General features: G+C 71.4%; 33 protein-coding genes and 1 pseudogene. 13 read left to right on the top strand and 21 right to left on the bottom strand.

Annotation, left to right across the window (positions count from 1 at the left end):
* Positions 1-284: 284 nt before the first annotated feature.
* Positions 285-1,727, bottom strand: coding sequence for a HAMP domain-containing sensor histidine kinase (locus ACWCQ1_RS44825; RefSeq protein ID WP_451029203.1), 1,443 nt, complete (start codon positions 1,725-1,727; stop codon positions 285-287).
* A gap of 1,473 nt (positions 1,728-3,200) precedes the next feature.
* Here ACWCQ1_RS44825 and ACWCQ1_RS44830 point away from each other — a divergent pair.
* Positions 3,201-3,560, top strand: coding sequence for a hypothetical protein (locus ACWCQ1_RS44830; protein WP_451029204.1), 360 nt, complete (start codon positions 3,201-3,203; stop codon positions 3,558-3,560).
* 211 nt (positions 3,561-3,771) lie between these two features.
* On the opposite strand, the gene ACWCQ1_RS44835 is transcribed toward ACWCQ1_RS44830, so the two are convergent.
* From ACWCQ1_RS44835 to ACWCQ1_RS44845, 3 genes are all read right to left on the bottom strand, one after another.
* Positions 3,772-4,578, bottom strand: coding sequence for an MBL fold metallo-hydrolase (locus ACWCQ1_RS44835; RefSeq protein WP_358607360.1), 807 nt, complete (start codon positions 4,576-4,578; stop codon positions 3,772-3,774).
* A gap of 44 nt (positions 4,579-4,622) precedes the next feature.
* Positions 4,623-5,249 carry a DsbA family protein gene (locus ACWCQ1_RS44840; protein WP_451029205.1) on the bottom strand — a complete coding sequence of 209 codons (627 nt, stop codon included), beginning with the start codon at positions 5,247-5,249 and terminating at the stop codon, positions 4,623-4,625.
* Between the two features lie 154 nt (positions 5,250-5,403).
* On the bottom strand, positions 5,404-5,916 hold the full coding sequence (locus tag ACWCQ1_RS44845; protein WP_358607366.1) for a MarR family winged helix-turn-helix transcriptional regulator: 513 nt from the start codon (positions 5,914-5,916) through the stop codon (positions 5,404-5,406).
* Between the two features lie 119 nt (positions 5,917-6,035).
* Here ACWCQ1_RS44845 and ACWCQ1_RS44850 point away from each other — a divergent pair.
* A pseudogene (locus tag ACWCQ1_RS44850) lies at positions 6,036-7,067 on the top strand (substrate-binding domain-containing protein).
* Positions 7,068-7,175: 108 nt separating this feature from the next.
* Here ACWCQ1_RS44850 and ACWCQ1_RS44855 read toward each other — a convergent pair.
* The 5 genes from ACWCQ1_RS44855 to ACWCQ1_RS44875 form a co-directional block, all read right to left on the bottom strand.
* On the bottom strand, positions 7,176-8,198 hold the full coding sequence (locus tag ACWCQ1_RS44855; protein ID WP_358607369.1) for an LLM class flavin-dependent oxidoreductase: 1,023 nt from the start codon (positions 8,196-8,198) through the stop codon (positions 7,176-7,178).
* A 48-nt stretch (positions 8,199-8,246) separates the two neighbouring features.
* Positions 8,247-9,161 carry an LLM class flavin-dependent oxidoreductase gene (locus ACWCQ1_RS44860; protein WP_451029206.1) on the bottom strand — a complete coding sequence of 305 codons (915 nt, stop codon included), beginning with the start codon at positions 9,159-9,161 and terminating at the stop codon, positions 8,247-8,249.
* Between the two features lie 130 nt (positions 9,162-9,291).
* Positions 9,292-12,048, bottom strand: a complete 2,757-nt coding sequence (locus ACWCQ1_RS44865) for a bifunctional YncE family protein/alkaline phosphatase family protein (RefSeq protein ID WP_358607375.1) — start codon at positions 12,046-12,048, stop codon at positions 9,292-9,294.
* A gap of 4 nt (positions 12,049-12,052) precedes the next feature.
* Positions 12,053-13,411 (bottom strand): ABC transporter permease, encoded by a 1,359-nt coding sequence (locus ACWCQ1_RS44870; protein WP_358607378.1) that lies wholly within the window; start codon positions 13,409-13,411, stop codon positions 12,053-12,055.
* On the bottom strand, positions 13,408-14,349 hold the full coding sequence (locus ACWCQ1_RS44875; protein ID WP_451029207.1) for an ABC transporter ATP-binding protein: 942 nt from the start codon (positions 14,347-14,349) through the stop codon (positions 13,408-13,410). Before ACWCQ1_RS44875 ends, ACWCQ1_RS44870 begins: the two co-directional genes overlap by 4 nt.
* A gap of 196 nt (positions 14,350-14,545) precedes the next feature.
* On the opposite strand from ACWCQ1_RS44875, the gene ACWCQ1_RS44880 reads away from it, so the two are divergent.
* Positions 14,546-15,577 (top strand): hypothetical protein, encoded by a 1,032-nt coding sequence (locus ACWCQ1_RS44880; RefSeq protein ID WP_451029208.1) that lies wholly within the window; start codon positions 14,546-14,548, stop codon positions 15,575-15,577.
* A 10-nt stretch (positions 15,578-15,587) separates the two neighbouring features.
* Here the strand turns inward: ACWCQ1_RS44880 and ACWCQ1_RS44885 are convergent, their stop codons facing one another.
* From ACWCQ1_RS44885 to ACWCQ1_RS44905, 5 genes are all read right to left on the bottom strand, one after another.
* Positions 15,588-16,826: a cation:proton antiporter gene (locus tag ACWCQ1_RS44885; RefSeq protein ID WP_451029209.1), complete on the bottom strand. Its 1,239-nt coding sequence runs from the start codon at positions 16,824-16,826 to the stop codon at positions 15,588-15,590.
* A 5-nt stretch (positions 16,827-16,831) separates the two neighbouring features.
* Positions 16,832-17,317, bottom strand: a complete 486-nt coding sequence (locus ACWCQ1_RS44890; protein ID WP_133047671.1) for a cation:proton antiporter regulatory subunit — start codon at positions 17,315-17,317, stop codon at positions 16,832-16,834.
* A gap of 91 nt (positions 17,318-17,408) precedes the next feature.
* Positions 17,409-22,604, bottom strand: coding sequence for a family 43 glycosylhydrolase (locus ACWCQ1_RS44895; RefSeq protein ID WP_451029210.1), 5,196 nt, complete (start codon positions 22,602-22,604; stop codon positions 17,409-17,411).
* Between the two features lie 244 nt (positions 22,605-22,848).
* Complete coding sequence (locus ACWCQ1_RS44900; protein ID WP_133047673.1) at positions 22,849-23,103, bottom strand: EF-hand domain-containing protein; 255 nt, start codon at positions 23,101-23,103, stop codon at positions 22,849-22,851.
* A gap of 56 nt (positions 23,104-23,159) precedes the next feature.
* Positions 23,160-25,226: a SpoIIE family protein phosphatase gene (locus ACWCQ1_RS44905; protein WP_358607390.1), complete on the bottom strand. Its 2,067-nt coding sequence runs from the start codon at positions 25,224-25,226 to the stop codon at positions 23,160-23,162.
* A 202-nt stretch (positions 25,227-25,428) separates the two neighbouring features.
* On the opposite strand from ACWCQ1_RS44905, the gene ACWCQ1_RS44910 reads away from it, so the two are divergent.
* On the top strand, positions 25,429-27,900 hold the full coding sequence (locus tag ACWCQ1_RS44910; protein ID WP_451029211.1) for a SpoIIE family protein phosphatase: 2,472 nt from the start codon (positions 25,429-25,431) through the stop codon (positions 27,898-27,900).
* Here the strand turns inward: ACWCQ1_RS44910 and ACWCQ1_RS44915 are convergent.
* On the bottom strand, positions 27,872-28,333 hold the full coding sequence (locus ACWCQ1_RS44915) for an ankyrin repeat domain-containing protein (RefSeq protein WP_451029212.1): 462 nt from the start codon (positions 28,331-28,333) through the stop codon (positions 27,872-27,874). The genes ACWCQ1_RS44910 and ACWCQ1_RS44915 overlap by 29 nt on opposite strands.
* A gap of 142 nt (positions 28,334-28,475) precedes the next feature.
* On the opposite strand from ACWCQ1_RS44915, the gene ACWCQ1_RS44920 reads away from it, so the two are divergent.
* The 3 genes from ACWCQ1_RS44920 to ACWCQ1_RS44930 all read left to right on the top strand — a co-directional run bounded on the left by ACWCQ1_RS44920 (position 28,476) and on the right by ACWCQ1_RS44930 (position 32,416).
* Positions 28,476-31,106 (top strand): alpha-L-rhamnosidase-related protein, encoded by a 2,631-nt coding sequence (locus ACWCQ1_RS44920; protein ID WP_451029213.1) that lies wholly within the window; start codon positions 28,476-28,478, stop codon positions 31,104-31,106.
* 70 nt (positions 31,107-31,176) lie between these two features.
* Positions 31,177-31,821: a gamma carbonic anhydrase family protein gene (locus ACWCQ1_RS44925; RefSeq protein WP_358607402.1), complete on the top strand. Its 645-nt coding sequence runs from the start codon at positions 31,177-31,179 to the stop codon at positions 31,819-31,821.
* Positions 31,822-31,915: 94 nt separating this feature from the next.
* Positions 31,916-32,416, top strand: a complete 501-nt coding sequence (locus tag ACWCQ1_RS44930; RefSeq protein ID WP_358607405.1) for a universal stress protein — start codon at positions 31,916-31,918, stop codon at positions 32,414-32,416.
* A gap of 2 nt (positions 32,417-32,418) precedes the next feature.
* Here ACWCQ1_RS44930 and ACWCQ1_RS44935 read toward each other — a convergent pair whose 3' ends face one another.
* Entirely contained in the window at positions 32,419-32,754 is a 336-nt protein-coding gene (locus tag ACWCQ1_RS44935) for a hypothetical protein (protein ID WP_358607408.1), read from the bottom strand.
* Complete coding sequence (locus ACWCQ1_RS44940) at positions 32,751-33,215, bottom strand: hypothetical protein (RefSeq protein ID WP_358607411.1); 465 nt, start codon at positions 33,213-33,215, stop codon at positions 32,751-32,753. The genes ACWCQ1_RS44935 and ACWCQ1_RS44940 overlap by 4 nt, the downstream gene beginning before the upstream one ends.
* A gap of 168 nt (positions 33,216-33,383) precedes the next feature.
* Here ACWCQ1_RS44940 and ACWCQ1_RS44945 point away from each other — a divergent pair, with 168 nt between their 5' ends.
* From ACWCQ1_RS44945 to ACWCQ1_RS44955, 3 genes are all read left to right on the top strand, one after another.
* Positions 33,384-34,850, top strand: coding sequence for a phytoene desaturase family protein (locus tag ACWCQ1_RS44945; protein ID WP_451029214.1), 1,467 nt, complete (start codon positions 33,384-33,386; stop codon positions 34,848-34,850).
* Positions 34,851-34,951: 101 nt separating this feature from the next.
* Positions 34,952-38,182, top strand: a complete 3,231-nt coding sequence (gene icmF / locus ACWCQ1_RS44950) for a fused isobutyryl-CoA mutase/GTPase IcmF (protein WP_451029215.1) — start codon at positions 34,952-34,954, stop codon at positions 38,180-38,182.
* A gap of 98 nt (positions 38,183-38,280) precedes the next feature.
* Positions 38,281-38,895 carry a LysE family translocator gene (locus ACWCQ1_RS44955; protein WP_451029216.1) on the top strand — a complete coding sequence of 205 codons (615 nt, stop codon included), beginning with the start codon at positions 38,281-38,283 and terminating at the stop codon, positions 38,893-38,895.
* Positions 38,896-38,911: 16 nt separating this feature from the next.
* On the opposite strand, the gene ACWCQ1_RS44960 is transcribed toward ACWCQ1_RS44955, so the two are convergent.
* Complete coding sequence (locus ACWCQ1_RS44960) at positions 38,912-40,624, bottom strand: IlvD/Edd family dehydratase (protein ID WP_451029217.1); 1,713 nt, start codon at positions 40,622-40,624, stop codon at positions 38,912-38,914.
* A gap of 38 nt (positions 40,625-40,662) precedes the next feature.
* Between ACWCQ1_RS44960 and ACWCQ1_RS44965 the strand changes: the two genes are divergently transcribed.
* Positions 40,663-41,502 carry an IclR family transcriptional regulator gene (locus ACWCQ1_RS44965; RefSeq protein ID WP_451029221.1) on the top strand — a complete coding sequence of 280 codons (840 nt, stop codon included), beginning with the start codon at positions 40,663-40,665 and terminating at the stop codon, positions 41,500-41,502.
* Between the two features lie 11 nt (positions 41,503-41,513).
* Entirely contained in the window at positions 41,514-42,551 is a 1,038-nt protein-coding gene (locus ACWCQ1_RS44970; RefSeq protein ID WP_451029218.1) for a zinc-dependent alcohol dehydrogenase, read from the top strand.
* A 23-nt stretch (positions 42,552-42,574) separates the two neighbouring features.
* On the opposite strand, the gene ACWCQ1_RS44975 is transcribed toward ACWCQ1_RS44970, so the two are convergent.
* Complete coding sequence (locus ACWCQ1_RS44975) at positions 42,575-44,866, bottom strand: FUSC family protein (protein ID WP_451029219.1); 2,292 nt, start codon at positions 44,864-44,866, stop codon at positions 42,575-42,577.
* Between the two features lie 194 nt (positions 44,867-45,060).
* Between ACWCQ1_RS44975 and ACWCQ1_RS44980 the strand changes: the two genes are divergently transcribed.
* On the top strand, positions 45,061-45,540 hold the full coding sequence (locus ACWCQ1_RS44980; RefSeq protein ID WP_451029220.1) for a flavin reductase family protein: 480 nt from the start codon (positions 45,061-45,063) through the stop codon (positions 45,538-45,540).
* A gap of 78 nt (positions 45,541-45,618) precedes the next feature.
* On the opposite strand, the gene ACWCQ1_RS44985 is transcribed toward ACWCQ1_RS44980, so the two are convergent.
* Together ACWCQ1_RS44985 and ACWCQ1_RS44990 are read right to left on the bottom strand one after the other, a co-directional pair.
* Complete coding sequence (locus tag ACWCQ1_RS44985) at positions 45,619-46,344, bottom strand: SDR family NAD(P)-dependent oxidoreductase (protein WP_358612382.1); 726 nt, start codon at positions 46,342-46,344, stop codon at positions 45,619-45,621.
* Positions 46,345-46,403: 59 nt separating this feature from the next.
* A partial coding sequence (locus tag ACWCQ1_RS44990; RefSeq protein WP_358612379.1) for a Beta-galactosidase C-terminal domain occupies positions 46,404-46,605 on the bottom strand: 202 nt, incomplete at its 5' end.

The following is a 46,605-nucleotide window of genomic DNA, read 5'->3' on the forward strand; positions in this document are numbered from 1 at the left end:
TTACGCCAGCTCCACAGACCTGACATCCCGCCAGCCCGGCGGTAGGCCCGGCCAGCTTGGTTATCGCCGACCAGACGCCATACAAACGACCACTTGCCTGCGGGTGGTTGGGGGGGGAACGCCGATCCGCCTTGGCGGCGCATCGGCTTTCCCTGCCCTGCTCCGCAGGAGTCCGCTTCCTTCCCCGCCTGAAGGCGGGGGCATCCACGGAGGAATCCCGATGAGCCGCGCGGGGCCATGCCCGAGGGCCACCGTCCCTTGTCCTGCCACGCCGCCGGGGCGGGTCAGTGCGCCGCGGTGTCATCTCCGGTCGTGAGCCGGGCGGGCGGGGCCGCGGCCGGAAGGTCGACCCGGAGCAGCGCGCCACCGCGTGCGGAGCGGGCGACGGTGGCCCGGCCGCCGTGGGCGTCGACGACCCGCTGCACGATCGACAGCCCCAGACCGGATCCCGGTAACGCCCGGGCGCTGTCGGCACGGTAGAACCGGTCGAACACCCGCGGTACGTCGGCGGTGTCGATGCCCGGCCCGGCGTCGTCGACCTCGAGCACCGCCGACGCGCCCTCGGCCCGGAGCCGGACCTGGACCGGCTGGTCCGCAGGGGACCACTTTCCGGCGTTGTCGATGAGGTTGAGCACCGCCCGCTCGAGGGCAGCGGGACGCCCGCTCACCGACACGGAGGTCACGTCGAGCGCGACCTCGATGTCGGGCATGCGGGAACGCGCCCGGGTCGCGGCGGCCACCACCACGTCGGCGAGGTCGAGCACCTCGGTGCTCTCGTCGCTGACGTCACCGCGCGCCAGGTCGGTCAGCTCGGCGACAAGGGTGCTCAACTCGTCCACCTGGGCGCCGACATCGTTGAGCAGCCGGGTCCGGCTCTCCGCCGGCAGTGCGCTGTCCAGGGTGCCGCGCCGATCGAGCCGGATCAGCAGCTCGGCGTTGAGGCGCAGGCTGGTGAGCGGGGTCTTGAGCTCGTGGGCGGCGTCCTCGGCGAGCAGCCGTTGGGCTCGCCGGGAGTCCCGGAGCGCGGCGAGCATGTCGTTGATCGACTGGATGAGCCGCCGGATCTCCCCACCGCCCTCATCCGGGATGTCGGCGTCGAGATCCCGGGTGTGCGCGACGCGTACCGCGGCGGCGGTCAGCCGGTCGATCGGTGCCAGCCCGGTCCGCGCCACGGTCCGCCCGACAAGGGCGCCGCCGACCACGCAGAGCAGCCCGATCAGCAGCATGCCGAACCCGAACCGGTTGATCGGGCTGTCGTCGACGGCGCGGGCCACCTGGACCGCGCCGTCGCCCGCCCGCAGCGTGTAGATGATGTAGCCGTCGTCGTCGCTGTCGTTCGACTCCATCAGGTCGGCCGACTCGCCCTGCGCCACGCGCCCGGCGTGCTCGCTGACCGGGGGCAGCGGGGGTTGGCCGGCCGGCGTCCGGGTCGAGCCGTCGGGCAGGATGACCCGCACCAGCCGACCGGATCCGGGATACGGCGGTAGCTGGACCTGCGACAGACCGGCGCGCTCCGCGTTCGCCGCCAGGACGCGGGAGTCGGCGCGTAGCTGATTCTCGGCGGAGTCCCGCAGCTCCCAGTCCAGTAGCTGGCTGGCCACCTGGAAGGCCACGAACACGCTGACCGCGATGGCCGTCGCCGCGATCACCGTCAGCCTGGTCCGCAGGGACCGCCGGCGCCACCATCGGGTCAGCCGGCGCGGTTCCCGGACGGCGGGCTTTCTCATCGGGATTCCTTCGTGGATACCCCCGCCTTCAGGCGGGGGAGGAAGCGGACTACTGCGGAGCAGGGCAGGGAAAGCCGATGCGCCGCCAGGGCGGATCGGCGTTCACCCCCAACCACCCGCAGATAAGTGGTAGCTTCTGTGGCGTCTGGCCGGCGATAACCAAGCTGGCCGGGCCTACCGCCGGGCTGGCGGGATGTCAGGTCTGTGGAGCTGGCGTAAGACTGCTGGGCGTACCCACGTCCCTTGCCGTTAGTTCGGGGCAGCTGCTGTCTGAGAAGCAGAAAGCTCAACCCGCGAGGGAAGAATCTCCCTGCTTCAGCCGGGGGAGAAGTCAACAACTGGACGATGCGCCGGTCGAGGTCGGCCCGCCAGCGTGCCGACAGCGTGGCCCACTCCTGCCAGGTGGGCGCGCAGCTCGCCGATGGTCAGCTCTTTGGACAGCGGGGTGGTCATGGGCACAACGCGGTCTCAGAAAAAGCTCACCCAGGTTCAACTCCGCCGGCCCGGCCTTTCTTTCACTCCTCTTGCATTGTCTGACGAACCCCTTGACATATCGGTTGTCCCTCGCCTTGACAGCCGCTGTCCGTCGGCAAGAGACTCGCCCGGGGAAACGTGGGACGCGGAGATTCCTCCGCCCGGCAGAACGAAAGCCCGAGCCGTCGAACAGGATTGCGGAACACGGTATGGGGAAAAGGGGAACGGGATTATCCGCGGCCCATTGTCGCAGCAGTTCAGGGGTGACTTCCTCCAGAAGTCGCACGCGCCGTTCGCCTGACTCCGTGAGAATTCCCCGGGTCTGCACTTCCCATTCCGGTCGGCAGTGCCGTGAGTGCGCGCTCGCCGATCCGTATTCCGGTTCCAAGGGCGCAGGAGAGGTGATCCGTGACCCGCAAGATCGAGGAGAAGTCTGGCGTGGACCAGTCCGAGGCCCTGCTGTCCGAGCTATGCCAGCCCAATTGCGCCCCGCCGACGCGCGGTCGTCCAAGCCTACCTGCGGGCCTTCAGCCAGCACCGCGCCGACATGCGCTTCGCGCGGCTGCTGCCCGCCCGGCTGGCACAACTCGGGCTGCCCTCCGGGACCTGAACCTGCGCCCACCGGGCCCGAGACCGGGCCGGTACGAGACGGAGCTGATACGCCGCCACATGGAACTGCAGAGCCGGCCGCTGGTCGACAACGGCCGGGTGAGCACCCAGGAGATGGCCGAGGTCATCACGGCCTGGTCGCACCGAGACGCGGGACGTCACGGCGCTGCTGTTCTCGGCCCGGGGGCGACGCCCCGAGGCGTGATCCGATCGGCACCGATTGACCTCAACTTGGGTTGAGGTTCTACGGTGGCGAGCACAAACCGCGACCAACCCCAAGTCGCTTGAGGAGACGGAGAGGTGCGCCCCGAACCGAAGGTGAACGGACAGAGCACGCGAGGCAGCCGTGGTCAGGCAGCCGTACCAGTGCTCGCCGGCACACTCACGATCATGGCCGGAGCAGTGGTGTCGCCCGCGACACCAGGCATCCGCTCCGCTTACGCGGGCACGGCCGACGTCGGTCTGCTGGCCAGGATGATCATCAGTGCCCACGCGCTGGCGATCGTGCGCTTCGCTCCGTTCGCGGGTGCCTTCTCCGAGCGCATCGGAGGCAAGCGCGCCCTGGCGACCGGCATGCTCGCCTTCGCGCTGGGCGGCACCTCGGGCTTCTACCACCGCGCTCATCGGGATTCCTCCGTGGATACCCCCGCCTTCAGGCGGGGGAGGAAACGGACTCCTGCGGAGCAGGGCAGGGAAAGCCGATGCGCCGCCAGGGCGGATCGGCGTTCACCCCCAACCACCCGCAGATAAGTGGTAGCTTCTGTGGCGTCCGGTCGGCGATAACCAAGCCGGCCGGGCCTACCGCCGGGCTGGCGGGATGTCAGGTCTGTGGAGCTGGTGTAAGACTGCTGGGCGTACCCACGTCCCTTGCCGTTAGTTCGGGGCAGCTGCTGTCTGAGAAGCAGAAAGCTCAACCCGCGAGGGAAGAATCTCCCTGCTTCAGCTGGGGGAGAAGTCAAGGTCAGCCCCACGTCATCTCGCCCTTGGCGACCTTCGCCCCGATCTGGGCGGCGATGAGCATGCCGTGGTCGGGGTGGCGCTCGAGCAGGGCCTGGGTCAGGGCGGCTGCGTCGGGGGCCTTGCCGAGCTCCTCCTCGAAGGCGAGCAGGTAGTCGCGGGTGGCGGTGATGGCGGAGGCGTCCGCCGCCGTGCCGGGCAGGCGGTGGCCGGGGACGACCAGCTCCGGCTGCAGGGCGGCCATCTCGTCGAGCAGGTCGATCCAGGCGGCGCGGTCGTCGGGGGTGGGGGTGTCGGCGACCCAGACGTGCTCCTGCTGGAAGAGCAGGACGCCGCCGAGCAGGGCGCGGTGTTCGGCCTGCCACAGGTAGTGGCGGTCGGGCAGGGGTGCGGGGCCGCCCCTGAGCTCGAAGCGGTGGCCCTCCAGGGTGAGGTCGCCGGTGAGCGGGGTCAGGTCCACCAGACGGGTGGGCAGGTTGGTGCCGAGGGCCTGCCACGCCTTGAGCTTGCCCTCGTAGGAGTGCTGGATGTGCTCGATGACGGTCGGGGTGGCGTGGAAGACCGCGTCGGGGAAGGCGTCGGCGATCACTTCGGCGCCGAAGTAGAAGTCGGGGTCGCCGTGGCTGACGAAGACCGTGGTCAGTGTCTTGCCGGAGTCGAGGATCTCGGCGGCCAGCCGGTGGCCGTCGGCGCGCGTGAACGCGGCGTCCACCAGCAGGGCCTCGCTCTCGCCGGTGACGAGGGTGGCGGTCTTGTTCTTGCTGCCGGCCGGGAAGTCGAGGTCGAGGACCTTGAAGTCGAGCGTGCTCATGGAGGGCTCCTGGTTTCGGGGGGGAGTGGGCTCAGACGACGGGCTCAGAAGACGGGCAGGGCGCCGAGGTGCGCCAGGCGCCCGTCGACCTCGTCGGGGGTGGCGCGTCCGAGCGCCAGCGTGGTGGCGCGGCCGCCGTCGACGGCGAGGAGGGTGGGGAATCCGGTGACGCCCAGCTCGGCGGCGCGGTGGAAGTCGGCTTCGGCCTCCGCCTGTGTCTCCGGGGCCTCGAAGGCGGCGACGACGGCGTCGGCGTCCAGCCCCGCCGTCTCGGCGAGCCGGCGGTAGGTGGCCGGGTCGGACAGGCTCAGCCCGTCGACGTAGAAAACGCGCTGGAGGGCCACGGCCAGTTCGGCCGCGCGGCCTGGAGCGGCCTGGCGCAGCGCGGCGACACCGCGGGCGGCGGCAGCGGAGTCCATCACGAAGGAGCCCTCGGCGGCCAGCCGCTGGTAGGCCTCGCCGAACTCGGCGCCCGTCACTGCGCTGATCTGCTGGTTGGCGCGCTGGATGTGGCCGAACGCGCTCAGCGGCTGGCGGCGCCCGCCGAGGAACAGGCCGCCGGAGACGACCTCCACCGGCAGTTCGGGATGGCGGGAGGTGATCTCGTCCAGCGTCGCGGAGAAACCGTGCGACCAGCCGCAGTAGGCGTCGAACACGTAGATGAGCTTCATCGTGGACCTCGGGAGGGTGCGGCGCCCGCCCGGTGCGGGACGCTCACCCTCGCCAACATTATCTGACGTGTCAGATAATTCAATGCGGCGCACCCGGATCCCGGACGGCTCGCCTCAGGGTCTCCGGGCCTCCGGGCCTCGGGGGCTCGACGCCTCAGGGCAGCAGGGGCAGGGCGTCGCGGGCCGCGTGGCTGATGATGCGCAGGTTCTCCGCGAAGCGTTCCCGCTCGGCGGCGGGCAGGGGGTCGAGAAGGTACCGCCGGATGTTCTCCACATGCAGCCGGGAGGCACGTACGGCGGTCTCCTCGCCCCGGGGAGTGAGGTGTACGAGACGTCCGCGCCGGTCGTCCGGGTCCGTGACGCGGCGCACCAGACCGGCCGCCTCCATGCGGTCCACCAGGCGCGTCGCCCCGCCCGTGCTGAGCACCTGCTCCTGGCTGATGGCCCGCATCGACAGCCCCGGCTCACCGGCCCGGCCCAGGATCAGCAGAACCTCGTACATCAGGTGGCTGATCCCGCACTCCCGCTCGATCTCCCGGCCCAGGATGTACTCCAGCCTGTTCGCGGCGCCCTGGAGGCGTCCGAAGGCCAGGACCAGCTCGTCGTCGGCCGCCTCCTTCGCGGTCCTGATCTCTCTCTGCCCGCCCTGCCCGCCCTGCTCGCCCACGGCACCTCCGTACGTTCGTTCCGACGGAACCTACCCTGCACCGCTCCCGCAGTGGCCCGGGGCCTGCGGAAACGTACCGACTCGCTAGGACGCGGGCGGCCGGACCCAGGGGGACGCGGATGGTGCGAGGGGAACCGCGGGGTGCGGGCTCCGCCGCGCCGACCGGCATCGACGTCGCCCGGCGGGCCGGCGTCTCGCCGAAGGCCCGCGCCGCGCGGACGCTCGCCTCGGGGCGCACCCGCTCCATCGGCGTGGTCACCCTTGGCACCGCCCTGTACGGACCCGCCTCCCTGCTCATCGGCATCGAACGCGCCGCCCGTGACGCCGGTTACGCACTCCGCGTGGTCAACACGCTCGAAGGGGACTCCGGGGGAGTCGCCGGCGCGGTGGAGTCACTGCTCGACCAGGGTGTGGACGGCGTCGTCGTGTCGGAGCCGATCGACGAGGGAAAGGTGTCCCTCAGCGTCGACGTGCCGGTCCTGGTCCGGGGCGCGCCGGCCGAGTTCGGCGGGCCCCGGGCGGTGGCCGCGGGCGTCGGCGCCGAGTCGCTGGCCCGGGTCGCCACCGAACACCTGCTGGACCTCGGCCGCCTGACGGTCCATCACCTTGCCGGTCCGCAGCGGTGGTTCGCCGCCCGCGACCGGCTCGCCGGCCGGCGGGCGGCGCTTGCGGCACGGGGCAGTGAGCAGCCGCCCGTCCTCACCGGCGACTGGTCGGCCGCCTCCGGCTACGCGGCGGGCCGCGAACTCGCCCGGGCCGGCGACGCCACCGCGGTCTGAGCAGCCAACGACGACATGGCCATGGGCCTGCTCAGCGCCCTGACCGAAGCCGGCTTGCGCGTGCCGGAGGACGTCAGCGTCGTCGGCTTCGACGACATCCCCGTCTCCGGCTATGTCACACCCCCGCTGACCACCGTGCGCCAGCCGTTCGACGCCGTCGCCCACGAAGGGCTGCGGCTGCTGGTGCAGGCCATCGAGAAACCGGACGCGGAACCGGCACCGGTGAGCGACCCGCCGGTCGAACTCGTCGTCCGAGCCTCCACGGCACCGCCCATCGACAGGGCCGAGCCCCGCGGCCGGCGTACGACCGGCCGACCGCACGCCGACGCACACGCAGCCCCGGCGCCGGACCACCCGCCCGCCCCGGACTGATCCGCACCCGGCGGGGGCCCGAGGCCGCCACTCCCGCGGGAGCCTCGCAGCCCGCCGGCATCGTCCCCCTGCCGCAAAAGAACCCCGCCTTCTGCGTGACGGTGTGCCTCAGCGCCAGCCGAGTTCCGGGGCGACGTGGGTGAGGATGCTCTCGATGACGTGTGCGTTGTAGTCGACGCCGAGCTGGTTGGGCACCGTGAGCAGCAGGGTGTCGGCGGCGGCGATGGCCTCGTCCTCGGCGAGCCGTTTGACGAGTACGTCGGGTTCGGCGGCGTAGGTGCGGCCGAAGACCGCGCGGGTGTCGGCGTCGAGGTACCCCACGTGGTCCTTGGAGTCGCGTTCCCGGCCGAAGTAGGCGCGGTCCCGGTCGTCGACGAGGGCGAAGACGCTGCGGCTGACGGAGACCCGGGGCTCGCGTTCGTGGCCCGCGGCGCGCCAGGCCTCGCGGTAGGCCTCGATCTGCTTGCGCTGCTGGACGTGCAGCGGTTCGCCGCTCTCGTCGTACTTGAGGGTCGAGCTCTGCAGGTTCATGCCGAGCTCGGCGGCCCACACGGCGGTCGCGTCGGAACCGGACCCCCACCAGATCCGCTCCCGCAGTCCCTCGGAGTACGGCTCGATCCGCAGCAGCCCCGGCGGGTTGCCGAACATCGGGTTCGGGTTGGGCTCCGCGAACCCTTCGCCCTTCAGCACCTCCAGAAGCACCTCGGTGTGCGCACGGGCCATGTCGGCGTCGGTCTTGCCCTCCGCCGGCCCGTACCCGAAGTACCGCCAACCGTCGATGACCTGCTCCGGTGAGCCCCGGCTGATCCCGAGCTGGAGCCGCCCGCCGGAGATGAGGTCGGCGGCGCCGGCGTCCTCGGCCATGTACATGGGGTTCTCGTAGCGCATGTCGATGACACCGGTGCCGATCTCGATCCGGCTGGTGCGGGCACCGATGGCGGCGAGCAGCGGGAACGGTGAGCCGTGCTGCCTGGCGAAGTGGTGGACACGGAAATAGGCACCGTCGGCGCCCAGCTCCTCGGCGGCGACCGCCAGGTCGATCGCCTGCAGCAGGGAGTCGGCGGCGGACCGCGTCTGCGAATGCGGCGACGGCGTCCAGTGCCCGAACGACAGAAAACCGATCTTCTTCATAGTTGGTTCAACGTTCTACGACCGAGTTCATTCCGGGCGCGCGTGACATCAAACGGAGAGCGCGGGGATCAGCTCGGCGGCGATGCGCTCCGCGAGCGGGGCGGGATCGCCGAGCGGGGTGAACAGGACGAGGCCCGCGCCGGCGTCGATCACCTCGCGGACGCCCGCCACGCACTCGTCCAGGGGCCCGGCGATCGCGGCGGCCTCGATACGGGCGATCCGGCGACCGTAGACACGGGCCAGTCCGGCGTTGGTCCGCTCCCGTGCCCGTGCTGCGTCCTCGTCGATGTCGATGTAGACCCGCTTGGCGACCGGGAAGTCCGGCCTGCCCGCCTTGGCCGCCTCCTCGGCGACGAACGCGACCTGCTCACGGAACGCGGCCGTGGTGGACGATCCCGCGCCGAAGAACCCGTCCCCCAGCCGCACCGCGCGCCGCAGCGCCGACTCGCTCGATCCGCCGAACCACAGCGGCGGATGCGGCTTCTGGAGCGGCTTGGGTTCCATCGCGGCGTCCTCGAGCTGCCAGAACTCGCCGTCGAAGGTGACGCTCGGCTGTGTCCACAGCGCCTTGACGAGGTCGATGCCCTCGGTGAACCGCGCCAGGTAGCGGGCCTTGTCCATGCCGAACGCGGCGAACGGCCGGTTCGGGCCACCGGAGCCGACCCCGACCTCCAGCCGGCCTCCGCTCATCTGGTCGATGGTCGCCAGCGCCTTCGCGAAGTGGACGGGCTGGTGGAGTGTGCTCACGAAGACGGTCGTCCCCAGCCGCAGCCGGGTCGTGCACGCGGCGGCGTAGGTCATGGCCTCCATCGGCGACAGCACCGCCCCGGTGCCGAGTGGTGACTCCTGCGCCCAGACGCTGTGGTACCCGAGGTCCTCGGCCCGGGCGAGGTACGCGCGGAAGGCTCCCGGATCGAACTCGCCGTCCAGGTAGAACTGGGGGATGGAGATGGCAAAGCGCATGCCTCCAACGTATCGATGAACCCTGTCAAAGGCGGCCTGGTCCGGGAAGCGCGCGGACAGGGCCCTCCGGCCGGCGGTGACACCGGCCGGAGGGCCCTGTCGGGATGAGGCTCCGTCGGGAGAGGCTCGGTCAGCCGTCGGACTCCGACGACGGGAGGTAGGCGCCGGGTACCGCGTTCGGCGCGTAGACCTTCTTGTCGCCCGGGTACGGCTTGGTGAAGTTGTGCGTCTGGTACCAGGTGTAGCGGTTCATCTGCTCGGGGTTGGCGTAGTCAGGCACGGCGTTCGGGCCGGTCAGGCGCTGGTGCGAGGCCCAGGCCTTCCACTGCGCCGCGACCGTCTGCGCCGCCTCCGGCACCGCGGTGGTCGTCGGCGCGGCGGCCGCCTGCTTGTCCTGCGCCGCCGGGGTGTCCGAACCGCAGGTGGGCTGGGGGCTCACGCCGAGGGTCAGCGAGGTCCGGTTGGGCACCGCCGTGAACGGGGTGTTGTTCGCCTTCGGGGTGAAGGCCCCGTACATCGGGGTGGCCGCGCTGTCGAGCTGGTTCATCGGGTGGATGCCGAGGATCTGCTCGATGGTGCGGACCATCGTGATCTGCGAGTAGTAGTGGTTGTCGACGGTGCCGTGCTGGGCGTACGGGCTGATGACCTGGACCGGCGCACGGTGGCCGTCGACGTGGTCGAGACCGTTCTGCGAGTCGTCCTCGACGACGAAGATCGCCGAGTCCTTCCAGTACTTGCTGTGCGAGATCTCGTCGACCATCCGGCCGACCGCGAGGTCGTTGTCCGCGACCTCGGCGGAGGCGTTCGCCGGGCCGCCGGTGTGGTCGTTGGAGAACCAGAACATGTTCAGGTTCGCCGGACCGTTCTTCTCGAAGTCCTGCTTCCAGATCTGTTCCTTGTAGATGTCCGGGACATCGAGGTCGAACAGCGGGAAGCCCTGCACCGCCACCTTGTTGAGCGACGGGATCGCCGAACCGGTCTTGATGGGGTACTGGGTCTGCGCCCCCGTCGCGGCCATGTTCTTGCTGTCGCAGTACAGGTTCTGCCACGTCGCGCCGGCCGGCTTGGACTCGATCGACTGGAACTCGCCGAAGTCCTTGACGGACTTCCCGGCCGCCTGCGCCCCGGTCCAGATGAAGCCGGTCTTCTGGTGGCCGAGAACGTCGTCCTCGGTGTCGTAGCTGCGCGTGTACTCGCCGGCGGAGGACTCGGTGTACTCCGGGTTGTCCGACTGCATCAGCCAGTTGTGGCCCTCGGCGGAGTTCGTGCCGACGTCGTAGAAGTTGTCGTAGAGCCCGAACTGCTGGGCCAGCGCGTGCTGGTTGGGCGTCACGTTCTCGCCGAACGTCGTCAGCGAGGAGTTGCCGTCGCCCTGCGGCAGGTCGCCGAAGACCTGGTCGTAGGTCCGGTTCTCCTTGACCAGCAGGAAGACGTGCTTGATCGTCGAGGGGTCGCCCAGGCGCACCGGGACCGGCAGCGGCCTGGCGTGGCCCTTGCCCTTGGCGGTGAGGACCGAACCGGCCGTCCAGCCGTTCTGCTTGAAGACGTTGGCCGTCTGCGAGCGGACGACCTTGTCGTCGGGCAGTGTGAACTGCGTCAGGCTCGACGTCGTGTCGTGGGTGTTGTGGCCGCTGGCGGTGGTGGGGCGGCGGGCGTCGATGCCACGGGTGTTGGAGACGATCACCTGCTTGCCGACGGTGGTGATCCCCGAGGGGAAGTAGTCCGTGGGGAGCAGGCCGACGTAGCGGGCCGGCTGCTGCGCCGAGGTGTAGCGGTAGACGGCGACGGCGTTGGCGCGGCCGAGCGTCACCAGCAGGCGGCCGTCGTCGGTGAGTGTCACGGCGTTGGGCTCGTACCCGACGGAGGCCTCCGGCCACGGCTGGGTGGCGATGGTCTGGACGACCTTGTCCTTGGCCGCGTTGATGACCGAGACGCTGTTGTCGGCGGTGTTCGTGACGAACACGGTGCCCTTCTTGGCGTACACCGCGGTCGGGTGCAGACCGACCTCGATGCTGCCGACGGCGGCCGACGGGTTGGACGTGTCGATGACGCTGACGGTGCCGGTGGTGGCGGCGCCGGTGTCGGGATCGGCCGGCACCTGGGTGCCGTAGGAGTTCATGGTGGTCTCGCCGGCCTTGGCCGGGCGCCCGCCCTCGTTGCTGACGTAGAGCTTGCCGCCCACCAGGGCGAGTCCGCGCGGGGCGTTGCCGACGGCCCAGCTCTGCTTGATGGTTCCGCTGGCCGCGTCGATGGCGACGACCCGGTTCTGGCCGTTGACCGCCGAGTAGACGGTGGAGCCGTCGGCGGAGAAGACGGCCGCGCCCACCAGTGCGTGCTTGGTGCCGTCGGCCTGGATGGAGACGGTCACCGGGTTGGCGAGGGTGCCGTCCGCGCCCACGGTGAACTTGGTGTAGCCGTCGGCCTGGCCCAGCCACAGCTGCGTGCCGTCGGGCGAGTACGTCGGGCCCTCCTGGCCGACGGAACCGGTCTTGATGCGCAGGTCGTCCGCCGCGTTGGTGCCGACCTTCTGCTTCACCTGCCCGGTCGCGAGGTCCAGGACGACCAGCGAGGCGTCGCCGTCGGCGATCGAGGCCGCGAGGTGGGTGCCGTCCGGGCTGACCGTGGACGACATGATCTTGCCGTCGTTGATGACGGTGCGGTCGCCGTACGGCTTGATGTACTGGTCGCTGGAGATGACCTGGCCGTCGCGGGTGACCTGGGCGACCTGCTGGGTGCCGAACTGCCACGTCGAGGCGACGGCGGTCCCCGTGACGCCGAGTGCGACGGTGATGCCCGCCGTGACCAGGAGGGTGCGCCGGCCGACGCGTCTGCCGAAGAGGCTGACCTGCTCTTTCTCGTTAACCCGGCGCAGCCGTGTTACCTGCATGGACTTATCCCTTCGAGGTGGTGTCGAGCAGTTCGACGTTGCCGTCGAACTGCCAAAGGGGGTTCGGGGCGTCCCCGGTGGGGGTACGGACGAGGAAGTAACCGTTGACTTCCTTCGGTCCGTCGCCGTCGGCCACGAACCGCCCGTCTGAGGCGACGTCGAGCTGGTAGATGGCCGTACCGGCCACCGCGACGTCGGGGAGATGCCAGGTCACGACGCAACGCCAGTCGTTGCCCGCGCCTTCTTGAGCGCCCTGGCCGTCGCTCTTGGTGCACGCCGCCGTGGTCCGCAGCTTCGCCTCCGTGACGGCGGGGCGGTGCAACTGCCGGGTCTGCAGCCGGTAGAGGTGGGCGAACGCGGTGGCCACCGAACGCTGGACCTTGTCCTGCTCGATGCCGGAGCCCATGGACGGGGTCGCCACGGCCACCACCGCGACGGTGACGGCGGTGAGGGCGGCCAGGGGCAGCAGCCCGACAGTGAGAGCGCGGCGACCGGCGCCGTCGTAGGCCAGGTTGGTGAAGTCCCGCCGCAGGAACAGCAGATAGGCCAGTGCCGTCGCCAGCACGGCCCACACCAGGCCGACCGCGACGCCGATCAGCAGCGGGCCGAGCTGGGCCGGGCTGGTGAACAGGCCGTTCCAGGAGATGAAGGCGTAGCCCGGCAGGGCGAGGCGTACGGCGACCGGCAGCGGCAGCATCTGGGCGACCTGCATGCCGAGGGCGACCAGCGGCGGCAGCAGCAGGCCCATCGGGGAGCGCCCCAGGGCCACCGATCCGAGCAGGCCGATCGCGGCGAGTGCCAGGGTCGGGGCGAGGGCGCACAGCCACGCCAGCAGGACCCGGCCGGCCGCGTCACCCGGTGTCAGCAGATGGCCGTCGAGGCCGACCAGTGGCTGGTTGCCGACCGACGCCAGTCCGCCGATGACGCTGGAGCAGACGAGCCCGGCCACCAGCAGCAGGATGACGGTGAGGCTGGCCAGCGACTTCGCCACGAAGATCCGGCGGGGTGAGCGGACCGCCACCAGCAGATGCCGCCAGGTCCCCAGCCGGTCCTCGGCGGCGAACACGTCACCGGCGACCACCGACGTCAGCAGCGGCAGCGCCCAGGTGCCCGCGAAACCGAGCATCACCAACGGCCCGGCCCACCCCGTGGCATGCATCCAGCGGCCGAACAGCGTGTCGGACGGCAGCGTGCTCTGCCGGCTCACCCCGGCCACGAAGAGCGCCGGCGCGATCCAGCAGGCGAGGACCAGCAGTCGGATCCGCCACTGCGAGACCAGCTTCACCAACTCGAAGCGGTAGCCGCGCGACAGCGGCACACGGCGGACGATGGCAACGCTGTCTTCGGCGATGGCCGTCGTCATCGGCCGTCCTCCTGACGCTCGGTGAGGGCGAGGAACGCGGCCTCCAACGGCGAGACGACGGGCGCCAGTTCGCGCACGGCGACACCCGACCGCACGAGGTGCGCCACCAGTTCGTCGAGCGCGGGCACCAGGGCCCGTACCACCAGCACCTCGGCGTCCTGCCGCATCCCGGTGTCCACGACGACCCTGATCCCGTCCGTGTCGTCGGCCAGTCGGCGCGCGGCGCGCGGATCGGAGGTGCGCACCCGGTAGTCGAGTTCGCGGTTCTCTGAGGCCAGCTTGTTCAGCGGCCCGGAGAAGACGACCCGTCCGGTGGCGAGGATGGTCACCTCGGAGCACAGCGCCTCGAGGTCGTCCATCCGGTGACTGGAGACGACCACACTGGTGCCGTCCGCGGCGAGCCGGGTCAGAACCCGGTGCACATGTCTTTTGCCGGACGGGTCAAGGCCGTTGGAGGGTTCGTCGAGCACCAGCAGCCGGGGCTTGGTGAGCAGGGCGGCGGCCAGACCGAGCCGTTGCCGCATGCCGAGGGAGAAGCCGCGGGCCTTGTCGTCGGCGACGTCGGTGAGCCCGACCTGGTCGAGCACCTCGTCGATTCCCGCCGTCCGTGCGTCGTGGCCCCGGAGTCGGGCCAGCGCGGCGAGGTTCTGCCGGGCGGTGAGGGAGGGGTAGAGGCCGGGGCCGTCCACGAAGCCGGCGACCCCGTCGGGAACGGCGAGCGCCCGCTCCACCGGCGTGCCGAGGATTTCCAGCCGGCCGCCGTCGGCGACGGCCAGACCGAGCAGAAGTCCGAGCAGTGTCGTCTTGCCGGCGCCGTTCGGCCCTACCAGGCCGTGGATCTGACCCTGCGTCATATCGAGGTCGACGCCGTCGAGTGCCACGACATCGCCGAAACACTTGGTGATGCCGCGCGCCCGGACCGCGAGAAGTGCGTCCATAGTCCCCTCTTCCCAAACCCCCAGGAAACCTAGGGACGTCACACAGCGCGGGCGAGGGACCAGGGTTGAACGTCCAGGGAACGGATCGTCAAGTGATTGGCAAGTACATGAGTACGAAGCACTCGCATCGGCTCAGAATCGGGCAAGGGAGTCGGCCGCAGGGCGTAGGGCACCCGATGGGCGGACACTGGGAGATATGACGCACGAGCCCGGTCAACCGTCCCGCCGAGCCGTACTGCTGGGCGTCGCGGGGTGTGTCGTCGGCGCGGCGGGCTGCGGCAGCGGCACGTCCCACACGGCCCCCCCGTCGACCCCCACCCCGTCGGGCGCCTCACCGTCGGGCACAGCCCCGGCCGGTCCGCCCACGTCTCCGCCGCCCACGACGCAGGCCGCCGCCCTGCCCCGCACGACACTCTGGCGGCCGACCTCCGCGGAGATCACTCCGACCGCCAAACTCCGCGCGGTGCGGCTGGTCGAGGCGATCGGGGCGTGGCCGCAGGGCGGGGGCGGCGCGGGCGCGGCCAGGACGCGGGTGGCCGCGCTGAGGCTTCCCGCCGGGTTCGTCGCCCAGGCAGGCCCTCTGCTGCCGGACGCTGACGCCGCCGTCGTGCAGGTGGTCGACGCCCAGTACGGCGGCATCCTCACCGACTCCGCCAGCGTGCTGGTCGTCTGCCGGCAGTGGACGCGTCGGGGCGGCACGGTCGGCGCCGGCGGTACGACGGTGGACGTACGGCTCACCCGCGCCGCCTCCGGCTGGACGGTCACCGTCCTGCACCCGGCGCAGCCCGGGGCGGCCGTGTCACCGCTGCCGAGCCGCGTCCGCGCGATCCTCGCCGACTCCCGCATCGAACTGCCGCCCGCCGCCCGGGCCGATCTGCGCAGCGGCCGCATCCACGACAGTGTCCTCACCGCGATGCGGCAGTTGGCGGGCGCCTATCGGATGTACGTCAGCGTCGTCCGCTCCGGACATCCCCTCGATGTCTTCGGCACCAGCCGCCCCAGCGACCATCCTCGCGGCCGTGCCTTCGACGTGTGGCGGATCGACGGCCACGAGGTGGTCGACCCGGCCACGCCCCGCAGCCTGATCGACCGCTTCATGAGGGACGCGGCGGCGGCCGGCTCCCACAACGTCGGCGGCCCCGTCCAGCTCTCAGGCGGCTCCAGGCCCGACCAGTTCTTCAGCGACCACACCCACCACGACCACGTCCACATCGGCTTCGACAACTGAGCGGACGTTCTCAGGACCGGCCCACTTCGTGCGGCTCTGCCACGGCGGGCTCGCTCTCGGCCGGCGTGTCCTTCGGCTGGTCGGGTCCGCGCAGGCGGTGGGTCAGCGACAGCGCCACCGGCTCCGTGTAGCGGGCGGTGAGCGGGCCCAGGATCACCAGGATCAGGACGTACGCCGTGGCGAGGGGGCCGAGCGAGGGCTCGATGCCGGCGGTGACGGCGAGACCGGCGATGACGATGGAGAACTCCCCGCGTGCGACGAGCGTGCCGCCCGCCCGCCAACGGCCCTTGGCGGAGATGCCGGCCCGGCCTGCCGCCCAGTAACCGGTCGCGATCTTCGTCGCGGCCGTGACGACGGCCAGGGCGAGGGCCGGGAGCAGGACCGGCGGGATGCTGGCCGGGTCGGTGTGCAGGCCGAAGAAGACGAAGAAGACGGCGGCGAACAGATCACGCAGCGGGGCCAGCAGGTTGTGCGCGCCCTCGGCCACCTCGCCGGAGAGGGCGATGCCGACGAGGAAGGCGCCCACGGCGGCGGAGACCTGCAGTTGCTGCGCGAGACCGGCGACGACCAGAGTCAGCCCGAGGACGACCAGCAGCAGCTTCTCCGGGTCGTCGTTGGAGACGAAACGCGAGATGTGCCGTCCCCAGCGCACCGCGACGACGAGGACGAGCCCCGCCACCCCGAGGGCGATGCCCAGGGTGAGACTGCCCGCCGCGATCCCGGCGCCCGCCAGCAGCGCGGTGACGATCGGCAGGTACACCGCCATGGAGAGGTCCTCCAGCACCAGGATGCTGAGGATGACCGGTGTCTCGCGGTTGCCCAGCCGCCCGAGGTCGCCGAGCACCTTGGCGATCACCCCGGACGACGATATCCAGGTCACCCCGGCCAGTACGACGGCGGCGACCGGCCCCCACCCCAGCAGCAACGCCATCGCGGCGCCGGGCAGGGCGTTGAGGGCGGCGTCGACGAGACCGGCCGGGTACTGGGTCTTGAGGTTGGAGACGAGATCGCTGGCGGTGTACTCCAGGCCGAGCATCAGCAACAGCAGGATCACACCGATCTCGGCGCCGATGGCGACGAACTCCTCGCTCGCGCCCAGCGGCAGCAACCCGCCCTCGCCGAAGGCGAGTCCGGCGAGCAGATACAGCGGGATGGGGGAGAAGCGGAAGCGTGCGGCGAACCGGCCCAGCAGCCCCAGGCCGAGGATGATGCCGCCGAACTCGATCAGGAAGCGTGCGGAGGAGTGCATACCGCTCACTCCCGCCCGAGTATCGCGGCGGCCGCCTCGACGCCCTCACGGGTACCGATCACGATCAGCGTGTCGCCGCCCGCCAGCCGGAAGTCCGGGGTCGGCGAGGGGATGGCCTCGGCCCGGCGCAGCACCGCCACGATGGAGGCGCCGGTGGCGGTACGCATCCGGGTCTCACCCAGCAGGCGCCCGTTCCAGTACGAGACGGTGGACAGCTCGATCCGCTCGGCCACCAGGCCCAGTTCGGTCGTGGACAGCAGGTTCGGGCTGTGGTGCGTCGGCTTCATGGCGTCGACCAGTGCCTCCGCCTCGCCCGCGGTCAGCCGCACCGACAGCGCGCATGCGTCCGGATCGTCCGTGCGGTACGCGCTCACCGTGCGCGTACCGTCCCGGTGCGCCACCACCGACAAGCGACGCTGCTCGCGCGTCGTGAGGTCGTAGCGGACCCCGATCCCTGGCAACGGCGTACTGCTGAGGCGTGGCGTACCCACGACCGACCCCCTCCGACTTTGACATCTCTTTGGGAAACCTTGAACCTCACCCTACGGGGTGAGGTTCAAGGGGCCGTGCGGCGGCTTCGGTTCAGCGGGCGTGGGGGCCGATCGTGAGGACGCCCAAGAGCCTGGGGCTGGTGGCGTTGTCGTACAGGACGTCACCGTCGGACTTCTTCCAGATCCTGATCCGGAAGCTGTCCGGGGTGTCGGCGGCGGTGACGCGGAAGGCGTAGCCGGACGTGCCGTTGACCGTGCCCGATCCCTCGTACACGCCCCGGTCACCGGTGACCACGAGCCAGTCGGAGGCGGTCGAGCGAAACCTCAGTTTCGCCGGGCCGAACTCGAAGGACACGTACCCGGTCGGGACGGTGGCCCGCTTCGGGTAGTGGGCCGTGAGGAAGAAGGCGGCCTTGCCGGTCAGGTCGGGCTTGGCAGGGTACGCGCCGGCGGGGGAGGTGAAGATCCCGGTGCCGAACACGGAACCTGCCTGGCGGTCGTAGGTGATGAGTTCGGGAAGCGTCCAGCTGTCGGAGCCGCCGTCGTCGTCCGTCACCGTGATCACCGGGCGGCGTATTCCGGGCTTGGCGTAGGTGTGTTCGGCCCGGCAGCCGGCAGCGGTGACCGTCCCGGCCGTCGGCTTGCCGCCGTCCTTCCAGTCGACCGTGCAGGTGTGGGTGTCGCTCGTCCCTGGGTCGTCGAACCGGGCCGTGACGACCGCCCGTTGGCCGACCGGCACCGCGGTTCGCGGACCTTCGGCGGAGATGACGGCCGGTACCGCGTTGGCCACCGTGACCCTCGCCGTGTCGCGGCTGCGCCCGCCGGTCAGGGTGACCGTGTAGGTGCCGTCGTCGGTGCAGGTGACGGTGGTCCTCGCGGCGGCGGGGTCGGCGAAGGTGCAGGGTGCCCGCTGCTCGACCGTCCACCGCGCGCTGCCCGCACCGGAGACCGAGCCGCTCAGCGCGATCGCGTCGCCCTCCGCACCCCCGGTGTCCTCGCCCGCGTGCACGATGGTCACCGGGTCGATGCTCGTCAGGGTGGGGACGACCGGTGTGATCAGGCCGTCGGAGTCGAACTCCAGCTTGTCGACGGTCGTTTCGCGGTGTGTGCCGTCGCCGCCGGGGATGGCGAAGCGGTGGTAGGCGATGTACCAGTCGTCGGTGTTCGGCACCTGGACGACCGAGTGGTGGCCGGTGCCCTTGATGCCCAGGAAGAGGTCCTTGGAGAGGATCACGCCCCGCTTGGTCCAGGGGCCGGTGGGGGAGGGGCCGGTGGCGTAGGCGACGCGGTAGTTCTCGTCGCGGGTGTCGTTCTCCGACCACATGAAGTAGTAGGTGCCGTTGCGCTTGATGACGAAGGAGCCCTCGTTGTAGCCGCTGGGCGTGATGTCCTTGACCTTCGCGGTGTCCAGCGAGGTCATGTCGTCGTTCAGCGGCACGACGTACGCGTGGCCGTTGCCGAAGTACAGATACGACCGGCCGTCGTCGTCGGTGAAGACCGCAGGGTCGATCATCTGGCCGCTGAACTGCCCTGCTTTCAACAGCGGCTTGCCGAGCGCGTCCTTGAAGGGGCCGGTCGGGGACTCGGCGACCGCGACACCGATGCTGGCGTCGGCGCAGAAGTAGAAGTAGTACTTGCCGTCCTTCTCCGCGATCGTCGGCGCCCAGGCCCTGCTGTCCGCCCAGGAGACGTCGGGGCCGAGGTCGAGGATGACGCCGTGGTCCGTCCAGTGGACCAGGTCGGTGGAGGAGTACGCCTTGAACTGCGTTCCGCTCCAGCCGTCGTAGCCGTCGGTGGTCGGGTAGAGGTAGAAGGTGTCGCCGAAGCGGACGATGTTCGGGTCGGCGTTGAGGCCCGGCAGAACCGGGCTCTTCATGACGAGCGCCGTGACCGTCCAGCCGCGCTTCCTGCCGTCGGACCCCGTCACCTCGTACGTCACCGGCTTGCTGAAGTCCTGCACGCTGCCGGAGGCGGGGCTGATCGCCGCGCCGTGGGCGAGGGTGAACTCCGGTGCGAGGGAGGTGAGATCGGTGCCCTCCTTCATCGGCAGCGTGATCCTGCCGTCCGCGTTGTCGACGATGGCGTCGACCTTGAGGTCCGGGTGGGAGACATGCGCGATCCCCGTCGTGTTGCCGCTGAGTTCCATCACCTCGGCGGCCGACAACGCCCGGTCGTAGATGCGGAAGTCGTCGACCTCGCCGCCGAAGTACGGGTCGGCCGCGTACAGCGACCGGCCGATGTAGCCGGTGTAGTCCTTGTTCGCGTCGTACAGTTCGGACGGTTTGATGCTCGTCGTCGTACGGGCCGCCTCGACGCCGTCGACGTAGAGGACCATCGTGCCGGTCGGGCCGTCGAGGGTGACCGTGACGTGCCGCCACTGGCCGGGCGTGAGCTGTGAGCCGGCCGTCAGCTTCGACTCGGCCGACCAACTCGCCTTGGTGATGGCCGAGTAGAGGCTGGAACCGCCGTTGGAGGGCGTGGCGAACAGGTACTTGTCGCTGTCCGGTCCGAGTCCGAACAGCCACTGGAAGGCGTTTCCGCCCTGCCACTTGGCGTACGTCGACACGGTGACGCTGTCGGCGTCCTTCAGCACACCGTTCGGGATCTTCACGTACGGCGAGTCGGAGGCGCCGGACATCCTGAACGAGCCGCCGTCGACGCCGGTGCCGAAGGCGGGCGTGCGGACGTACGTGCCGTGGTGGCCGTGTCCGCTGGAGTCGACCGCGATGCTGCCGGACGTCTCGTCGAAGCCGTAGTGCAGCAGCAGGTCGGCCGGGACGTCCGGGCCCTCTTCCGACACCGTCACCCGGGCCTGGACCGGGATCGCGGCGCCGTCGGGCAGACTCCCCGTCACGGTGAAGGTGCCGGCCTGGGCGTACCGCGACTCCGGCACGTCCTCCCAGGAGACGGCGACGGGGCGTTTGACGCCGTCGGCATAGGTGGCGATCACCGTGGCCGGCAGGACCGGTCGTTCACCGATCCGCGTCTTGACCGGCACGTCCTCGACGCTCTCGACCAGTTGGTCGGGCTGGTAGGCGCGCAGCAGCCGGTCGTACTCGGCCTGGGTGACCGGCAGGACGGTGCCGTGACGCGGCTTGGCCGGCAGGTCGTAGCCGGTGACGGGGGTCCAGGTGCCCGCGTCCAGATCGCTGGTCTCGAACGGGATGTAGCCGCGCCCGCCGAACTCGTCCAGGAACGCGTACCACTTGTCCTCGGTGTTCGACTTGAAGACCAACGGCCCCTCGGCGGCGCTCATCACACCCTTGCCGATCCCCTCGGCGACCGGACTCCACGAGCCCAGGATGGAATCGCTCTTCTCCTCGAAGACGAACTTGCTGTTGGGCGTCGAGGAGGAGTTGTTGCGCTCGTCCTTGGAGAGACGGTAGTACGTGCCGTCCTTCTGGATCATCGTGGAGTCGATGACGGACCAGCCCCGGTCGATCCAGACCTTGGGCTCGCTGAAGGTGTGGAAGTCGCGGGTGGTCGCGTACATCATGCGGTTGTACGTGTCGCCGGTGTGCCCGGGGTTGTCGTACAGCTTCGATGCCCAGAAGACGACGTACTCGCCGAGCCTGCTGTCGTAGAACGCCTCCGGTGCCCAGGTGTTGCCCGCGCTGTCGGGGGAGACCTTGACCAGGCGCTGGTTCGTCCAGTGCACCAGGTCGGTGGACTCCCAGACCATGATGGACTTGCTGCCGCTGCGCTGGGCGGCGTCCCAGTCGCCGTTGCCGTAGATCCTCAGGTCGGTGGCGATCTGGTAGAACTTGTCGCCCTCGGGGGAGCGGATGATGAACGGGTCCCGCAGGCCCTTCTCGCCGAGTGTCGAGGTCAGCACGGGCTTGCCGTCGTTCAACTCCCGCCATTTCAGCGGGTCGTCGCCCTTGCTCAGCGCCGCGTAGAGCTGCTCACCGTCCGCGGTTCCCTCGCCGGTGAAGTAGCTGAACATGTAGCCCTTGAGGGCCTGTCGCGCGGGGAGTTCGGGGACCTTCGCGGTCAGGACGCGGGTTGTTCGCGCCTCGCCCTTGGTGACGGTGGCGGTCAGTTCGACGGTGGTGGGACCGGCGCCGTGTGCGGGGCGGTGCACGACGCCGTCGGCGGACACGACGTCCGGCGTGCCGGAGGACCAGGAGACGCGGGTGCCGTACGAACCGGTCGTCGGGAGCGACAGGTTGCCGCGTACGTCGTCGAGGTTGTGGACGGTGAGGTCCTCGGCGGCGTGCTCGGTGGCCGTCCGGTCGTCGAAGTCGGGCAGCACCGTGACGTCGAAGGACTTGGTGTCGCTCACGGCGCCCTTGCGCAGGGTGGCCGTGAGCCTCGCGTGGGCGGCGGGTTCGCCGGCGGCCGGGCGGGTCACCTTGCCCGTGTCGCTCACCACGCCGGTGTCGTCGCTGGCCCAGCCGATCGTGGAGCCGCCGGCCGCCCCGGTCCTCGGCAGGTCCAGGTCGGCGGTCACGGCGCCGGTGCCGCCGAGGCTCAGCGCGGCCTTGTCGTCGGCGACGCCCCGGGTGGCGACGGGGAGGGCGAGCCGGGCGACCTCGGAGGCGCCGAGGGCGCGGTCGTAGACGCGGAAGTCGCGGACGCGGCCCTTGAAGAGCTTGTCCCCGGAGTAGAGCGACTTGCCGATGTAGTTGGCGGTCGTGGTGCCCGAGCCGATGGAGCCGGGCGTGATGGTGACCGAAGTGTTGCGGCCGACCTCGACGCCGTCCTCGTACAGCACCCCCGTGGAGCCGGCCTGGGTGTAGGTGAGGTGCTTCCACACCCCGCGGGTGAGGTTGTGCGCGTCGGCGGGCTTGGTGGTCTGCTCCGTCGACCAGTTGCCGGTCGCGATCGAGGTGCGCAGGGAGTTGCCGGTGGTGAAGAGGTAGCCGTTGCCGTTGCTGCCGCTGGAGTTGCCGAAGCCGTAGAGGAAGTACGGCGTGGACTGCGCGGAGTCGATCAGCACGTCCGTCGAGACGGTGATCGCGTCCATGCCCTTCATGACGTCGTTCGGCACCTTGATGTAGGTGTCGGAGCCGTTGAAGGCGAGTCCCTGACCGGTGGCCGACCAGTCGGCGGTCCCGCTCACGGTGCCGTCCCGGCCGTTGCCGGAGGCGTCCGGGACGGTGCTGCCGGAGGCCGCGTCGAGCTTGTACCAGAGAGCCAGCCCGTCGGTGACGTCCGCGCTTTCCGCCGCGTGGGCGGCAGAGAGCGGTGCGGTGAGGCCCAGGAACAGCGACACGGTGGTCAGACCGGCGAGCCGGCCGGCCCGGCGTCTGACACGGGTGCGCCGGCGTGCGAGGTACGTCATGGTGGGGGTCCCTTGCGGAGGCATGGCTGACGGAGGGAGCAAGGCAGGGGAGGCCGGCCGGGAACGGGCGCCTCGGCCGGGAGCGCCTGATCGTTTCGGCTGGGTGACGTCGTGTTGCGAGAGTGTCAATCGAAGGTCATGCCACCGTCAAGAGGTTTCGAACGATGTCCGACAGGCCGAACGAGCCTTGCGTCCGGGCCTCAACTGTGGGACGTCCGAAGGGGGTTGCCGTCGGTCTTGCCGCTCAGCTCCAGCCGAAGCGTCGGTCCACGACTGCCGAGAACTCCTCCAGCGTCAGGACCGCGTCCCCGTTCTGGTCGGCGGCGTCGAAGAGGGCGGAGGAGGCGTCGGCGTCTCCCAGCGCCCAGAACGGCAGGTCCCCCGACGCGGCGAGCGTGGGGCCCTTGCTCCTCAGCGCGATGATCACCTCGTCGCGGGTCAGGGTCCCGTTGTGGTCGAGGTCGAGCGCCTCGAACAGCTTGCGGGCTTTCTCGCTCATGGTGTCCTCTCGTCGCCTCTCGGGAACGAGAACGCCGGGTCCGCCGCCCTGGTTCCCTACAGCGCCCGGGCGACGAGCAGGGCGACGTCGTCGTGGTCGTCGGGGTGGCGCAGGCCGTAGAGCAGGAGGTCGCAGGTCTCCTCCAGGGGGCGGTGCGGCTCGTCGAGGAAGCCGAGCAGAGTCTGCAGACGGTCGTCGATGGAGTGGTGCCGGGTCTCGACCAGGCCGTCGGTGTAGAGGACGAGCAGATCGCCGGGATCGAGGCGGGTCGTGGTGGTCTCGAAGGTGATGCCGCCGACACCGAGCGGTGCGCCGGAGGGCAGGTCGAGCAGCTTCGGGGCGTGATGGGGGCCGGCGAGTGCGGGCGGCATGTGGCCGGCGTTGGCGAGCAGGCACTGGCGGGTGTGGGGGTCGTAGACGGCGTAGAGGCAGGTGACGATGTAGTGCTCCAGGTCGCAGGTGATCTTGTCGAGGTGGCGGAGCACGGAGCCGGGCTCGAGATCGAGGTCGGCGTAGGCGCAGGTGGCGGTGCGCAGCCGGCCCATGGTGGCGGCGGCGTCGATGCCGTTGCCCATGACGTCGCCGACGACGAGCGCGGTCTTGTCGTCCTCGAGCGGGATGACGTCGTACCAGTCGCCGCCGACCTCGCTGGTGGCCTGGGCGGGCTGGTAGCGGGAGGCCAGCTCCAGCCCCGCGTGCTGCGGCGGATGATCGGGCAGCAGGCTGCGCTGCAGGGTGAGGGAGGTGTTGCGCACGCTCTGGAACCAGCGGGCGTTGTCGATGGCCACCGCCGCCCGCCCGGCGAGCTCGGCGGCCAGCACGACGTCGTCCTCGTCGAACGGCAGCGGATTGCGGGTCCGTTTGAGGTCGAGCGCGCCGAGCACCTCGCCGTGGGCGATCAGCGGTACCGCGAGGTACGAATGGACGCCCGCCCGGGCCAGCAGCGAGCCGGCCTCGGCGTCCCGCGCGATGCGCGGCAGGTCCTGTTCGCCGACGTGCCGCACCAGGACCGGGCGGCCGCTGTGGACGCACAGGGTGACCAGCCGGTCGCCCTCGTAGGCCGCCAGTCCGCCGGGCGGGTCGGCGGCGCGCAGGGCCACCGTCGGATGGGCCGCCTTGAGCGCGAGGGCGCGGAAGAGCTCGGGTCCGTCGTCCGGTCTGCGGGAGCGGCGGCAGGCCAGCGCGGAGTCCAGGACGTCGACGGCGACCACGTCGGCCAGTTGCGGGACGGCGATCTCGGCCAGCTCCCGGGCGGTCTCCTCCACCTCCAGCGTGGTCCCGACCCGCACCGAGGCGTCCGCGATGAGCGCGAGCCGGCGCCGCGCCCGGTCGGCCTCGGCCGCCGCGCGGTGCCGCTCGGTGACGTCGACGACCGAGGCGGCCGCGCCCAGGACCCGGCCACCGGGGTCCTCCAGCCGGTAGAACGACATGGACCAGGCGTGTTCGTGCTCGGGGTCGGTCCGCGGACGGCCGACGTGGTACTGGTCCAGCAGCGGCGTGCCGGTGGTGAGCACCTGGTGCAGCGCGGACTCGATGGTGTCGATGTCCGGCAGCGGCAGGGTCTCCCGCAGGCCCCGGCCCACGTGCTCCTCGGCGGGGACGCCGTCGATGCGCTCCAGTGCCGGGTTGACCAGCAGATAGCGCAGGTCGGGGTCGAGCAGGGCCAGGCCGATGGGGGACTGCCTGATCAGCCGGTCGCACAGGGCCAGGTCGGTCTCGACGCGCTGGAGGAGTTCGTGGTCGGCGGCGATGCCCAGCGCGTAGACGTCCCCGAGGTCGTCCTGCAGCCGCATGTTGCGGAACTCCATGACGCGGGTGCTGCCGTCCTTGTGCCGGATCGGGAAGGCGCCGGCCCAGCTCCGCCCGGTCCGCAGCACCTCGGTGAACAGTCTGACCACGGCCTTGAGGTGCTCGGGGTGGATGAACAGCCGCGCCGCGTAATTGCCGAGCGCCTCCTGCGCGGTGTACCCGAACAGTTCCTCGGCCTGCGGGGTCCAGAACACGATGCGCCCGTCGGCGTCGACGACCGTGGCGGCCACGCTCAGGAGGTCCAGCAGACTGGTCGGCGCCGGTGGGTCGACGCCGGTCGCATCGTCGTCCGGCGCGAAGGATTCGGCAGTCATCCGGCAAGCACCTCCACCGTTCCGCAGGATCCGGCGACCCTTGCCGGCGTCGTCGCACGCCCGGTTTCCGACCAGCGGTCCTTCCATGGTCCCTCCGCTTCCGGACGGGCGGAAGCGGGGGAGCGCCGGCAGCCGGGTCCGTCAGGCCCGTGCGCATCGGGCGGACTAGCAGGAACATGGGGGTGTACAGGACGGCACCCGGATGGCACCCATGGATCCAGCGCGAGACGAGCCCGACGGGCCGGCGCCCGAGGCACCGCGCGATCTCCTCGACGCGTCCAGCGACGCGGCCGCGGTCGTCACCGCTCAGGGGGTCGTGCTCGGCTGGACCCGTGCCGCCGAAGCGCTGCTCGGCCACCCTGCCGCCGACATGGTCGGCACCTCCGCCGCCCGTCTGCTGGCCGTCCCCCGGGACCCGGCACGGGTGGCCGGCGTGGTGCAGCGCTGCCGGGCCGGCATGGGGTGGAACGGCCTGGTCCCGCTGCGGCACCGCGACGGCCGGTCCGTCGACGCGGACCTGCGGGTCTCCGCGTCCTTCCGGGTCGGCGCGAGCGAGTGCTTCCTGCTTTCGGCGCGGGAGCGGCGCCAGCAGTGGATGATCGGTCAGTCGATGCTCGACGGGTTCCTCACCCGCTCCCCGGTGGGCATGGCGGTGATGGACCGGGAGCTGCGCTACGTGTGGCTCAACGACACCCTCGAACGCTTCGGCGGCGTGCCGCGCGAACAGCGGCTCGGGCGGCGGCTGAGCGAGCTGCTGCCGGGGCTGCAGGCCGCCACCCTCGAAGGGCTGATGCGCAAGGTCCTGCACAGCGGAGTCCCGGTCACCGACTACGAGTACCTGGGCTGGAGCTGGGCCGACCCGCACCGTCAGCGCGCGTACTCCACGTCCTTCTTCCCCCTGGTGGACGCGGGAGAGACGGTCACCGGGGTCTGCTACATGGTTCAGGACGTCACCGAGCGCTGGACCGCGCGGCGGCTGCTGACGCTGGTCAACGAGGCCGGCACCTGCGTCGGCACCACCCTCGACGTCATGCGGACGGCCCAGGAACTCGCCGACTTCGCGGTACCGCGGTTCGCGGACTTCGTCATCGTCGACCTCCTGGAGCCCGTCCTGAGCACCGAGGGGCACGGCGCGTGGCTGACGGACGCCGGGCCCGCCTCCGCCCAGCCGGTGCTGCGGCGCGCCGGGATGAGCTCGGTGCGGGAGGGCTGTCCCGAGGCCGTGGTGCGGATCGGGGAGAAAGCGGGCTTCCTGCCCCCGACACACGATCTGCGCCTGCTCATCGACGGTGAACCGATCCTGCTCCCGGTCATCGACCCCTCGGCCAAGGAGTGGGTCACAGAGGAGCCCGAACGGGCCCAGAGGATCCACGAGTTCGGCCTGCACTCGCTGATCTCCGTACCGATGCGGGCACGCAACACCGCGCTCGGCATCACCACCTTCCTGCGCTCCCTCAACCCGGTCCCCTTCCAGCCGGACGACGTGCTGCTGGCCCGGGAAGTGGTGGCCCGGGCGGCGCTGTGCGTCGACAACGCCCGCCGCTACACCCGCGAACACACCGCGGCGGTGACCCTGCAGCGCAGTCTGCTGCCGCAGGCCCTTTCCGGCGGAACCGCGCTGGAGGTGGCCTCCGCCTATCTGCCGGCCGACCCCACGGACGGTGTGGGCGGCGACTGGTTCGACGTGATCCCGTTGTCCGGGGCCCGGGTCGGTCTCGTCATCGGCGACGTGGTGGGCCACGGCATCACTGCCGCTGCGGCCATGGGCCGGCTGCGCACGGCGGTGCAGACCCTCGCCGACATGGAACTGCCGCCCGACGAACTGCTGGCCCACCTCGACGACCTCGTCCTCCGGCTGAGCGCCGAGAAGACCGACGGCGGGCCGGCCCAGGGAAGCATGACCGCCTTCCTCGGGGCGACCTGCCTGTACGCCGTCTACGACCCGGTCACCGGTCGCTGCACCATGGCCCGCGCCGGACACCCGCCGCCCGTCGTGGTCGCACCCGACGGCCGGGTCTCCTTCCCCGAGCCGCCGGCCGGACCACCGCTGGGACTCGGCGCCATGGCGTTCGAGGCCACCGAGATCGAACTCGCCGAGCACAGCCTGATCGGCCTCTACACCGACGGTCTCACCGAGGGGTCCGACGGCGACATCGAGCACGGCATGTCCCGCCTGGCCGCGGCGCTCACCCGCTCCGACACCGACCTGCCCACGCTGTGCACATCCGCGGTGCAGCAGCTCGTCCCCGGACCGCAGCCCGACGACATCGCCCTGCTCCTGGCCCGCACCCACACCCTGGGCGCGGACCATGTCGCCTCCTGGGACGTGCCCGTGGACCCGGCCGCCGTCGCCGACCTCCGCGCGCGGGCCACCCGCCAGGTGGAGGACTGGGGGCTGCGGGACCTCGCCATGACGACGGAACTCGTCGTCAGCGAACTGGTCACCAACGCGATCCGCTACGCGGAGCCGCCCATACGTCTGCGACTGATCCGCGACACCAAGCTGACCTGCGAGGTCGCCGACTCCAGCAGCACGGCTCCCCGCCTGCGACACGCCCGCAGCACGGACGAGGGCGGACGCGGCCTCTTCCTCGTGGCCCAACTGACCGGCCGCTGGGGCGCCCGCTACACACCGCAAGGAAAGATCATCTGGGCGGAGCAGGAAATTCCGTGAGGCGGGGTCCGTCCGCGGGTCGTGCTCCGGCCGCGATGAGGACCTCTGCGGTCTCGGCATGGCGGCCGTGGTTCGCCCAGTCGAGGGCCGCCCAGCCCCTTCCGCCGTCCTCACGGAGGTTGGGGTCGGCTCCGTGCGCCAACAGTTCACGCACGGTCCCGCTGTGCCCCCCGCACGAGGCTGCGCACAGGGGTGTGCCCTCCGCGCCGACTCCGCGGCTCTCCCCGTTCGGGGCGGCACCTGCGGTCAGGAGCAGGCGCGCGATCTCGGACTGCCCCTGCACGGACGCCAGATACAGAGGGGTGGTGCCGTCGCCGTCCGCTCGGTCCGGGTGCGCGCCCACGCGCAGCAGGGCCGCCACCCGTGCCGGGTCAGCGGCCAGTATCGCCGCGAAGAGGTGACGGGAAAGCTTCTTCTGCCGCCGCTGTTTCACGATCGGCGAGCTTAGCGATCTTTGGCCTCCTGCATGGGGTCGAGCACTGCACAATCCCTGTACGAGATACCGGACTTGAGATAGCGTCGCCCTGCCCCAGCGTATTGAATCGTTTCAAACCGTCTGTGAGGGACGAGGCGCCATGACATCCAGCAACCCATCGGAGCACCCTGTACAACCCGGCCCCCGCCGCCGTACGGTCCTCGCGGCCGGCGCCGGAGCCGTCGCCGTGACCGCCGGGCTTCCCGGGGTGGCCCCGGCGGCGGCCGACACCGGAACGGCCGCCACCACCAGACCCCCGCGCATCGGCACGGGCTGGCAGCACTACGTCCAAGGCCCCGCGTCCCGCACCGTACGGCCCGAGCGTGTCCTCGCCTCGGCCGGTGACGTCCGCAAGCCCGAGGCCCTGCTGAAGCCCGGCGGCGCCAGAACCGTCCTGCGCCGCCCGCAGCCCGCCCCCGCCCCCCGCTGGCCGGAGGGCACCCGGGCCTCGGCGTCCTCCACGCACGCCGGCAACAACGGCAACGACGGTCAGCCGCGCACCTACGACGCCGCCAACGCCATCGACGGCAACCCCGACACCTTCTGGAACGACGACACGATCGCCGCCTTCCCCGACACGCTGACCATCACCCTGCCGCAGCCCCGGAGCATGTCCGGCATCACCGTGATCTCCAACAGCGACGGCGTGCCGACCGACTTCACCGTCGACGTCTGGGTCAACGGCGCCTGGCAGACCGCCGCGACGATCTCCGACAACGATGTCATCCAGCGGGCGGTGCCCTTCACCACGACGGTCTCGACCACCCAGGTCCGCATCACCGTCACCGCCGTCCAGGACACCCCACGCGGGGCGTTCACCCGGATCAACGAGGTCTGGCCCGAGGCGGTCCAACCGGTCGTGCCGCCCAGCGTCACGGTCGACTTCGGCAAGGTCGTCGTGGGGTACCCGCGCGTCCGCTTCACCTCCGCCTCGGACAACTCGCCCGGCGTACGCCTCGCGTTCTCCGAGACCAAGCAGTTCCTCACCGACCGCTCCGACTTCACCCGCTCCGACCAGTCCGGCGTCGCGGCCCAGGGAACCGACCAGTTCGCCGTACCGGCCAAGGGCGCGGACTGGACCGACCGCAAGGGCTTCCAGTCCGGCGACAAGGTCTACGCCGACGGCCTGCACGGCTTCCGCTACCTGCGCATCACACTCGACGCGCCGGCGACCGACGCCCCGGCCGCGCAACCCTGGGGAACCGTCGAAATCGACTCCGTCAGCCTGGACTTCACCGCCTACGTCGGCACCCCGGGCACGTATCGCGGCTGGTTCCTCTGCTCCGACGACGACCTCAACCGCTACTGGTACGGCGCCGCCTACACCAACGAACTCGTCACCGACACCTTCCGCCAGGACGACGTCGACCCGCGCAACGCCTGGACCGCCTCCCTGGAAGGCAAGCTCGTCCTGCACGACGGGGCCAAACGCGATCGCGACCCGTACGTCGGCGATCTCGCCGTCTCCGCCCGGACCCTCTACCTCACCCACGACGACACCGCGGCCGCCGCCCGCAACGTGCTCGCCGACCTCGCCGACCACCAGCGGGCCGACGGCTGGATCCCGCCGGCCTCCATCGCCGCCTACACCCTCCCGCTGTTCGACTATCCACTGTGGTGGATCACCTGCAGCTGGGACTACGTGCTCTACACCGGGGACCGCGCCTACGCCACCCGCTACTACCCCAACCTGCTGAAGGTCCTGGACACCTGGTACCCGAGCGTCACCGACGAGGCCGGACTGCTCAGCAAAGGACTCAACAACACCGGCGGATACGGCGACTACGCCTTCCTCGGACGCACCGGGAGGGTCACCTACTACAACGCCCTCTACGTCCAGGCACTCAGGGACGCCACCCAACTCGCCCGTCTACTGGGGCACCAGGCCGACGCGACACGCTGGACGCAGCGGGCCGACGCCGTGAAGGACGCCATCAACTCCCACCTGTGGGACGCGAGTTCGGGCGCCTATCTCGACTCCGGCACCGGGGCCGTCCGCCACGCCCAGGACGGCAACTCCCTCGCCGTCACCGCCGGCGTCGCCGACACCGACCGCGCGCAGTCCGCGCTCGCCCATCTCGACGCCACCACGAGGCGCCCGTACGGCAACGCCTTCATGGACAACGACACGATCTTCGACGGCGCCTCGCAGCGCGTCTACGCCTTCACGTCGTACCCGGAGATCGTGGCCCGCTTCACCGCCGGACGCGCCGACTCCGCGCTCGACCAGATCCGGCGCACCTACGGATGGATGGACACCCACGACCCCGGCATCACCAACTGGGAGGGCATCGGCCCGGGCGGCTCGCTCTACGAGGCCGCCTACACCAGCATGGCCCACGGCTGGTCCACCGGTGTCCTCCCGGCACTGACCCACCAGCTGCTGGGCGCCCGGCCGACGTCCCCCGGATACGCCACCTGGGAGGTGCGCCCCGAACCCGGCGACGTCACCTGGGCCCAGGGCCAACTCCCCACCCCGCACGGCCCGTTGCGCGTCGCATGGGAGAACTCAGGACGGGTCTTCCGACTGGAGGTGGAGGTCCCGCGGGGGACCCGGGGCACGGTCGCGCTACCGGGGGACAGCGGCCGTCTGACGGTACGGGCCGACGGACGACGGATGTGGGACGGGCACCGCGCGTCGGACGGCACGGTCGGTGTCGAGGACGGGCGCGTCACGATCACCGCACTGGCCCCGGGAACGCACACCGTCACCGCCCGACGGGACGGCTGACCGGGGAAGGCGCGGACACGACGTCCGAAATCCGCCAGGCGCCGAGCCCACCGGCGGAAACAATCGACGTATGACCGTGAACCACCAGGACGGGATCCGCATCGAGCACCGCGGGCACGCCCCGCAGGTCCACCCCACGGCCTACGTGGCACCGACCGCCACGCTGGCCGGCGACGTACGGGTCGGGCCGCGCGCCCGGGTGATGTACGGCGCGGTGCTCGATGCCGAGGGCTCCCGGATCGACATCGGCGAGGCGTCGGTGATCTGCGAGAACGCGGTCCTGCGCGCCTCCGCGGTCGCCGGCGACCAGCCAGTGCTCCTCGGCGACCACGTCTTCGTCGGACCGCACGCCACCCTGCTGGGCTGCGAGGTGGGCCGGTGCGCCTACCTCGCCACCTCGGCGACCGTCCTGCAGGGCGCACGGCTCGGCGCCGGCGCGGTCGTGGCCGTCGGCGCACTGGTCCACGCCCGTGCGGTGCTGCCGGACGAGTTCTTCGTACCCCCGCACACCCTCGCACTGGAGGACCCGGCCCGCGTCCTGGCTCCGGGTGACCCGGGTGTGGCCGAGGCAGTCGCACGGGTCGGCTTCGCCCAGGTCGCCTTCGGCGTCGACGCGGCCTGGACGGACCGGATCAGGCGGTACGAGCGTGTGGCGGAGGTCCGGGTGGCGGAGTTCGGCGCGCATGCGGAGGACAGGACGCTCGACGTCGAATGACGATGCCCGGCGACGGGTCATGGCACTGTAGGTGTCGCAGCCATCGCCGTTCATCGGCGAGTGTCGCCCGTCGTCCCCGAAGGAGGCTGACCGCGTGAACGTGGTGGTCTGGATCGTCGAGGGCACCTGGCCCGCGTGCGTGGACGCCGCGCGCAGACACGCGCTCGAGGACGCGGACGTCGTCCTGCTCCATGTCACCCCGGAGGACCTGCCGAGCGTGGCGCACGGCGCGTTCGCCGGACTGCTGGGCCGGGGACACGCGGAACGCGATCCCGGCACCCGCGTCGAACACCTCGCCGCGGCCTCCGCCGAGCAGCTCCTGCGTGCCGCCGCCGACCGGCTCGGCCGGCCCTGCACCCGCACCGAGCGCACCGGACGCGTCGAACGCGAGGTCGTCGCGGCGGTCGAGAACGCCGATCTGCTCATCCTGGCCCGCGACGGCGACCGTACCCACCTGGGCCCGCACAGCCTCGGCCCCGCCAGCCGCTTCGTCCTGGACCACGCCCCCTGCCCGGTCCTCCTGGTCTGGCCCGAACCCGCCCCCGGCCTGGCCACCATCCCGCCCCCACCGCCGCATCCCCCGCACCACCCGTAGCGTCAGCGGGCCAACCCGTGGAGCACGAGCCAGGGCAGCATGACGGCAGGCAGCGTCAACAGCCATGGTTTGAGCGGGCGTTCACGTCTGAGCGGCACGATCACAGCGGCGATCGCCAGCAGCAATAGCACGAACAGACCGGTGACGACGAGGAGGCCCAGGACCGGACCGCTGTGGTCGATCTGGTCGTACGTGCAGCCGTCCAGGTCCGACCGTTCGAGGTCGTCGAGCCCGCAGTGGCCGTACGCCGCATACCAACGGGCGCACCACACCACGACGACGGTCGGGATCCCGATGAGGAGATGGACCAGCAGCGGTCCGCCGTAGCGACGGATCACCGCAGCGCTCTCCGGGCGCGGAACTCGGTCACGTAACCCGCGCCGATCACGAGCAGGACGGCGCAGACACCGAGGAGCAGGGTCGTCCAGTTCATCCACGTGTAGTTCGGATCGCTGGTGTAGGTGGTGCCGTCGTCGCGGACGCAGTCGAACCGCAGCGGCAGGTACGACGCCTCGTGCCGGACGAGGTGCCGGACCGTGTCGGCGCTGAAGCCGTCCCGGCACGCCGGTGCGGGCACGGAGTCCGCGCCGTCGTTGTAGGCGAGCTGGGAGGCCAGGACGCCGGTGAGGCCCAGGGCGTAGACCGCTGCCGCCGAGGCCGCGGCCAGCCATGCGGCTCGGTGCAGCAGATGGAGCAGCCAGGGCTGGGGGCGGCCCGGCAGTGCCATCGCGAGGAGTGAGACCCCGGCGATCAGCGCGCCCAGGGCGCAGATGGCGAAGACGCCGAGTCCGGCGATCATGAGCCCCCCTGTCCGGCATGATCTTTGTCGGTTCGGGCAACTCCACCAGGCCGGAAGGCGTTGGACTGTGACGGAGGCCACTCCTGCGGTCACAGTGGTGTCACAAGAGCCCGCATGCGCAGCTCGCCCCCGTCCACCGTGCCCCGACTCGCACGCCGAGGAGTTTCCATGAGCACAGCCGTCGTCGTGGGCAGTGGTCCCAACGGTCTCGCGGCGGCCGTCCGGCTCGCACGCGAGGGGGTCGCCGTCACCGTGCTGGAGGCGGCGGACGTCATCGGCGGTGGTACCCGCACCAGCGAGCTCACGCCCGGCCTGCTGCACGACCACTGTTCGGCGATCCACTCGATGGCGGCCGGCTCGCCCTTCCTGCGCACCCTGGGCCTGGAGCGGTTCGGTCTGCGCTGGTGCCTGCCGGAGATCGACTGCGTGCATCCGCTGGACTCGGGAGCGGCGGGCGTGCTGCACCGGTCGGTGCAGCGGACCGCCGAGGGGCTCGGCCGTCCCGACGGTGACCGCTGGGAGCGGCTGTTCGGGCCCCTGGGTGAGCACTTCGACGCGCTGGCCGGGGACTTCCTGAGCCCCCTGACCCGCGTGCCGCGTCACCCGCTGCTGCTGGCCCGCTTCGGTGTCCCGTCGCTGCTGCCCGCCTCCGCGCTGGCGCGGGTGTGGCGTTCACAGGCGGCGCGGGCGCTGTACGGCGGCATCGCCGCACACGCCTTCCGGCCGCTGAACCGCCCGGCCACCGCCGCCATCGGGGTGTCGATCATCGCGTCCGGGCACCGGTACGGCTGGCCGGTGGCGGCGGGCGGCTCGCGCGCGATCAGCGATGCCCTGGCGGGTCTGCTGGGAGCGCTGGGCGGCCGGATCGAGACCGGTGTCCGGGTGCGGTCGGCGGCCCAACTCCCGCCCGCCGATGTGGTGTTGTTCGACCTGGCACCGGTCGCGGTGGCCGACGTGCTCGGCGACCGGCTGCCGGCCCCGGTCGCCCGCGCCTACCGTCGCTTCCGGCACGGTCCGGGTGCGTTCAAAGTGGACTTCGCGGTCGAGGGCGGGGTGCCCTGGACGCACGAGGCGGCACGGCGGGCGGGAACCGTGCACCTCGGCGGGACCTTCGAGCAGGTCGCCGCCGCCGAGTACGCCCTCCACCTCGGCCGGATGCCCGAGCGGCCGTTCGTGCTGGTCGGACAGCAGTACCTGGCCGACCCGGCGCGCTCCGCGGGAGACGTCCACCCGGTGTGGACATACGCCCACGTGCCCCATGGTTACGACGGCGACGCGACCGAGGCGATCGTCCGGCAGATCGAACGGTTCGCCCCCGGCTTCCGCGACCGGGTCGTCGGCAAGGCGGTGCGCACGCCGGCCGCCTTCGAGGAGTACAACCCGAACTTCGTCGGCGGGGACATCGTCACCGGCGCCAACACCGTCCGCCAACTGCTGGCCCGTCCCCGCCCCGCCCTCGACCCCTATGCCACGGGCGTGCCCGGCATGTTCATCTGCTCGGCCGCCACCCCGCCGGGAGCCGGCGCGCACGGCATGTGCGGAGCGCACGCGGCCGAGTCGGCGCTGCGCCATCTGCGGCGTGCGGGGCGTCGATCGCCCCGGGCGAGGGCACAGGATAGTAGGACGTCCGAGTAACTGTGCTGCTCCTCACATGCCGCCCTCCGGGCCCCGATTACTAGGACGTCCTACTATTTCCTCGTCAGCGCCCGCGACCTGCCCTGGGAAGGCCCCCCGCCATGAGCGATCTGCACCGGCCCGTGCACCCCGTCCGTCTGGTCACGGCCTCGGCCCTGTTCGACGGGCATGACGCCTCGATCAACATCATGCGGCGCATCTTCCAGTCCCAGGGCGCCGAGGTGATCCACCTCGGCCACAACCGCTCCGTACAGGAGGTCGTCGACGCGGCCCTCGAAGAGGACGCCCACGGCGTGGCGGTCTCCTCCTACCAGGGCGGGCATGTCGAGTACTTCGAGTACCTGGTGCAGTCGCTGCGCGAGCAGGGCGCGGAGCATGTGCGGGTGGTGGGCGGCGGTGGCGGGGTCATCGTTCCCGAGGAGATCGCCCGGCTGCGGGGGAGCGGGGTGACCATCTTCTCCCCGGAGGACGGGCAGCGGATGGGGCTGGCCGGAATGGTCAACACGGTCGTGCGGGACTGCGACTTCGACCTGTGGGACGCCAGGCCGGCCGACGTCGCCGCCGTGCTGGCCGGTGACCGGTTCGCGATCGCGCGTGCCGTCACCGGTGCCGAACTCGGCAAGCTGGACGCGGAGTTCCTGGGGCAGTTGCGCGCCGCGGCCACCGCCCGGACCGTGCCGGTGCTGGGTATCACCGGCACCGGCGGCTCCGGAAAGTCCTCCCTCACCGACGAGTTGGTGCGCCGCTTCCGCGTCGACCAGCAGGACAAGCTGCGGATCGCGGTGATCGCCGTCGACCCGACCCGCCGCCGCGGCGGGGGCGCCCTGCTCGGTGACCGCATCCGGATGAACTCCCTGGACGGCAACCGGGTGTTCTTCCGCAGCCTGGCCACCCGCGGCAGCCGCGAGCTGCCCGAGCACCTCTCCGACGTGATCGACGTGGTGAAGGCCGCCGGGTTCGACCTGGTGATCGTGGAGACGCCGGGCATCGGCCAGGGCGACGCGGCGATCGTGCCCTTCGTCGACACCTCGCTGTATGTGATGACGCCGGAGTTCGGCGCCGCCTCCCAGCTGGAGAAGATCGACATGCTCGACTTCGCCGACGTGGTGGCGATCAACAAGTTCGAGCGGCGCGGCGCGAAGGACGCGATGCGGGACGTGGGCCGCCAACTGGTGCGCAACCGTGAGGCGTTCGGCAAGCGGCCGGAGGACATGCCGGTCTACGGCACCTCCGCGGCGACCTTCAACGACGACGGCGTCACCGCCCTGCACCAGCACCTGAGGACCGTCCTGGCCGAGAAGGGACTGCCGCTGGTCGAGGGCACGCTGGCGCCGGTCGACGTACGGCACTCCTCCGGCATCCGCCAGGTGGTCCCCGCGGACCGGGTCCGCTACCTCGCCGAGATCACCGAGTCCATCCGTGCCTACCACGCCACCACCGGTCAACTGGCCGACGCCGCACGCCGGGTGCAGCGCCTGGCGGCGGTCGAGGCGGAGCTGGTCGACGCCGGCCTGGACGCCGAGGACGTACGGTCACTGCTGGCCCAGGCGCGGCGGCAGCTGCCGTACGAGATCACGGAGCAGATCCAGAACTGGCCCGCGGTCGTGGCCGCCTACTCCGGCGACGAGCAGGTGGTGAAGGTGCGGGACAAGGAGATCCGCACCAAGCTCACCCGCGAGTCGCTGTCCGGCAACAAGATCCCCCGCGTCGCCCTGCCCCGCTTCACCGACCACGGCGAACTGGTGAGGTTCTGGCGAGCGGAGAACCTGCCGGGCCACTTCCCCTTCACCGCCGGGGTGTTCCCCTTCAAGCGCGACGGCGAGGACCCGGCCCGTATGTTCGCCGGCGAGGGCGACCCCTTCCGCACCAACCGGCGCTTCAAGCTGCTCTCCGAAGGCCAGCCCGCCACCCGCCTGTCCACCGCCTTCGACTCCGTCACCCTCTACGGCCGCGACCCCGACGAACGCCCCGACATCTACGGCAAGGTCGGCACCTCCGGCGTCTCGGTGGCCACCCTGGAGGACATGAAGGCCCTCTACGACGGCTTCGACCTCGTGGCACCCACCACCTCGGTCTCCATGACCATCAACGGGCCCGCGCCGACCATCCTGGCCTTCTTCCTCAACACCGCGATCGACCAGCAGACCGAGAAGTTCCGCGACGCCGAGGGCCGCGACCCGTCCCCCGAGGAAGCGGCCGAGCTGCGCGCGCACGCGCTGGCGACCGTGCGCGGCACCGTGCAGGCCGACATCCTCAAGGAGGACCAGGGCCAGAACACCTGCCTGTTCTCCACCGAGTTCTCGCTTCGGATGATGGCCGACATCCAGGAGTGGTTCATCCAGAACAAGGTCCGCAACTTCTACTCGGTGTCCATCTCCGGCTACCACATCGCCGAGGCCGGCGCGAACCCCATCAGCCAGCTCGCCTTCACCCTGGCCAACGGCTTCACCTACGTCGAGGCCTACCTCGCCCGGGGTATGCACATCGACGACTTCGCCCCCAACCTGTCCTTCTTCTTCTCCAACGGCATGGACCCCGAGTACTCGGTGCTGGGCCGGGTCGCCCGCCGCATCTGGGCGGTGGCGATGAAGGAGAAGTACGGCGCCAACGAGCGCTCGCAGAAGCTGAAGTACCACGTCCAGACCTCCGGACGCTCCCTGCACGCCCAGGAGATGGACTTCAACGACATCCGCACCACCCTGCAGGCGCTCATCGCCATCTACGACAACTGCAACAGCCTGCACACCAACGCCTACGACGAGGCCGTCACCACCCCCACCGAGGACTCCGTGCGCCGGGCCCTGGCCATCCAGCTGATCATCAACCGGGAATGGGGCCTGGCGATGAACGAGAACCCCCTCCAGGGCTCGTTCATCATCGACGAACTGACCGACCTGGTCGAGGAGGCCGTCCTGCAGGAGTTCGAGCGCATCAGCGAACGCGGCGGTGTGCTCGGCGCGATGGAGACCGGCTACCAGCGCGGACGCATCCAGGACGAGTCGATGCTGTACGAGCAGCGCAAGCACGATGGCTCGCTGCCCCTGATCGGCGTCAACACCTTCCGCAACCCGCACGCCGACACCGCCGAACCGGCCGTCGTCGAACTCGCCCGCGCCACCGAGGAGGAGAAGCACTCCCAGCTGGGGCGTGTCCAGGACTTCCAGGCCCGCCACCAGGAGCCGGCCCATGCCGCCCTGGCCGCCCTGAAGGACGCGGCGGTCAGCGGCGACAACGTCTTCGCCGTCCTGATGGACGCCGCCCGGGTCTGCTCCCTCCAGCAGATCACCGACGCGTTCTTCGAGGTGGGCGGACAGTACCGCCGTAACGTCTGACGGTCACCGATGCGAGGTCGGCCGCATGCCATCGCGTGCCGGTGGAACACGGCAGTTCTCGGCGCGGCCCGTGGGAGGGCGGCAGGACGGAGGACGGCATGTCGGTCGATCTCGTGGGGTTCGTCGGGGTGGTGCTGCTCGCCTACCTGGTGCCGGGTCCCGACTTCCTGGTCATCGTCCGAGCGTCCGTCCGGCGACGCGCACTGGGCAGGGCGGCGGCTCTCGGCGCCCAGACAGGGCTGTGTGTGCACATGTGCGCGGCCGTCCTGGGACTGTCCGTCCTCGCGACCCGGTTCGCGTACGCCTTCACCGTGATCAAGCTGCTCGGGGCCGCCTATCTGGTGTACCTGGGTGTACGCGCCATGCTCGACGCACGGCGGATGCCGCGGCGCGAGGACGGCCCCCGCCGCGCGACGGACCGGCGTAGCAGCTTCCTGCAGGGCTTTGTGACCAATGCCCTCAACCCCAAGGCGGCGCTGTTCTTTCTCAGCGTCCTGCCCCAGTTCGTGGACCGCGACGGTCCGCCGGCCGGGCAGATCCTTCTCCTGGGCGTGGCCGACATCGTCCTCGGCATCGGCTACTGGCTGGCCCTGGTGACGGTCGCGGCCCGGCTGCGGTCCGTGCTGGAGCGCCCGGCCTGGCGACGCCGCTGGGAGCGGATCACCGGTGGCCTCCTCATCGCCATCGGGTTCGGGGTCGCGGCGACGGAGTGACCGTCACCGCCGGCCCTCAATGCGACTCGCGGCTGACCGCCGAGCCGCTGGAGCCGACCAGGAAGTCCAGGTCGGCTCCGGTGTCGGCCTGCAGGACGTGGTCGACGTAGAGGCGTTCCCAGCCGCGTCCGGGATTGGCGAAGCCGGTGACGGTGGCCTTGCTCGGGGTGCGGCGGGCGAGTTCCTCGGCCGGTACGTCCATGTCGATGCGCCGGGCCGGGACGTCGAGGGTGATGACGTCCCCGGTGCGGACGAGCGCGAGGGGGCCGCCCGCCGCGGCTTCCGGAGCCACGTGCAGGACGACCGTGCCGTACGCCGTACCGCTCATCCGGCCGTCGCAGACGCGGACCATGTCGCGGACGCCCTGGGCGAGGAGCTTCCTGGGCAGCGGCATGTTCGAGACCTCGGGCATGCCCGGGTAGCCCTTGGGGCCGCAGCCGCGCAGGACCAGGACGGAGTCGGCGTCCACGTCGAGGCCGGGGTCGTCGATGCGGGCGTGGAAGTCCTCGATGGAGTCGAAGACGACCGCGGGGCCGCGGTGGCGCAGCAGGTGCGGTGAGGCGGCCGCCGGTTTGACGAGCGCGCCGTCGGGGGCGAGGTTGCCGCGCAGGACGGCGATACCCCCTTCGGCGACGAGGGGTTCGGCGCGGGTGCGGATGACCTCGCCGTCCCAGATCGGCGCCTCGTCGAGGTAGTGGACCAGCGGCTCGCCGGTGACGGTCAGCGCGTTGGGGTCGAGCAGGTCGCGGACCTCGCGCAGGACGGCGAGGAGGCCGCCGGCGCGGTGGAAGTCCTCCATCAGGAAGCGGCCGGCGGGCTGGAGGTCGACCAGGACGGGGACGCGCGAGCCGATGCGGTCGAAGTCGTCGAGGGTCAGCTCGACGCCCAGCCGGCCCGCGATCGCGAGGAGATGGACGACGGCGTTCGTGGAGCCGCCGATCGCGGCCAGCGCCACGATCGCGTTGTGGAAGGAGGCCTTGGTCAGGAAGGTCGACGGCCTGCGGTCGGCGCCGACCAGCTCCACGGCCAGCCGGCCGGTGTGGTGCGCGGCCTGCAGCAGTCGGCTGTCGGGCGCGGGGGTTCCGGCGACGCCGGGTACGACGGTGCCCAGGGCCTCGGCCACCAGCGCCATCGTGGAGGCGGTGCCCATGGTGTTGCAGTGCCCGCGGCTGCGGATCATCGCGGACTCGGAGCGGGTGAACTGCTCCTGGGTGAGCGTCCCGGCGCGGACCTCCTCCGACAGCCGCCACACATCCGTACCGCAGCCCAGCGGACGCCCGCGGAAGGTCCCGGTCAGCATCGGGCCGCCCGGCACGACGACCGCGGGCAGGTCCACCGACCCGGCGGCCATCAGCAGGGACGGGATCGTCTTGTCGCAGCCGCCCAACAGCACCACGCCGTCGACGGGGTTGGCCCGGAGCATCTCCTCCGTGGCCATCGCCGCCATGTTGCGCCAGAGCATCGCCGTCGGACGCACCTGGGTCTCACCCAGCGACACCACCGGCAGATCCAGCGGGATGCCGCCCGCCTCGTGGACACCGTCACGGACCGAGGCCGCGACCTCGTCGAGATGCGCGTTGCACGGGGTCAGATCCGAGGCGGTGTTGGCGATGGCGATCTGCGGCCGGCCCGAGAACGCGTCCTCGGGCCCGCCACGGCGCATCCACGCCCGGTGGATGTAGGCGTTGCGGTCCTGACCCTCGTACCACTGGGCGCTGCGGAGCGTCACCCTCGAGCCCCTTCCGGCAGTCGACACACAGGTCTAATCTGTGGAACACCATGGAGCATACGCAGACCGATGAGGGATCGACAGACCCCGACCAAGACGGCTCCGAGCGCGTCGGCGGTGCTCGGCTGGTGGGGTCGGACCGGGTGCTCGCGGTCCTCAAGCAGCTCGCCCGGCATCCCGAGGGCGTGGGCCTGGAGGAACTGACCCGGGCGATGGGCAGCCCGAAGCCCACCGTGCACCGGGCGCTGGCCGCCCTGCGCCGGGCCGGATTCGCCGGTCAGGACGGGCGCGGCCACTATCTGCTCGGCGACGAGTTCCTGCGCATGGCCTTCGCCCATCACGAAGCGCGCCCGGAACACGTCCGCATGCGGCCGGTGCTGGAGGCGCTGGCCGCCCGCTTCGGCGAGACCGCGCACTACGCCGTCCTCGACGGCCGCGAGGTCGTCTACCGCGCCAAGGTCGACCCGCCCACCGGCGCCGTCCGGCTGACCTCCACGGTCGGCGGCCGCAACCCCGCCCACGCCACCGCCGTCGGAAAGCTGCTGCTCGCCCACGAGTTGAGGACGCCGGAGGCCGTACGACGGTGGATCGGCGACGCCCCCCTGGAGCGCCGGACATCCCGAACCAGGTGTGAGGCCGAGGAGTTGCACCGCGAGCTGGAGGTAACCCGCACACGCGGTTACGCCCTCGACGACGAGGAGAACGAGGCAGGCGTCAGATGCCTCGCTGTGCCCGTCTACGCCGTCTCACCGACCGCTCCCTCCGGAGCGGTGAGCGTCAGCGCCCTGGCCTACCGGACTCCCTTGCAGACCTTGACGGAAGGGATCGACGACATCCGCAAGCTGCTCGGCCCGCTGAACGGGCCGCACCCGCGATGACCGTCCGCGCCATGCGCGCTTTCGTCCTGACCGCACCGGGGGAGTACGCGGTCCAGGAGGTCCCGGCACCCGTGGCGGCTCCCGGCGAAGTCGTCGTCGACGTCGAGCGGGCCGGTGTCTGCGGCACCGACGCCGAGTTCTTCAGCGGCGCGATGGCCTACCTCCACCAGGGACACGCCGCCTACCCCATGCGCCTGGGCCACGAGTGGGCCGGACGCGTGGCCGCCGTCGGCGACGGGGTCGACCCCGCGTGGATCGGCCGGCGCGTCATGGGGGACACCATGCTCGGGTGCGGCGACTGCCGACGCTGCCGGCGAGGCCACCAGCACGTGTGCGACAAACGGCAGGAGGTCGGCATACGCGGGAACCGGTCCGGGGCGCTGGCCGAGCAACTGGCCGTTCCCGCCACGTCCTTGCACGGGCTGCCGGACTCCGTCGACGCCGAACTCGGGGCGCTGGTGGAGCCCGGCGGCAACGCCCTGCGCGCCGCGCGGGCCACGGGCGCCGGGCCCGGTGACCGGGTTCTGGTGCTCGGGCCGGGGACGATCGGGCTGCTCGCGGCGATGTTCGTCCGGGCCGCCGGGGCCGAGGTGCATCTGATGGGCCGTACCGCCCCGTCCCTCTCCTTCGCCCGCGCACTCGGCTTCGAGCACGTGTGGTGGGAGGACACCGTTCCCGAGCTGCCCTTCGACGCTGTCGTCGACGCCTCCAACGCCGCCCATCTGCCGGGCAGGGCACTGGAGTTGGTCGAGCCGGCCGGACGGCTCGTGTACATCGGTTTGTCCGGTGAACCGAGCCGTGTCGACACCCGCACGCTCGCCCTGAAGGACGTGACCGCGGTGGGCGTGCTGTCCGCGTCCCCGGGACTGGCGGCGACGATCCGGGCCTACGCGGAGCGTCTGGTCGATCCGCGACCGCTCGTCGCGGCGACCGTGGGCCTGGAGTCGGTCGGCGCCGTGCTCGCCGGAGAACGGCCCCCGGAGGCGGGTCCCGGCCCGAAGGTCCTCGTTGATCCACGGCGGGAGGACGCTCGTCCGGCGCACCAGTGAAAGGGGGCTCGTGAGACGTGGTCTCACGTCTCGGCGGGCCTCGCCGCCGCGGCCAGCCCGGACTGCAGACGGCGGGCGACGTCCAGGTGGTCGGCGGTCCAGATGATGCGGACCGCCGTGTCCGTGGCCTTGCCGTCCTCGTCGCTCAGATCGCGCCGCAGGGAGGTGACCAGGCGGGCCTCGGCGGCCGGGTCCGGGGGCATCGGGTCCGGCACCGCGGTGCCGCGGTCCAGGCCCGTCGCCAGATTGCGGTACCAGACGGAGACGTGGTCCGCGGTGCCCATCAGCACCAGTCGTGCGTCCACCCGGTCCGTTCCGTCGGGCTGCTCGCCGGCGCGTTGCCACAGGCCCAGGACGGCGTCCGCGGCGAGCCGCAGTCCGACGACGCCGGTGACGAGGGTGGTCATGTCGGCCAGGGGCACCGGTTTGGCGCCGCGTTCCGCGAGATAGCTGCGGAAGGCGTCGTCCAGGCGCCGAGCCGCGGCCGCCGCCTGGCGGTTCTCCTGTTCCGGGGCCGCGACGGGCGGGGGGCCGCCGGCGCAGCGGCCCACCGCGTACCGCACCGCGCCGGCCAGATAGCGCGCGCTGTCGGTGTAGGCGGCGGCGAGGGCACGGTCGACGGCGGCCGTGGCGCCGCGCGGCCAGAAGAAGAGGCCGACCAGCACGCTCACCCCGCAGCCCAGCGCGATGTCCTCGATCCGCAGCAGCACGATGTGCCAGTCCGGGTGCCGGCCGATGTTGAACAGGATGACCAGTGTGACGGTGAAGGCCGCCTGACCTGCGGCGAAGGAGATGGCGGCGGGTGCGATGCCCGCGACCAGTACGGCGAGGGGCAGCAGGAACCACAGCACGGTGCTGTGGTCGCCGATGAGCTGGAGCAGCCCGGCGCCGAGGACCGAGCCGACGAGGGTGCCGCCCAGGGCGCGTGCGGCGTTCTGGCCGGTGTTGAGGGCGTTGGAGCGCAGGACCGACAGCGTGCCCAGCAGCACCCAGAAGGAGTGCTCGACGCCGGTGGCGTCGGCGAGGGCGACCGCGACGCCGAGGCCGAGCGCGCCGCGCAGGCTGTTGTGCAGCCAGACGGAGCCGCGCTCGAGGTGCGCGGCGGCCCGCTCGCGCGCCGAGGCCAGCGGCTGGACGACGGTACCGGGTTCGAGGCCCAGCAGCCGCTCCGGCCAGCTGCGGCGCTCGGCGGCCGCGGCCAGGTCCACGTTGCCGGCGATCTGCAGGGTGGCGAACCCCAGTTCCTGCGCGCGGAAGGACAGGTCCAGGGAGCCGAGAAAGTCGCGGATCTCCGCCTCGGTGCCCGGGCGGGGCCGGTGCACCGGCAGCCGGGTGACGGCCCCGTGCTCCATGCCGTCCATGACCTCGCGCAGCTCCGCCGAGGCGGCCCGCAGAGCCGTCGGATCCGACCGTGGGGTGTCCAGGAGATCGGCGGCCCGCTCCAGGACCTCGGCGGCGGATCGGCGTACGCGATGCGCGTCCCGGTCGCAGCCGGCGTTCCCGTCGTCTGGAGGGGTGCTCTCGGCCAGGATGGCACTGAGCCAGGTCAGTTCGTCGACCAGTCGGACGATGGCCCGCGACCCGGTCGACAGGCCGGTCGGCCGGTAGGGCGTGGCGTCGAAGGCGGCGCGCAGCTCGGCGGCCGCGGTGGCGGCGTCGACGGCGGCCGCCCGGCAGTGGGCCGGGCTCGGCGCGTCCGGATCGGCGGCGAGCCGGGACGCGTCGGCGTGCAGCTGTGCGGCGGCCGCGCGGCAGACCCGGGCGGCGGGTGCGCTGAGCGGATCGGCGGTGGGCCGGGGCCACAGCAGGGAGATCGCGGGCAGGGCGGCGGCCGCCGCGAGGCCCGCGCCGGCGAGCCGGTCGGGCAGCTGCGAGAGCGGGCCGGGTGAGGTCACCGGAAGGACGAAGCCCAGCAGCAGTGCCGTCGACGCGCCCGCGAGGACGGAGCTGACCACACCCGCGAACAGCACCAGGAAGCCGACCACCACGGTGACCGTGACCGCCAGCCAGGTCTGCCGGGCCACGAGCGTGCCCAGACAGATCAGCAGCGCCCAGGCCACCGCGAGCCCCACCTGGGCGCGCAGCCGCTGCACCATCGGACCGGTGAACTCCACGAGCAGCAGCATCGAGAACGAGCCGAACGCCGCGAACGTGGCGATCGTCGGCGTGTGCAGCACCTGGCTGCACAGCGCGAACAGGGCCGGCATGACCAGCGCGGTCCGACCCGCCCGGCGCGTCGCCGCCAGCCCCGGATCGTGGTCCCGCAGCCACGCCCCGAGCCGCCCGGCGACCGGGAGACGACCAGGTATCCGCATACGCCCGCACACCTCCCGTCGGCACGACGCCCGCGCGCCCCACAGGTGTCGAGTATGTGCGCCCCGGGACCGCGCCGCCCGCCTTCCGGCCGAAAACGACCGGGCCGCCGGGGCCCTGTTTGCGCCCGTGAGCCGGAGCGGAAGGCGGGCACTCGTACGCGGAGCGATCGGCGAGGGATCCGGAGCGGGCGGCCATGACAGACATCGACACGTTCACCGACCGGCTGAACCCCGACATGTGCGTGGTCACGGCCTCGGCGGACGGGCGGCAGGCCGGGTGTCTGGTGGGGTTCTTCTGCCAGTGCTCCATCCAGCCCGCGCGGTTCGCGGTGTGGATCTCCAAGGCCAACCACACCTACGACATCGCCCGCCGGGCCGACTGCCTCGCCGTCCATCTGCTGACCCGTGAGCAGCACGAGCTGGCGGAGCTGTTCGGCGGACGGACCGGCGACCGGACCGACAAGTTCGCCCGGACACCGTGGACACAGGGGTACGGCGGCTCGGTGATCCTGGACGAGGTCGCGGCGTGGTTCGTCGGCACCGTCGAGAGCCACATCGACGGAGGCGATCACGTCGGCTTCGTCCTGGCACCGGTGCAGTGGGGAGGCGGCACGGACGGTCCACTGCTGAGGCTCCGCGACGCGCTGGACATCGACCCGGGCCATCCGGCCTGAACGTGCCCGGGAGTGGCGGTGTCCTAGGTCCATGTGCCGAGGAAGGTTGGGGCTTGCGGGCAGGGTGGGCCCGCGATCTCACAGTGGGGTGTCCGTCTCCTCGGCCAGTGTCCGCAACAGGCGGTCCTGGAACGCCTGGTCGTGGACCGCGCCGTGCGGTTCGCGCCGTTGGCGGTGGTACCAGTACCCGCCTGTGGTCAGGGCCTCGGGGTCGTCGCTCGTCGCGAGCCACACCTGTGTCTCATGGCCGAGTTCCAGATCGTCGGGCGCGTTCGGCCCGCCCATCTTCGTCGGCACCCAGCCCGGGTCCACCGCGTTGCTCAGCACCCCGGGCCGCAGGCGCGCCACCGCTGCCATGAGCGTCGTGACGAACAGCTTGCTGTCGGCGTACGAGCCCGCACCCCGCCCCCACCAGTCGACCCCGGCGAGCGAGGGGCGCCCGCCGAAGTGCGAGCCGCTGCTGAGGTACACCAGCCGCCGGGGCCCGCGCAGCAGGGCCGTGAGCAGGTACGGCGCGACGATGTTGACCGGCATGACGGCCGGCCCGCTCCACACGCCGGCGTTGTGGACGACCGCGTCGAGCGGCTTCGCGTCGTTCAGCTCGGCGGCGATGTCCCGTACCGCCGCACGATCGGCGAAGTCGCCCACCACGAGCCCGGCTCCGCGCTCGACCAGGACGTCGAGTGCCGCCGCGCGCTCGCGGCTCCGGGCGTGCACCACCACGTCGTGTCCCGCGGACAGCAGCGCTGCGGCCGCGGCCCGCCCCAGACCGTCCGCGGATCCGGTCACCAGGATCCGACTCACGATGGCACCGCCTCTCTGGTGATCGCTCGACCCCGTCCCCCTCATCATCGTCGATCAGGTCAGCGGGGTTCGCGAACCACTGCCACCTCGCCCGGCGGCACGGTGACCGAACCGGTCGCGGGCTTGCCGGAGAGGAGTTCCGTCGCCTCGGGGGAGACGGGGATGCGGGCGGCGCGGTCGGTGTGGTTGATCAGGAACAGGTAGTCGGCGTCCGGGCCGCGGCGCCGGGCCACCTCCACGCCCTCGGGGGCCTCGCGCACC

This window comes from Streptomyces sp. NPDC002144 (assembly GCF_053593695.1).

What these genes read in the sequence shown, in the direction of transcription:
- ACWCQ1_RS44825 (WP_451029203.1), bottom strand. Translation starts at nt 1,727, where the DNA reads ATGAGAAAGCCCGCCGTCCGGGAACCGCGCCGGCTGACCCGATGGTGG.
- ACWCQ1_RS44830 (WP_451029204.1), top strand. Translation starts at nt 3,201, where the DNA reads ATGGCCGGAGCAGTGGTGTCGCCCGCGACACCAGGCATCCGCTCCGCT.
- ACWCQ1_RS44835 (WP_358607360.1), bottom strand. Translation starts at nt 4,578, where the DNA reads ATGAGCACGCTCGACTTCAAGGTCCTCGACCTCGACTTCCCGGCCGGC.
- ACWCQ1_RS44840 (WP_451029205.1), bottom strand. Translation starts at nt 5,249, where the DNA reads ATGAAGCTCATCTACGTGTTCGACGCCTACTGCGGCTGGTCGCACGGT.
- ACWCQ1_RS44855 (WP_358607369.1), bottom strand. Translation starts at nt 8,198, where the DNA reads ATGAAGAAGATCGGTTTTCTGTCGTTCGGGCACTGGACGCCGTCGCCG.
- ACWCQ1_RS44860 (WP_451029206.1), bottom strand. Translation starts at nt 9,161, where the DNA reads ATGCGCTTTGCCATCTCCATCCCCCAGTTCTACCTGGACGGCGAGTTC.
- ACWCQ1_RS44865 (WP_358607375.1), bottom strand. Translation starts at nt 12,048, where the DNA reads ATGCAGGTAACACGGCTGCGCCGGGTTAACGAGAAAGAGCAGGTCAGC.
- ACWCQ1_RS44870 (WP_358607378.1), bottom strand. Translation starts at nt 13,411, where the DNA reads ATGACGACGGCCATCGCCGAAGACAGCGTTGCCATCGTCCGCCGTGTG.
- ACWCQ1_RS44875 (WP_451029207.1), bottom strand. Translation starts at nt 14,349, where the DNA reads ATGGACGCACTTCTCGCGGTCCGGGCGCGCGGCATCACCAAGTGTTTC.
- ACWCQ1_RS44880 (WP_451029208.1), top strand. Translation starts at nt 14,546, where the DNA reads ATGACGCACGAGCCCGGTCAACCGTCCCGCCGAGCCGTACTGCTGGGC.
- ACWCQ1_RS44885 (WP_451029209.1), bottom strand. Translation starts at nt 16,826, where the DNA reads ATGCACTCCTCCGCACGCTTCCTGATCGAGTTCGGCGGCATCATCCTC.
- ACWCQ1_RS44895 (WP_451029210.1), bottom strand. Translation starts at nt 22,604, where the DNA reads ATGACGTACCTCGCACGCCGGCGCACCCGTGTCAGACGCCGGGCCGGC.
- ACWCQ1_RS44900 (WP_133047673.1), bottom strand. Translation starts at nt 23,103, where the DNA reads ATGAGCGAGAAAGCCCGCAAGCTGTTCGAGGCGCTCGACCTCGACCAC.
- ACWCQ1_RS44905 (WP_358607390.1), bottom strand. Translation starts at nt 25,226, where the DNA reads ATGACTGCCGAATCCTTCGCGCCGGACGACGATGCGACCGGCGTCGAC.
- ACWCQ1_RS44910 (WP_451029211.1), top strand. Translation starts at nt 25,429, where the DNA reads ATGGCACCCATGGATCCAGCGCGAGACGAGCCCGACGGGCCGGCGCCC.
- ACWCQ1_RS44920 (WP_451029213.1), top strand. Translation starts at nt 28,476, where the DNA reads ATGACATCCAGCAACCCATCGGAGCACCCTGTACAACCCGGCCCCCGC.
- ACWCQ1_RS44925 (WP_358607402.1), top strand. Translation starts at nt 31,177, where the DNA reads ATGACCGTGAACCACCAGGACGGGATCCGCATCGAGCACCGCGGGCAC.
- ACWCQ1_RS44940 (WP_358607411.1), bottom strand. Translation starts at nt 33,215, where the DNA reads ATGATCGCCGGACTCGGCGTCTTCGCCATCTGCGCCCTGGGCGCGCTG.
- ACWCQ1_RS44945 (WP_451029214.1), top strand. Translation starts at nt 33,384, where the DNA reads ATGAGCACAGCCGTCGTCGTGGGCAGTGGTCCCAACGGTCTCGCGGCG.
- icmF (WP_451029215.1), top strand. Translation starts at nt 34,952, where the DNA reads ATGAGCGATCTGCACCGGCCCGTGCACCCCGTCCGTCTGGTCACGGCC.
- ACWCQ1_RS44955 (WP_451029216.1), top strand. Translation starts at nt 38,281, where the DNA reads ATGTCGGTCGATCTCGTGGGGTTCGTCGGGGTGGTGCTGCTCGCCTAC.
- ACWCQ1_RS44970 (WP_451029218.1), top strand. Translation starts at nt 41,514, where the DNA reads ATGCGCGCTTTCGTCCTGACCGCACCGGGGGAGTACGCGGTCCAGGAG.
- ACWCQ1_RS44975 (WP_451029219.1), bottom strand. Translation starts at nt 44,866, where the DNA reads ATGCGGATACCTGGTCGTCTCCCGGTCGCCGGGCGGCTCGGGGCGTGG.
- ACWCQ1_RS44980 (WP_451029220.1), top strand. Translation starts at nt 45,061, where the DNA reads ATGACAGACATCGACACGTTCACCGACCGGCTGAACCCCGACATGTGC.